Below are 57,671 nucleotides of genomic sequence, written 5' to 3' on the forward strand. Positions count from 1 at the left end.
GTCGCTGGAATACGCGGTTGAATTCATCGACGACGACGAACTGGTCGAAGTCACGCCGAAGTCCATCCGTCTGCGTAAGCGTTACCTGAAGGAACACGAGCGCCGCAGCGCCAGCCGTAAGGGCGCAGTGGACTAAGTCAGCATCGGCCTTAACTGGCGTGCTGTCAGGCAAAAGCCACCTTCGGGTGGCTTTTGTCATTTCTGGCGCCCCATTCGCGTTGCGTGCAATTGTTCGCGGTTGGCTGCCTGTTTGTCGTGTTTGTCCCCGTTTTTCGCAGAAGTCTGTTGCGGGTCCTGTAAAACCGGCCGAAAGCCCGTCGTAAAAGGCTTGAGCGCCAGTCCGTCTGCTATCTGCACTATCCGTTCTGTGATATGCTCCCCGGGTGCAAAGTTTTAGGTCCTTCCAAGCAAGACTTGATTCGCGCAATCCGCTAAACGGTCAGGCCGTGTCGCGGAAGGTTCTGTAACCCGCTATTTCTCGAGAAACTCGAAGAAAGGTGAGCGTAAAAATGATGAAGCAATTCCAGTCGAACTCTTATCTGTTCGGCGGCAATGCTCCGTACGTAGAAGAAATGTACGAAGCGTATCTCGATAATCCGGCGTCAGTGCCCGAGAACTGGCGCAGCTATTTCGACGCGTTGCAGAACGTCCCTGCATCGGATGGCAGCAATGCCAACGACGTGGCCCATGGCCCGATCGTCGAATCGTTTGCGCAACGGGCCAAGGCTAATGCCTTCATCCCGCGCACGGCGGCCGGCGGCGAAGATCTCGCTACCTCCCGCAAGCAAGTCTATGTGCAGTCCCTCATCGGCGCATATCGCTTCCTCGGCTCGCAATGGGCCAATCTCGATCCCCTGAAGCGCCGCGAACGTCCCGCTATCCCCGAACTCGAACCCGCGTTCTACGACTTCACCGAAGCCGACATGGACCAGGAGTTCAGCGCCACGAATCTGTATTTCGGATTCGAGCGTGCTTCGCTGCGCGAGATCGTCAAGGCCCTGCGTGACACGTACTGCGGCACGATCGGCGCCGAGTACATGTATATCAGCGATCCGGAACAGAAGCGCTGGTGGAAAGAGAAGCTCGAGTCGATCCGTTCGACCCCGAACTTCTCCAATGAAAAGAAGAAGCACATCCTGAATCGCCTGACGGCCGCTGAAGGTCTCGAGCGCTTCCTGCACACCAAGTACGTCGGCCAGAAACGCTTCTCGCTCGAAGGCGGCGAAAGCTTCATCGCCTCGATGGACGAAGTCGTGCGTCATGGCGGCGCCAACGGCGTACAGGAAATCGTCATCGGCATGGCCCACCGTGGCCGTCTGAACGTGCTGGTCAATACGCTCGGCAAGATGCCGGCTGACCTGTTTGCCGAATTCGAAGGCAAGCACGTCGACGACCTGCCGGCCGGCGACGTGAAGTACCACAAGGGTTTCTCGTCGGACGTTTCGACCGAAGGCGGCCCGGTTCACCTGTCGCTCGCGTTTAACCCGTCGCACCTCGAAATCGTCAACCCGGTGGTAGAAGGTTCGGCGAAGGCCCGTATGGATCGCCGCGGCGACGACAGCGGCCTGCAAGTGCTGCCGGTGCAGATCCACGGCGACGCGGCCTTCGCAGGTCAGGGCGTCGTGATGGAAACGCTGAACCTCGCGCAAACGCGCGGTTACGGCACGCACGGCACGCTGCACATCGTCATCAACAACCAGATCGGTTTCACGACGTCGGACCCGCGCGACTCGCGCTCCACGTTGTATTGCTCGGACGTCGTCAAGATGATCGAGGCGCCGGTGCTGCACGTGAACGGTGACGATCCTGAAGCGGTGGTGCTGGCTACGCAGCTGGCTATCGACTTCCGGATGCAGTTCCACAAGGACGTGGTTGTCGACATCGTCTGCTTCCGCAAGCTGGGTCACAACGAGCAGGACACGCCGGCTGTCACGCAGCCGCTGATGTACAAGACGATTGCGAAGCACCCGGGCACGCGCGCACTGTACGCTGAAAAGCTGGTGCAACAAGGCGTGATCACGGCGGCAGAGGGCGACGAATTCGTCAAGGCCTACCGCAAGGCGATGGACGAAGGCCACCACACGGTCGACCCGGTGCTCTCGAACTACAAGAGCAAGTACGCGGTGGATTGGGTTCCGTTCCTGAACCGCAAGTGGACCGACGCAGCCGACACGGCAGTGCCGCTGGCTGAGTTGAAGCGCCTTGCTGAGCGCGTGACCACGATCCCGGAAAACTTCAAGGTTCACCCGCTGGTCGAGCGCGTCATCAACGACCGTCGCGCGATGGGCCGTGGTGAAGCGAAGCTTGACTGGGGCATGGGCGAACACCTGGCATTCGCATCGCTGGTCGCATCGGGCTACGCAGTGCGCCTGACGGGTCAGGACTCGGGTCGTGGCACGTTCACGCACCGCCACGCGGTGCTGCACGATCAGAACCGCGAACGCTGGAACGACGGCACCTACGTGCCGCTGCAGAACATCGCCGAAGGTCAGGCGAAGTTCACGGTGATCGACTCGGTGCTGTCGGAAGAAGCGGTGCTGGGCTTCGAATACGGTTACTCGACCGCTGAACCGAATACGTTCGTCGCGTGGGAAGCCCAGTTCGGCGACTTCGTGAACGGCGCGCAAGTCGTGATCGACCAGTTCATCTCGTCGGGCGAAGTGAAGTGGGGCCGCGTGTCGGGTCTCACGATGCTGCTGCCGCACGGCTACGAAGGTCAAGGTCCGGAGCACTCGTCGGCACGTATCGAGCGTTTCCTGCAACTGTGCGCAGACCACAACATGCAGGTCGTTCAGCCGACCACGCCGGCGCAGATTTTCCACCTGTTGCGTCGTCAGATGATCCGCCTGTTCCGCAAGCCGCTGATCGTCGCTACGCCGAAGTCGCTGCTGCGTCACAAGGAAGCCGTGTCGGATCTGTCCGAACTGGCGAAGGGCGCGTTCCAGCCGATCCTCGGTGAAATCGACGATGCGATCGAGCCGAAGAAGGTCAAGCGCGTGGTGGCCTGCTCGGGTCGCGTGTACTACGACCTGCTGGCACATCGCCGTGAATCGAAGTCGAACGACGTCGCGATCATCCGTATCGAACAGCTCTATCCGTTCGCGCATAAGCAGTTCGAAGCGGAAATGAAGAAGTACGACAACGCGACCGAAGTGGTCTGGGTGCAGGACGAGCCGCAGAATCAGGGCCCGTGGTTCTACATCGAGCACCACCTGAAGGAAGGCATGAAGGAAGGTCAGAAGCTGGCATACAGCGGACGTCCGGCTTCGGCTTCGCCGGCAGTCGGCTACTACGCGAAGCACTACGAGCAGCAGAAGGCGCTGATCGAAGGCGCTTTCGGCCGCCTCAAGAGCGCGTCGATCGCTAAATAAGGAAAACAGACGAACCGGGAAAGCGCGCTGCGCTTTCCCGTGCCGCGTTCAGTCACCACATGGTGGTTTGTTCCCGGCAAGTATGGTTCGCAGGCGGTCGTCGAGTACATAGATCGCGCGCCGTCACCCGATACGTATTCAGGATATTCATAATGGCTATTGTTGAAGTCAAGGTTCCCCAGCTCTCCGAGTCGGTCTCGGAAGCCACGATGCTGCAGTGGAAGAAGAAGCCCGGCGAGGCTGTTGCTCAAGACGAAATTCTTATCGAAATCGAGACCGACAAGGTCGTCCTCGAAGTGCCGGCGCCCTCCGCCGGCGTGCTCGCACAAGTGATCTCGAACGACGGCGACATCGTCGTTGCGGATCAGGTGATCGCCAAGATCGATACCGAAGGCACGGCAGGCGCCGCTGCTGTCGAAGCCGAAGTGAAGCCGGCTCCGGTCGCCGCACCGGCACCGGCTGCTGCACCGGCCGCTCAGGCTGCATCCGCAACGGGTGCGAACACCGCTGCTTCGCCGGCTGCCGGCAAGCTGATGGCCGAGAAGGGTCTGGGCGCGGGCGACGTCGCCGGCACGGGCCGCGACGGCCGCATCACCAAGGGTGACGTGCTGACCGCGGGTCAAGCCGCACCGGCACCGGCTGCAAAGGCTGCACCGGCACCGGCTGCCGCACCGAAGGCTGCGAAGCCGTCGCTGCCGGACGTCAAGGCGCCGGCATCGGCCGACCAATGGCTGAAGGGCCGCCCGGAACAACGCGTGCCGATGTCGCGTCTGCGTGCGCGTATTGCCGAGCGTCTGCTCGAGTCGCAGCAAACCAACGCCATCCTCACCACGTTCAACGAAGTGAACATGGCGCCGGTGATGGACCTGCGCAACAAGTACAAAGACAAGTTCGAAAAGGAACATGGCGTGAAGCTGGGCTTCATGTCGTTCTTCGTGAAGGCGGCTGTTCACGCGCTGAAGAAATTCCCGCTCGTGAACGCGTCGATCGACGGTAACGACATCGTCTATCACGGCTACTTCGACATCGGTATCGCGGTCGGTTCGCCGCGTGGCCTGGTGGTGCCGATCCTGCGCAACGCAGATCAGCTGAGCCTCGCTGAAATCGAGAAGAAGATTGCTGAATTCGGCCAGAAGGCCAAGGACGGCAAGCTGTCGATCGAAGAAATGACGGGCGGTACGTTCTCGATCTCGAACGGTGGTGTGTTCGGTTCGATGCTGTCGACCCCGATTATTAACCCGCCGCAATCCGCCATTCTGGGCGTGCACGCGACGAAGGAACGCGCTGTGGTCGAGAACGGCCAGATCGTGATCCGTCCGATGAACTATCTGGCGCTGTCGTACGACCACCGGATCATCGACGGTCGCGAAGCAGTGCTGTCGCTGGTCGCAATGAAGGATGCGCTGGAAGACCCGGCGCGCCTGTTGCTCGACCTGTAAGCACTGGCCTCGGCTGGCGCCGGCTTGTCATCACGCAAGTCGACGCCATATAAGCAGCACGTCTCTAGCATTCCGCAGTACTGGATCGACGCGCGCCACGAAGCGTGGCCGCGCGTCGCTCCGTCATCAAAAGGATTGTCATGTCCAAAGAATTTGACGTCGTCGTGATCGGCGCCGGCCCCGGCGGTTATATCGCCGCTATCCGCGCAGCGCAGCTCGGCAAGACGGTCGCATGTATCGAAAAATGGAAGAACCCGGCCGGCGCGCTGAAGCTCGGCGGCACGTGCCTGAACGTGGGCTGCATTCCGTCGAAGGCGCTGCTCGCGTCGTCGGAAGAATTTGAAAACGCATCGCATCACCTCGCCGACCACGGCATTAGCGTGGAAAACGTGCAGGTCGATATCGCGAAGATGCTGGCCCGCAAGGAAGGCATCGTCGAGAAGATGACCAAGGGCATCGAATTCCTGTTCCGCAAGAACAAGATCACGTGGCTCAAGGGCCATGGCAAGTTCACCGGCAAGACGGACGCCGGCGTGCAGATCGAAGTCAGCGGCGAAGGCGAAACCGAAGTCGTGACGGCGAAGAACGTCATCATCGCAACGGGTTCGAAGGCGCGTCACCTGCCGAACGTTCCGGTCGACAACAAGATCGTCGCCGACAACGAAGGCGCGCTGACGTTCGACTCAGTGCCGAAGAAGCTCGCCGTGATCGGCGCTGGCGTGATCGGTCTGGAACTCGGTTCCGTGTGGCGCCGTCTTGGCGCGGACGTGACCGTGCTCGAAGCGCTGCCGGAATTCCTCGGCGCGGCTGACCAGGCGCTCGCCAAGGAAGCCGCCAAGCAATTCAAGAAGCAAGGTCTGGACATTCACGTCGGCGTGAAGGTCGGTGAAATCAAGACTACCGACAAGAGCGTGACGATCAATTACACGGACAAGGACGGCAACGCGCAAACGCTCGAAGCTGACCGCCTGATCGTGTCGATCGGCCGCGTGCCGAACACCGACAACCTCGGTCTCGAAGCCATTGGTTTGAAGGCGAACGAGCGCGGCTTCATCGACGTCGACGACCACTGCGCAACGGCTGTGCCGAACGTGTACGCGATCGGCGACGTGGTGCGTGGTCCGATGCTCGCGCACAAGGCTGAAGACGAAGGCGTGCTGGTTGCTGAAATCATCGATGGTCAGAAGCCGCATATCGACTACAACTGCATTCCGTGGGTGATCTACACCGAACCGGAAATCGCGTGGGTCGGCAAGACCGAGCAGCAACTGAAGGCCGAAGGCCGCGAAGTCAAGACGGGCCAGTTCCCGTTCATGGCGAACGGCCGCGCGCTGGGCATCAACAAGGCGGATGGTTTCGTCAAGATGATCGCCGACGCGAAGACCGACGAGCTGCTGGGTGTGCACATCATCTCGGCAAACGCATCGGACCTGATCGCGGAAGCCGTGGTGGCGATGGAATTCAAGGCGGCGTCGGAAGATATCGGCCGCATTTGCCATCCGCACCCGTCGCTGTCGGAAGTCATGCGCGAAGCGGCCTTGGCCGTGGACAAGCGCGCGCTGAATATGTAATCACGCGCACGCCTGACTGAACGCAACTCTGGCATCACCACGAAGGCGGGCGGGTTCACTCCCTCCCGCCTTTCTTTTTGCAGCAACACAATGAACGTCACCGAATACTACGAAAAAGAACTGCAGACGCGGGGTTATCAATCGGACCCGGCGCAACGCGCGGCGGTCGACCGTCTGCAGCGGTGTTATGACGAGTGGGTCGAGTACAAATCACGCCGCTCGAACGCGTTCAAAAAACTGATCATCCACCCGGATCTGCCTCGCGGCGTGTACATGTGGGGCGGGGTAGGGCGGGGCAAGAGCTTCCTGATGGACAGCTTCTACATGATCGTGCCGGTGCAGCGCAAAACGCGCCTGCATTTCCACGAGTTCATGCGCGAGGTGCATCGCGAACTGGAAGAACTGAAAGGCACGGCCGATCCGCTCGACGAACTCGCGCGCCGTATCGCCAAGCGCTACCGGCTGATCTGTTTCGACGAATTCCACGTCTCGGATATCGCCGACGCGATGATCCTCTACCGTCTGCTCGACAAGCTGTTCGAGAACGGCGTGCAATTCGTGATGACGTCCAACTACGACCCGGACACGCTCTATCCGGACGGCCTGCATCGCGACCGCATGCTGCCGGCAATCGAACTGATCAAGTCGAAGCTCGACGTGATCAATGTCGACGCGGGGATCGACTACCGCAAGCGCACGCTGGCTCAGGTCGAGGTGTATCACGCGCCGCTCGGCGCAGCCTCGGATAAAGCGTTGCGTGACGCGTTTTCACGCCTTGCCGCGGTTCCTGATGAGAGTCCAATTCTGCGCATTGAAAAGCGCGAGCTGAAGGCGCTTCGGCGCGCTGACGGCGTCGTGTGGTTCGATTTTGCGACGCTCTGCGGCGGTCCACGCTCGCAGAACGATTACCTTGAACTGGCGAGCCGTTTTCATGCTGTGATCCTGTCCGGCGTGCCGCAGATGTCGGTGCGTATGGCTTCGGAGGCGCGTCGCTTCACCTGGCTGATCGACGTGTTCTATGACCACAAGGTCAAACTGCTGATGTCGGCTGCGGTGCCGCCCGATCAGCTGTATCTCGACGGTCCGATGGCCAACGAATTCGCGCGCACGGTCTCGCGCATCGTCGAAATGCAATCGAAAGAATATCTCGACGCGCCGCGCCGGATCGTCGATACGTCGCTGACTTAAGCCGCCGCGTGATGCGGGCGCGAATGCTTTTGCGATAGATCACGGTCCGCTCGCCGAAGTGGCGGAGTCCGAAGTCGTATTTTCAAGATTCGGATTGGTCTTATGTTCCGCCCGCGGACGACTGGATATCTTCTTTGTCATGGTTCTGACAAAGGAGAAGCCATGAATCCGTACCGTGATATCAATGATGAAGAATGGCAACGTGTTGCACCGTTGCTGCCTGAACTGCGTCCGCGTTCCGAACTGCGTGGCCGGCCGCTCGCCAACACGCGCTCCGTGCTCAACGGCGTGCTGTGGGTGATGTATAGCGGCGCGACCTGGTCCGCTATGCCGCGCAAATATCCGTCGTATCAAACCTGCCATCGCCGCTTCAAGGCATGGTATGAGTCCGGCGTACTCAAGCGCGTCATGGACCAGTTGTTCGGCGCAGCGAGCGAGGAACTCTGCAAGCTGATGGAAGCGCGCATGCGCACACATGTGAGCGCGGAACAGAAAAGCGTTGACGCAGAAAAGGTGCCCGCAGCAGCGCCTCCGGCGTACAGTCCGGCAGCGGTCAAGCCGTTACCGTCTTCGCCGTTCGCGTATACGTCGCCCTTCAAGCACGCTGCATGACAACTTCAACCAGCCAGACTCAAACAAAAAAACGGCCGCACGATGGCGATCGTCGGCCATTTCTTCTGGTTCCATCCTGGCAGCAGATGCGGCCCTGATGGAACACTATCTTCGCGCGTCAGGCATCGGCGCCTGAACGGCAAGCTCCTTACTGCTGGCGAATCCAGGTCTGCGAGCGGCCCAGCAGCGAAACGCCGATGTAGCCACGCACCACCAGCTTGTTCCCACCGTCTTCCAGGTGCATCTTGCACTTGTAGACCTTGCCGTTTTCCGGGTCGAGAATTTGCCCGTGATCCCAGCCGTCACCGTCCTTTTTCATATCGTTGATGATCGTCATGCCGAGGATCAACTGGTCCTTGCGCGCGTCCGTGCATTCAGTGCAGCGGCGATCCGGTTGATCGTTCGCGCTGAGTCCCTTGACCACCTTGCCGCTCAGCGAGCCGCTGCCGTCCTGTGCAATTTGCACGAGTGCCTTGGGCTGGCCGGTGTGATCGTCGATGGTTTGCCACATGCCGACCGGGGAATCGGCCTGCGCCATTGCCGTGACGGCGCTAACGAGCAGCACGCCGGCGAGGGCGGCATGTTTGGCTGTGCGAAGCGCGATTGCGCGCGCGCGTTGAGTGAATTGCATCATTGTCTTCCTCCTTGATTAAAGACGGCGCGATCATGGTCGCGCGGCGTTATTGGCGTCTCGGGCGGTCTTCAGTTGCCGGCTGCCGTGATGCCTGGTATTGCCTCTCAGATTCAAATCGGCCACATCGGTGTCCGCCGTGTGCGGCCTGGGTGTCGCGGGCCGCATACCGTCAGCGCAGAATACGTGAAAGTGCGCGTGTCGTTTGATAGTGGAACCTCTAATCAGGACGCGGCACTTTCGAACATCAGTTCAGCTGATACGAGAATGTTGCGTTGATGCGTGGGCTGCGCGACGCGCTCTCCACCGGCGCATCGCCGATCGGTTTGGCCACCGACAAATCCAGGCTGTAATACTTCGCGTCCGAGATCCGGAAGCCGAACGCAATCGATGAAAGCTTCGACGGCGAGGGCGTGCCTGCATGCAGATACACGCGCGCCATGTCAAACGAGACGTACGGTGTGAAGGTGCGCAGATAGGTGAAACCCGGCGTGAACGGCCGGTTGACTTCGAACATTGCGCCCCAGCCCGAATCGCCCGACGCTTCGCCCGGTTCATAACCCTGCGCAAAACGTTGCGCACCGAACGAGATCTGTTCCGACGTGGGCAGCGAGACGCCGCTGTACTGACCGGTCAACGAAACCGCGGTGCCGATCTTCAGTGGCCACTCGTTAGTTTGCGAAAAGCTTGCACCGGTCCGCACGAAGTTGATCGACGCCGGATTCGTGACCGGCGAGCCGGGAACGTTCGAGTCGCCGGATTTCGACGCACCAAGGATATCGAAAGCCTTCGCCACATTGATACTCGCGCGGCGCACCTGGCCGGTTTCCACGCTGGTGTAGTCGGCCTGCAATTGCAGCACCCGCACCTGTGAGCGAAAGCCGATTTGCGCGCCGGTGTCGTGATTGTTGTAGCGATCTTCGTCGTGCGATGCATAGACCGAGGCCGTGCCGATCACGCTCTGCTTGTTGCTCAACAGGATCGGATACGCCAGCGAGCCGCCGACCTTATCGTTGATGACCGTGCGCTCGATAAAGGAGGGCAGGCCGGGATTGTCGGTGGGGTTGCCGCGATAGTGCGACGCGTCGATCTTCCCGGTCAGCCCATTGCTGCCGATCGGCACTGTGGCGTGCGCGGCGAGATAGGTGACGTTGTCGCGGCCCTTCGGCAGCAACGCAGACACGCTCAGCTGTTCGCCGAGCGCGGTCAGGCCGTTTTCGGTGGCCGTCAGCAGGCCTTGCACGCCGGGGTGATTGAAGTCGATACCTGTGCTGAGGTCGAACGGTTTGCGGTCCACGTTCAACTCGAGCGTGGTGGCGCCATCGGTATTTTGCGGAGGCGCCACGTTGGCCGCGACTTTCACGCCGGGCAACAGACCTAGCACGTTGATGTAACGCTCAAAGGTGGCGCGCCGCAACGGCCGGTCGGCAACGATGTGGTCGGCGATCGCGCGAATCTTGTCTTCGACTGCGCCTGGCTTGCCCGTCACCTTGACTGCGGACACGTAGCCTTCGACCACCGTCACGCGCACCACGCCGTCGTCGAACGTCTGCGCGGGAATGAACGCGAACGAGAGCGCATAGCCGCGGTCCTGATACAGCTTCGTCACGCCGTTGGCGACCTGAATCAGATCGCCGATGGTGGTGTCTTTGCCGACGAGCGGCGTGAAGCGTTGCGCGACTTCGTCGAACGGAATGGACTTGACGCCCTCGACCTGAATCTTCGAAGGCGTCAGATGGCGGGCGAGCAGTTCCTGAAGCTGGGGCGCTTGCGGCGTGACCTGCATGGTCACGTTCGGGCCCTTGTCGGGCGCCTTGATCTGCGGCAGCGAATCGAGAGGATTGCCGCCGACGGTCGGGCCGGCTGGGCGTGACTGCGCGTGTGCTGCTACTTGCATCCCGCTTGCCGCGATCGCCGCGAGCAGGAGGGTCCATTTACTACTACTACCGTACCCGAGTTTCATCGGATTTTCCTCGTATGCCGTTCTTGTCTTGCGGACGCGCCGCCTGGCCGGGCTGGTCGCGATCGCTTATGTGTGGCTCGACGCATACTGCCATGCTTGCATGTATTACGTCACGTGCTCCGTGGGGCTTGAGCATTGGCTGCACAAAGCGCGGAGCACGTGATGACGCGGACTGCTTATGCGCTTTGCATAACGGGGCGTCCAACGGAACGCCTTGTATGCGCGGCATCAACGAGCGACTTATGCGGACTACTTATGGCTCACCGGCACCAGGCCGCCGAGCAGTGTCGTCAAGCCGCCCGTTGCACTGCCCGAGCCGCTCGTCGAACCTGCCGCCGAGCTGAGTGTTCCGGTCAATTGGCCGACGAGGGCGGTCACCGGCGCGAGCGGATTGCTGCCGTTGCTACCCGAGGCGCTGCTGGTGACACCGGAGAGCGCGCCAGTCAGCGTCGACAACGGATTCGATCCACTACCTGAGCCACCCAGCACCGACGTCAGCGAACTCAGCGGCGAGCCGCCCGAAGTCAGCGAGCTCAAGGGCGTGCCATTCAATGCCGAGGTCAGGCCGGCCAGCGGCGTGCCGCCGAGCAGCGTCGACACCGAGCCGAGCGGGTTGTTGCCGAGCCCGAGACTCGCGAGCGTGTTTTGCAGCGGGCCGAACGGGCTGCCGTTGGCAGGCGGCCCATTGACGACCGCCACATTGGTGCTGCCGACGAGGCTCGTAATCAAGCCGGGAATCGGATTCGCGCCATTCGGGCCGTTCGGATTGACGAGGCCGCCGGCGTTCGTCACCGTGTTGCCGAGCGAGCCGACCAGGTTGCCGAGGTCTGCGCCGAGCGGGTTGTTGGTTGCCGCGCCGACTTGCGTGCTGGTCGATTTCAACGTGCCGCCGATTTGCGCGAGCAGGCCGCCTACCGGCGCGCCGAGGCCGGTCTGCGTGCCGACCGTCTGCGTCACGAGTCCGACGGTCTGCACGATCGGTGTGATCGCGGTGCTGATCGGCTGGGTGACCTGCTGCACCGGCACGGAGGCCAGCGAATTGCCGAGCGTCACGCCACCGGCGTTCAGTGCGCCAGCGGTGGTGGAGAGAACCGTTGCCAGCGGCGTGGTGAGCGGCGACAGCGGCGCGAGATTGCCGGTGCCGAGGCCGCCGACCGCGGTGCTCAGACCTTGCACGACGCCGCTTGTCGAACTGACCACCGAGCCGAGTCCGGCGACCGTGGTGCCGACCGGATTGGAGGTCGTGCCGATTTGTCCGACGCCGCCGCTCACTGCGTCAGCGAGTGAATTCAGTGTGCTGCTCGTGCTCGACACCGCGTTCCCGAGACCTTGCGTGACCTGCGGGCTGAGGCCCGGGATGGTCTGCGAGGCGATCGTGTTGCCGAGGTCTTTGGTCGTCTGCGCGGCGGCGGTGGCGACGCCGGTGGTGCCCGACGACGTGCTGGTGGTCGGGCCGCCGCTGGTCGAACCCCCGCCGCTAGTGCCGCCGCCGGAGGATGCGCTCGGCGGCGCAGTGACGCCATTGCCGCCACACGCGGCGAGCAAGCCTGCGACTGCAACGGCGATCAGCGGTGCGCGCAACGACGACACTGTCGCGCACGCCGCATGGAGAGTAAAAAAACGTTGGCTGGACATAGGTGCTCCTCAGTGTCTTCTAGGTGTCGTATGCGTGGTTTGCGTGCGCCTGTGCAACGGGTGTCTGAGCGGCGCGGCTCAATTCATCCAGGTTCCGGCAGAGCCGGGGCACGGCTGTCGGGCCGCACTCCGGGTGCCGGTCACTGCGCTTCTTTCGATAGCATTACTTACTTCTTCGTCAGGCCACCAAGCAGGCCACCGACGAGCGACGTCACCGGAGCGAGCGGGTTGCTGCCCGATCCCTTGCCGCTGGTGCTCGACAGCGAGAGGCCAGGGCTCGATGTGGTGGTCGTCGTGGTGGAAGGCGTAGCGGCCGCCGTTGTCGTGACGCCGCCGAGCGCGCCGGTGACGCTCGCCAGCAGGCCGGTAACCGGAGCGAGCGGGCTGCTGCTGCCGCCGGTCGCGCTGCTCAGACCGTTCGTTACGCTCGAGAGCAGACCCGTGACGGGTGCCAACGGGCTGCTGCCGCTAGATGCGCCGCCCAGACCGCCCGTTACGCTGCTGAGCGCACCGGTGAGCGGAGCGAGCGGGCCACTGCTGGTGCCACCGGTCAAGCCGCCGAGCACGCTGGTGAGCGGAGCAAGCGGGCCACTGCTGGTGCCACCGGTCAAGCCGCCGAGCACGCTGGTGAGCGGAGCAAGCGGGCCGCTGCTGGTGCCGCCGGTCAAGCCGCCGAGCACGCTGGTGAGCGGAGCGAGCGGGCCGCTGCTGGTGCCTCCCGTCAGGCCGCCGAGTACGCTGGTGAGCGGAGCGAGCGGGTTACCGCCCGTGCTGCCGGTGAGCAGGCCACCCACCGATGCGACCGTGGTGCCCGTGTCCGTCACCGTGTGACCCAGAGCAGCCGTGATCGGATTGCCGCCTGTCGCGCTGATCAACGTGCCGGCCTTACCGAGGCCGCCGCCGAGCGTGCCGAGCAGGCCGTTCAGCGGTGCGCCGAGGCCGGTCGTGTTGCCGATCGTCTGCGTGGTCGCCGCGACCATCGACGTGATCGGCGTGATCGCGGTGCTGAGCGTTTGCGTGATTTGCTGGACCGGACCCGTCGAGAGCGCGGTGGTGAGCGTGCTGCCGCCGTTGGTGACTGCGTTGCCAAGCGTATTGACGACGCCGCCGAGCGGCGTGGTGATGGCTGCCAGCGGCGCGAGCGGACCGCTGCCGAGGCTCGTCACGAGGCTGCCTGCTTCCGTCACTGCGCCGCCGACATGACCGACCACGCCACCGAGGCTCGAGACCGTCGTGCCGACCGCGTCGCCGCCGGTGCCGAGCTGGCCGAGCCCTTGCGATACGCCGGTGCCGAGCGTGGAGACCGCCGAGCCGACTTGTTGGACGATGCCGCCGGCGGCCTGGGTGGTTTGCGCGCTGACGCCGGGCAGGCTTTGCGAACCGATCACGCTACCGATGCTCGAGACCGTCTGGCCGAGATCGTTGACCACGCCGCCGCCGTTGCCGACGACCGTGCCGAGCGCGTTCGCCACCGGCGTCGTGCCGGTTCCCGTTCCTGTTCCGGTGCCCGTACCAGAGCCGCTTCCCGAGCCGTTGCTGCTGGTGTTGGTACCCGAACCGCCTGAGCCCATCGAACCGCTGCCGCTGCCCGTGGTGGTGGAAAGTGCGCCGCCGGAGGAGCCGCTACCGCTGCCGCCGGTGCCGGCACTTAGGGTTCCGGAGCCTCCGCAAGCGCCGAGAGAAAGCATTGCTGCCACGCTGGTGGCAATCAGGGTTGTTCGAAGTGTGGTGTTGGCCGTTTGAATGTTCATGTCGCCCTCGCATCGCATGTGTTTTTGGGTGTTGCTGCGTGCCTTCCTCTGCATGAGCCGTGCCATTTCGACTGAATAATGCAGAAGATTTTTTTGCAATGGGGCTTAAAGCCATATGTGATATGGCTTTGCGATGAATTGATGGAGTGTCTGCTAACCCAGATATAGCGCGAGAAAATGAATTCGCTAAACGTTTGCGATGGCTGCGTAACGTAACGAGGCGCGCGCGCCGTTACGAAACACGGCGTAACGCAGGCGCAGCGGGAGGTCCCCGGACGCTTGAAACGTTCTGTTCAAACAAATAATTAGTGCAGCGAATCTAACTCATGGTTATTCCTATGTGCTGCAACGCACGAACAGCCGTTAACCTGAGTACGACGCTAAAACGCATATGGTGTCGCGCTAAGGGCAGCGGACAATTGCTTAAATATGATTGTTCGGCTATAAAACCCGAAAGCATCACGGATTGACGAGGGAGGTGCGTAATCGAACAGACAGCTCATAGACATCTGTTTTATTGAAGCCGGCTGCAAGGCGGTGCTTCCGCAGCGCAACACGCAGGACCAGGAATGAGAGACCAATGGTCCGCAGCGCTGAAGACTCCGCCATCCGAAGCAGCACGTAAACAAACGAAATAAATGAAAGTCCGAGGGTAAAAATGAAAAAGTTCACACAACGCTTCCTGAGAGATAACAAGGGCGTGACGGCCATCGAGTATGGTTTGATCGCGGGGTTAGTTGTACTCGTCATTGCGACCGCCGTTACTTCGCTCGGTACTCACATTTCGACAGTGCTGCAGGACGTCGCGAACCTGATCGTGGCTCCTGCAGCATCGTAGAGGGCAGCCTGTAAACGTCCCGCGAAGCGGCAGGCATTTTCACGTCTGTTTGTTTCGCAGGCGTTTTTTAGCGCATCGCCAAATTGGCTAATGCGAATTGCATTGCAATTCGCATGGCGTTGCTTCGCCTGTCGAGTGCGAAATGAATGTCTCTGTCGGTATTTTGTTATTTATCGCCTGGGCTGCGGTGGTCGCTATCAGCGATTGCCGCAGTCGGCGTATTTCCAATTCAGTTGTCGTTGCCGGTCTGGCGGCGGCATTCGCCTGCGCGTTTCTTCAGTGCGGGCCTTTCGGTATTTTATTGACCCAGGCAGCTATTGGAGCACTGGTCGGCTTCGCCGCGTTGTTGCCGTTTTTCGCGCTCGGCGTCATGGGTGCTGCGGACGTCAAGGTATTTGCGGTACTCGGCGCGTGGTGCGGAATGCATGCGCTGCTCGGCCTCTGGATGGCGGCTAGTCTTGCCGCGGGCGTGCATGCACTCTGGCTGTTGATTGCGACTCGTACACGGCTTGCCAGTTTGGTCCGTCATCACGGGCCGACTTTCGAGCTCGCCGGCAAGGCCTCGACGCCATACGCCGCCTGTCTCACGGTATCTGCCGGTGCGTGGCTCGTGTTGCAAGGACTCGGCGGGGGGCTGCGGTGAAGCTAGTAGCGACCCAGCGCGCGGCTCGGCCGCTCAAGCGCATCCACGTGCATCGCGCGTCTGCGCAGCGCGGCTCCACGGCTGTCGAGTTTGCGCTGCTGTTCCCGCTGTTCTTCACGATCCTGTACTCGATCATCACGTTCAGTCTGATCTTCGTGGCGCAGCAGAACCTGACACTCGCTGCGGAAGAAGGTGCACGCGCTGCGCTGAACTGGCAGAGCAACACGTCGATGCAAAACGCACTCGTTAATCGCGGCAACGCCGCCTGCGCGGCGGCGAAATTGATGGTGGCGACGCTGGTGCAGGCCATGCAATGCACGTCATCTTCCGCGGCGTGCGGCCCGAGTAACGCGATGCAGTGTGTGAACGTCTTGCTGACATACAACTACCGCGACAATCCGCTGGTGCCGAACTTGCCGCTGCTGACCTATACATTGCCTGGCACATTGTCGAGCAGCGCCACAGTACAACTCAATCCGGAGAATATTCAGTGACGCACCCGCCGGCTCCCAGCCTTTATGTCCGTCTACGCGGCTCCGAACGCTCGCACGGCAGGACATCGTTTAACCGAAGCAGTGAGTCGTCATGCCGAATCTGACCAAAATTCTAGCCGGCGTACTGATCGCTGTCGCAGTGCTGCTGGGCCTGTTCGCGTGGACGCTGTCGCGTCGCCCGGCGCCGGTGGCTGTGACCCCTGCGACGCAAGCAAGCTTCCCGGTGGTGGTGGCTACCCACGCGTTGCCGGCAGGTAAGCCAATCACAGTCGACCAACTGCGTGTGCAGTCGCTGCCGATCAATCCGAATGGCGCCTTCACCGATCCGGCGCAACTGGCTGGCCGCGTGCCGAACGCGGAGATCGGTGCGGACTCGCCGGTGCTCGAAGCCCAGTTGTCGTCAGGACTCGCCGAGCGTATCGAGCCGGGCGAGCGTGCGTTGGCCGTGCGGGTCGACGAGGGTAATGCGGTTGGTAACCGGCTGCGGCCAGGTAACTTCGTCGACGTGTTTTTCACGCTCAAGCGCGATGGGACAATCGGCAACGGGGGCGAGATTGATCGGACCCAGGCGCGTCTCCTGATGTCGAAAGTGCGCGTGCTCGCATTCGGAAACGCAACCACCAGCGGCGACAGTGCAGGCGACCCGAACGGCATGGTGCGCACTGCGGTGCTGGCAGTGCCGGTCGCTGATGTGGATCGCCTGACGCTCGCCGAAAGCTCTGGCCGTCTGATCTTCGCGCTACGTAATCCAAAGGATGCCGAAGTAGTTGATCAAAATGCGTTGCCAGCCTATCCTGGCGTGTTGAAGACAGTTGCTGTCGCCGGCGCGGCCGCGCCGCTGCAGGATTCGACCCGCGCCGCGGCTGGCGTCTCGCTTGATGCCTTATCGGGAAGCACCAATTCAGCAGGCGCCGGTGCACGGCCGCCGTTGCCGCATATACCGCAGCCGCCTACGCGCGTCGCGGGTAACACAAACAGTACAAAGAGCGGTATCGAAGTGATACGGGGTGGGCGCGCCGAGACGGTCGCCTGGTAAGCAGTTTCAGGGAGCGGGCGGCCGGACGCGTCCAAAACTACATGACAGAACGGATTTTTGTTTTCGGGAAAGCGGTGTGGCTCGGGTTGGCGTTGCTCACCGTATCGGCTGCGACTGACGCGGCGGGTCCGGTGCAGCGTGGGCAATCCACACCAGTGCCCCAGGCGGCTCAGGCTACGCCCTCGCAAACCATCGACCTGAAGGTCGGCGCGCAGCAGCCGCTCGCGACCGGCCACACGCTCAAGCGTGTCGCGATCGGCGACCCCGCAGTGGCCGATGTGCTGATCATCAAGGGCGACAAGCGCGGCAGCGTGCTCCTTGTTGGCAAGGCGGCGGGCACGACCAACCTGATGCTGTGGGCAAGCGACCGCGAGGCGCCACTGATGTATACGGTCAACGTCATCACGCCGGCAGCGGCTTCACTGCTCGGACCCGATACACCGGCCGTCAAGGTGCTCGGTGGCACGGCGGTGGTCTCCGGCTCGTCGGCGACGATGGAGGCGCATCAGCGCGCCGTGGTCGCGGCGGAAGGCTCGCTTGGCAAGGACGGTGCGGTGTTCGACACGTCGACGGTGGCGAGCCGCGCGGTGGTGCAGGTCGATGTGCGGGTGGTTGAGTTCAGCCGCTCGGTGCTCAAGGAAGTGGGCTTCAACTTCTTCAAGCAGAACAACGGTTTTTCGTTCGGCTCGTTTGCGCCATCGGCGTTGACCTCGGTTTCTGCGACCGCGGGGCAGCAGCCGCAAACGACGGCTACGACGCCGATTTCGTCGGCGTTCAACCTGATTTTTAACTCCGCCACGCACGGGCTGTTCGCGAACCTGAGCCTGCTGGAGAGCAACAATCTTGCGCGCGTGCTGGCCGAACCGACACTCGTGGCGCTATCCGGGCAGAGCGCCAGTTTCCTCGCCGGTGGCGAGGTGCCGATTCCCGTGCCGCAGGCGCTCGGTTCGACCTCGATCGAGTTCAAGCCGTACGGCGTCGGACTCACGCTAACGCCGACCGTGTTGAGCCCGCAACGCATCGCGTTGAAGGTGGCGCCCGAAGCGAGCCAGCTGGATTTTGCCAATGCCGTGACGATCAGCGGCGTGTCGGTGCCCGCGTTCACCACGCGGCGTGCGGACACCACGGTCGAACTCGGCGACGGCGAGAGTTTCGTGATCGGCGGCCTGATCGACCGCGAGACCGCATCGAATGTCTCGAAGGTGCCTTTGCTCGGCGATCTGCCGATCATCGGTACCTTCTTCAAGCAGCTGAATTACCAGCAGAACGAGAAGGAGCTGGTGATCATCGTGACGCCGCATCTGGTGTCGCCGCTGGCGAAGGGGGCGACCTTGCCGTCGACGCCGGGCGAGCAGTCCGAGCAGCGTAACGGGCCGGTGTGGCGTTCGCTGATGGGCGGTGTGGCGGCGCGCGATGCAGCGCCGGGATTTTCGAAGTGAAGCCGGCGGGCGCCCAGACGGCGCGCCGGATCGGTGGAGCAGTGAGCCAGCATGCGCGCGAACCGCGCGGGCGCGCTGGCAGGCAGTACGACGCGGGGGCTTCGCAGCCCATGCCGCATAAGGATGTCCAACATGAACGCGAGAACGCATTCATTGACTGAACGGGCGGTCACCGATTATTTCGTGTTTGCGTCGCTGGCCGACGAACACGTGCATTGGCTCGCCGATACATTGGTGGGTGCAGGTGTGGTCGAAGCGGCGACACTCGATCCCTCGATGCTGATGCAGCGCATTGCCGCGCTGAATCCGTCACTGGTGTTTGTCGACTTTTCCGGTGGCCGCGCCGCGGCGGCGAGTGCCGCGGCGAGCACGGTACGCACGGCTTATCCCGGCATGCAGATCGTCGCGCTCGGTTCGCTCGCTGAACCCGAAAGCGCGTTGGCTGCGCTGCGTGCCGGCGTGCGCGATTTCATCGACCTGTCCGCGCCCGCCGAAGACGCGTTGCGCATTACGCGCCAGGTTCTGGACAACCTCGTCGAACCGGTCAGCCGTCATGGCAACGTCATTGCGCTGCTAGGTGCGCGTGTCGGAATGGGTGTGAGCACGCTGGCCGCCAATCTCTCGGTGATGCTGCAACGGCGCGATGTCGCGCAAGGTCGGCAAACTGCGTTGCTCGATCTCGGCCTGCCGGCCGGCGACGGTTCCTTGCTCCTGAATACGCGCAGCGAATTCAATTTCGTCGAAGCCGTACGCAACCTGCGCCGCTTTGATCAGACCTTCGTGCACACCGCACTGTCGCACCACTCCAGCGGTCTCGCGCTCACCACGCTGCCGCCGAATCTCGCTGACATGCGCGAGGTGTCGTATTCCTCGTCGATCGGTTTGTTGAACCGGCTGCGCGCGTTTTTCGATCAGCAGATCGTCGATCTCGGTGGCTTTACCAACAGTGAGTTCATCTCTCACGTCGTGCAGGCCGCCGACGAAACCTGGCTGCTGTGCGATCAGGGTGTCGCCTCGATCGTTTCGGCGGTCAGCGTGCTCGACGCGTTGCGCGAAGAGGGCGTGGATACGGCGAACGTGCAGCTGATCGTCAACAAATTCGACGCCGACCTCGGTCTCGCCGCCGCGCAGATCGCGCAGCGTCTGGATATTCCGTTGCTCGCCACCTTGCCTGAGCGGCGCATCTCGCTCGGCCAGGCGGTCAACCAGGGACACCTGCTGGCCGATGTCGCGGCGCGCGATCCGTATGTGCGCGCACTCGAACCTTTGATCGAACGGCTCGGCGGCGCTGCGCGCGGGGCCGCGCAAGCACGCAGCAAATCGGCGCTCGGCGTGCTCAAGCGCTTCATTCCAACCACTTACAAGCGGTCATAGACGATGGCAAAAGAAATCGAATTTGCCGACGACGCGCCTTCGTTCGCGCATAGCCAGCAGTTCCAGGACATCAAGAACGCTGCGCACGAACATCTGCTGACGCGTATCGAAGAACTCGGCTCCGAGTTCGGCCGCTGGTCGCGTAACGCGATCAACCAGTTCGTCGATCTGGAGATGGACAGCTTTGTACGGCTGCGCCGGATACCGATCAACGAGAGTGAAGTGCGGTTGATCGCCGAGGCGCTGACTAAGGAACTGGCGGGCTTCGGCCCGATCGAGGACTTGCTCGCCGATCCGGCCGTCGAGGATATTCTGATCAACGGCTACAACGACGTCTACGTGTCGCGTCACGGCATCCTGACCAAGATTCAGGTGCGCTTTGCCGACAATGCGCATCTGCTGCGCATCGTGCGGCGCATTCTCGCGCCGATCGGACGGCGTCTGGACGAATCGAATCCGATGGTCGACGCGCGCCTGCCGAACGGTGGGCGGGTGAACGTGGTGATCGAACCGTTGTCGATCGACGGGCCGATCGTCTCGATCCGGAAGTTCCGCAAAGATCCGATGCGTCCCGAGGACCTGCTCGCTAACGGCACCTACAGCCCGGAGATCGGCGCGCTGCTCGAAGCGGCGGTCGCCGCGCGCTGCAACGTGCTCGTGTCGGGCGGTACGAGCTCGGGCAAGACCTCGCTGCTCAATGCGCTGGCGTTCCACATCCCCGAGCCAGAGCGGGTCGTGACGATCGAGGACACGGCTGAACTGTCGCTGAACCACCCGCATGTGGTGCGGCTCGAAAGCCGTCCAGGCGGCTTTGACGGCGCGGGCGTCGTGACGATTCGCGACCTGCTGCGCAACACCTTGCGGATGCGGCCGGACCGCATCATCGTCGGCGAAGTGCGCGGCGGCGAGGTGCTCGAAATGCTGCAGGCGATGAACACCGGCCACGACGGTTCGATGGGCACCGTGCACGCCAGTTCGCCGCGTGAATGTCTGTACCGCCTCGAAATGCTGGCCGGGTTCGCGGGCTTCCAGGGCACGGAGTCGAGCTTGCGCCGGCAGATCGCCAATGCGATCGACTTCATCGTGCAGATCGGCCGGCTTTCGAATGGGCGCCGGCGGATTCTGTCGATCACGGAAGTCACGGGTCTGTCGGACAACATCATCGCGACTCAGGAGCTGTATCGCTACGAGCCGGTCGCAACTGCAGAGGGCGACGAACTCGATAACTGGGTGTCGCTGGGCATTCATCCGCATTCGCCGAAACTGGCGCGTTTCCGCCAGGCATTGGGCGGTGGCGAGGCGCAGAGCGGGTTTGGCAACGCGGGCTTCGGCGGCGGTGGCGGTTTCGGTGGCGGTGGCTTTGGAGGCGGCGGTGGCGGCTTCGGTGGAGGCTTCAATGTCTAGTGCGGTACTGGTCTTCGCGGCGCTCGCGCTGCTATGCGCGGCGCTCGCGTTGTTGCTATGGCAACGCGGCGCGCAACGCAAAGACCAGGCGAGCACTGAGCGCTATATCGATAGCCGTATGGCGGTGGCCATGCCGGCCGGCGTGGGGGCGGGCGGCGGTCCGCGCGCTGCGCCCGCGCGTGCCGCCGCGGCGTCTGCCGCGATCGCACCGCAAGCGCCACCGGCTGATGCGGGCTGGCTCGTGCGAGGGCGCTACCTTCGAGCGCGCGTGCGCTTTATGGTCCAACATGCGATGGTTCGCGCGGGCATTGCCAGTGCCAAGGGTCCTACCGCGATTGCTGGCGCAATCGTGCTGGTGCTGTGCGCCTGGGCCATGCTGGTGGGCGGCGTGCTCGCCGCCGGTGCGACGCTGATTGCGTGCGCGATGTTCATCTATTTTATGTTGACGATGCGCGCGAACAAGCGTCGTCAACAGATCGTGCGTCAATTGCCGCTGTTCCTCGACGGTATCGTGCGTCTGATTACGCTCGGCAATAGCGTGCCCGCTGCGTTTCAGGCGGCGTTGCAAACCACCGAGGCACCACTGCGGGATTGTCTGGACTATGTGTCGCGGATGCTGCGTACCGGTGTCGAAATCGATCGCGCATTGTCTCAGGTCGCGCTGATTTATGGCGTGCGCGAACTCGAACTGGTCGGCGCCGTGCTGCGTCTGTCGGTCAAGTACGGGGGGCGTGCCGACGTGATGCTCGACCGCATGGCGTCTTTCATGCGCGATCTCGAACAGGCCGAGCGCGAACTCGTCGCAATGTCGGCCGAAACGCGGCTGTCATCGTGGGTTCTGGCAATGTTGCCGATCGGTATCGGTGGTTTTCTGATCCTCTCCAATCCTAAGTATTTCGCGTCGATGTGGTTCGATCCGACCGGGCGGCAACTCGTCTATCTGGCATTCGCGTTGCAGATGGTGGGCGCCTACCTGCTGTATCGCCTCGCGAATCTGAGGACATGACGATGCAAGTCGATCAATTCGTTGCTCTCGCACTGGCTCTGGCCGCGCTCGGACTGCTGTTGATTGCCGGCCTGGTGTTGGCGCGCGTGGCCGCCGTGCGGCGCAGCGAACGCACGCTTAGACACGCGCTCGACGAACGCGCACTACAAACCGCGGCGCTCGCGGCCGCGGCGGCTGCACGTGGCGCGGACGGTGCTCAGAGCGCCTCGAACGCGGCTTTGCGGAACGTGCGGCCCAAGGGTTTGAAAGGACTGCTCGAGCGCTTCGCGCATACCGGGATTCGCTGGCTCGACACGCCGTTCGGCCGCCAGGTCGTGGCCGAGGAAGACCGCCGCTTGCTCGAGCAGTGCGGCTTCGTGGACACGCGCACGCGCGGCCTGTTTCTGGTGGCGCGGCTGGCAGGCGCGCTGGTGCTGCCGGTGGTGGTCGGCGCCATCGCCCGCGGCTCTCTGGACGGTCCGCGCTACGTCATGCTGGTGGTCATTTCGATCATGGCAGGCTTCATGGTGCCGAAGGTCGTCCTGAGGCGGCGAGCTGGTAAGCGCCGGCTCGGGGTGGTCGACGAATTGCCGCTGCTGGTCGATCTGCTGCGCCTGCTGCAGGGCGTGGGCTTGTCGCTCGATCAGAGCTTGCAAGTGATGGTCAACGATTTCCGCACGATGCTGCCGGTGCTCTCGAGCGAGCTGGAAATCGCGCAGCGCCAGTTTGCGACGGGTCGCACCCGCGAGCAGTCGCTGAACCGGTTGGCTTCCAGTTACGACAACGAGGATTTGCGCGCAGTCGTGCGCCTGCTGGTGCAGGTCGACCGGCACGGCGGCGCTGTTCAGGAACCACTCAAGCAGTTCGGCGACCGCCTGCGCGAATCGCGCCGGGCGATGCTGCGCGAACGCATTGGCCGTCTCGCCGTGAAGATGACCGGCGTGATGATCATCACATTATTGCCCGCGCTGATGATCGTCACAGCGGGACCGGGCGTGCTGGCTGTCCAGCATTCGTTGCGCACGATGCATCGGTAAGGATTTTGCAATGGCTCACTGTCTATCGTTCGAACTTCTGACGCGCCCGGCTCAAAGCGCGCGCCGTGCCACACGTTGTAGCGTGGCGTTGGCAGCGTTGTGCCTGCTTGGCGCGTGCGCGTCCAAAGACGTCGTGGGTTACGGCGTCGGGCCGCAGGCCGAGCGTGCGGCGATGGCCCAGCAAGCCAATCGCGATCCCGCGCCGGACACGCCCGGCATGTATCTCGGACTGATCGATCAGATGCAGTCGCAAGGACTTTACTTCGCCTCGCTCGCGCATATCGACGCATACGAAAAGCAGTACGGCGTAAGCCCCGACACGATTTTGCTGCGCGCCGACGCGTTGCGGATGACCGATCAACCTGATGCCGCTGCGACTGCCTACGGCCAGTTGCTGAAGACGCCGCTCGCCACGCGCGGTTATCGTGGGCTTGGTCTGATCGCCGGCGCGGCCGGTGACTTTGCGCGTGCTGCGCAGGAACTGCAGCAGGCCGCGCAACTCGCGCCGACCGATGCCGTGACCTTGTCGGATCTCGGCTACGCGAAGCTGCGCGACGGCGATGTGAACGGCGCGCGCGTGCCGCTCATGAAGGCGGCCGAGCTCGATCAGAACAATCCGAAGATCGTCAGCAACATGGTGCTTTATCTGCTTGCCAACGGCGACCAGGCACAGGCGCTGGCGGTGATGAACCAGCAGAAGTTCACGCCGGACGTGCGCGCGGCGATTCGCGGCGATGCGGCGAAGGTAGCCGCAGCGGGACGCGCGCAAACACACGGGTCGCGAGCGCAACCACAACAACAGTTCGGGCAGGCGAGCGCAGGCACCGGCACGGTCGCGAACGCGCAGGGTATCGAACCGGCGCCGCGTTTATTGCAGCGGTTCGCGCAATGAGCGCTCAGTGACCGATCAGGAAATCAGGGGAATCGAGATGAATGACAGAACAACGAAGCGGGGTTGGAAGGCATCGGTGCTTTGCTTCGGTGTGGCGATGGGCATGGCGGCTTCAGCGCTCGCGCAAACAAACGACGCTGCCCAGCCGGTAGAGGCCACGCAGCCGTCGGTCCGGGCAAGCGAAGTGGGCCACTCGACCCGCACATGGCTCGACCTGCAAAGCAGCAACACGGAAGCTGCACCCGCGCTGCCGATGCTTGGCGCCGAAGCCGGGCTTGCCTACCGTCGTTACATGGAATCGTTCAAGAGCAAGATTCCCGACTTGTACGGGTCGGCGCTGAGTACGGGCAGCGGTAGCGGCGGTGGCGCGATGGGCGCAACCGGCGGAACTGGTCCTGGCATCGGTTCGAACTGACATGCGCAATTCTTCGACCTTTACCGTGGCCGCTCGCTATCGGCGCTCGCTACGCGCCTGGCGCGGCGGCGCGTCGATGCCTGGCGCTCGCCGCCAGCACGGCGCGGTCGCGGTTCTGGCGGTGATCTGGCTAAGCATCGCGATCGCAGCGCTCGGTGCGATCGACATCGGCAATGTGTTTGCCGTGCGCAGGCAGTTGCAACGTACGGCGGATCTGGCTGCGATGGCTGCGGTCCAGGTCATCAGCACATCGGGCGCCTGCACGACGGCGACTGCGGCCGCGCAGCAGAATGCGGCGTCCAACGGTTTCACCGCCGACGGCACCAAGACGATTCTCAACACGACTTGTGGACGCTGGGACACGAGCTCCAATACCTATTTCGGCACGACCGGCAATCCGCTCAACGCCGTGCAGGTGCAGACGAGCCAGGTCGTACCATATTTATTCCTCGGACCGTCGCGCACCGTGACTGCGACTTCGACCGCGTTTGCATCGAACATCGACGCGTTCTCGCTTGGCACCGGCATCGCGACGATCAATACGCAACAATCAGCGCTGTTGAACGCGATCCTCGGCGGGTTGCTGAATACGAGCGTGTCGCTCAGCGTGGGAGACATGCAGAGCCTCGCCACGGCGCATGTCTCGCTCGGGAATTTGATGGTCGCGCTGGGCGCGGCAAACATGCAGGGCCTGCTTGCCACGACGGTGAGCTACCAGACGCTGATGGTTGCGATGGTCAAGGCGTTGCAGGCCGGTGGCGATACCGTCAATGCGGCGATTCTGCAGACGCTGGCCGTCGCGATTCCTGGCGGTCAGAACATCACCTTGGGAGATGGCGGCAAGTCCGCGCCGGGTTTGCTCGCGCTTGGGCTCGCCAATCCCAATGCGGCGGCGACCGCGACCATCAACGCCTTCGACGCGTTGCTGGTCGCCGCGCAGATCGCGCAGCGCAGTCCGGACGGCTCGCAGGGCAATGCACCGGTGATCAATGTGGCGGCTAGCTTGGCAGGCTTGGCCAATATTTCGCTGCAGATCCTGAATCCACCGGCGCTGGCGGTGGGTGAGGGCGGGACGACTACGGTCAATGGCGTCACCACCTCCCGCACGATCGCGCGCACGGCAGTGGTCAACCTGGCCCTCAGTCTGGCGCCGCTGCCGCCGTTGTACCTAGGTATCGCTACAATCTCGGTGCTCAGTACACCGGTAGTGGTAACACTGGCGGTCGCGCCGGGCACAGCGACACTGGATCCGGTAAATTGCGAAAGCACCAAGGCGGCTACCCAGGCCACGATCCAGGTGACGCCGGGCATCGCATCGCTTTGTGTGGGCGCGAACGCCTCCTGCCCGAGTTCCAGCTCCGGCACCGTCAACGTCGCGTCCGTCTCGTTGCTGGGAAGCCCCGCCGTCGCCATCACATTGAACAACCTCGGGCCGTATCAGATCTCGCCCGGAACAACGCCCGTGACGATCAACGGTTCTTCCGGCAGCTTCGACGTCACTCCGCCCCCGGTGAACTCTAACGCGCTCGGCAGCGATCTCGCCTCGTTGAGCACGACGTTGTTTCAGCAGCTACCGACGGCGTTGTCCGTCAGCGTTTTGGGTAGCAGCATTCTGAACGGTCTCCTTACCCCGATTCTTTCGCTCGTGACGACCGCCCTGACGCCGGTGCTTCAAGGCGTATTTAGCCTGCTTAACACCCTTATTGTTCCGACGCTTTCACTGCTGGGCGTTCAGGTCGGCACCGCCACGCTCCATAACATGTCGCTGACATGCGGCGTCTCGCAACTGGTCAACTAGCGTAACCAAGACAAGATGAGAACCAACCCCAAAATCGAGGAACTCGATATCTACGTCTGGGAAGGCAAGGCCGACATCGTCGACCGGGTTGCGCGCTGCATGGCGAGCTTCGACGTCGAAGTGATCCGTGCGGACGATATCGCGATCTCGCCTGAGCGGACCGCGCTGCGGCCGTCGCTCGCGATCATCAGCGTGTCGGTGATCGACAGCGGCGCGCTGCTCATGCGCGACTGGCAGGCCGCGCACGGCATTCCCGTCGTGTGGGTCGGCGCCGCGCCGCGTGACCATGATCCGGCGACTTACCCGTCCGACTACTCGCACATCCTCCCGCTCGACTTCACCTGCGCCGAATTGCGCGGCATGGTCATGAAGCTGGTGCTGCAATTGCGCGCGCACAGCGCCAAGACGCATGAGTCGGATGCGATGATCGCCAACTCGGAGTGCATGCAGGCGCTGCTGCACGAAGTCGACACGTTTGCCGACTGCGACACGAGCGTGCTGGTGCACGGCGAAACCGGCGTCGGCAAGGAGCGCATCGCGCAACTGCTGCACGAAAAACATACCCGCTACGGCCAGGGGCCGTTCGTCGCGGTGAACTGCGGCGCGATTCCGGACGGTCTGTTCGAATCGCTGTTCTTCGGCCACTCGAAAGGTTCGTTTACCGGCGCGGTGGTCGCGCACAAGGGCTACTTCGAGCAGTCCGACGGCGGCACGCTGTTCCTCGACGAAATCGGTGATCTGCCGCTCTACCAGCAGGTCAAGCTCCTGCGCGTGCTCGAAGACAGCGCGGTCACGCGAATCGGTTCGGCCACGCCTGTGAAGCTCGATTTCCGGCTGGTGGCGGCAACCAACAAGCATTTACCGCAACTGGTCAAGGACGGCACCTTCCGCGCCGATCTTTACTATCGGCTTGCAGTGATCGAGTTGAAGATTCCGTCCCTCGAAGAGCGGGGCGCGGTCGACAAGATTGCGATCTTCAAGGCGTTCATTGCGCAGATCGTCGGCAGCGAGCGTCTTTCCGCGTTGCCGGACCTGCCGTACTGGCTCGCCGACGCGGTGGCCGACACCTACTTCCCCGGCAACGTGCGCGAGCTGCGCAACCTGGCCGAGCGGATCGGCGTGACGGTGCGTCAGATCGGCGCGTGGGACGCGGCGCGCCTGCAGCGGCTGCTCGCGCTTGCGCGCACCAGCCAGCCGGTGCCGGCGGAGAGCGCCGCTGAGGTGCTGGTGGATCGCAGCAAATGGGACATGGCCGAGCGCAATCGCGTGCTGGCCGCGCTCGACGCAAACGGTTGGCGCCGGCAGGACACAGCCCTGTATTTGGGGATCAGCCGTAAGGTTTTGTGGGAGAAGATGCGTAAGTACCAAATTTTTGATGAAGAGCCCGAAACACGCGAAAGTGAGTAATAATGAGACGGTTGTACTAAAACAAAAACTGTTCAAGCAGGATTTACATGGACCGAAAGTCGAAACTACGGCAGATTGCCCTGGCAGCATTCATCGCGATGGGGGCCGTGCAGGGCGTGAATGCTCAGGCTTTGCCGGATAGCGGGTCGAGCGCTGGCGTCGTTTCCCAGCCGGGCACGACAACGGCGTTGCCGTCCACTCAGGCGCAGACAAGCGCCTTGACGCCGGACGAAGCCAGGCAGTCTGCAGCGGGTAATGTGGCGGAATTGCAGCAGATGATCCGGGGTTCGGATCTGAGCGAATTGCGCACGACATACAACGGCAGCTATGGAGCGAGCTTGCTGTTTTATGGCAAGGAGATGACGTACTACGTGGCGTTGTTCCAGCAGAAGAACTTCTGGCGCGTCATCAAGACGCAGGACGCCACGCGTGCGGACATGATCTACAAGGATTTTGCGCGTCAGACGCTGCAACTGTCGGACGTCGAGATTCGCCGCACGCAGCTGGAAGCGCAGAAGGCGTTCACGGAGCGGATGATCGCGTTGTCGCAGGACCGAGCCAACCGCTTGCAGGCCGACCTCGACGTTGCGCATCAGCAGCAGACGATTGTTGCGAACCAGCAGCAACAAACCCGCGCCGAAACAACGGCACTGGCACAGCAGAAGGCTGCCGCGCAAGACCAACTGCGTGCCGCACAACGCCAGGTCCGCGAACTGCAGCGCCAACTGGAAACCGGCCTGCCGTCGCATTGACCGCGGGACTACCGGAAGATGGGCGGGCAAGGCGGCTTTGAAAGCGCCGCCCACCCCATCGAGAGAACAAACGGCGCACAAGCCGAACAAAAAACTAGACGTACAAGCCGCCTAGTAACGTAAGTCATCTATCCCCGCAGCCAAAAGCCTCATTCCCGAAGCACCCCCGCCACACGAACAGACATTCCCACGCCCCTGGTTTCCTATGCAAACCCGTCCGCGACGCACGCAGTGCGGAGTGGGAGCTGATGACTCCTTTGTCACTAGCGCGGAGTGTGCGAGAACACGGATTCCAGTCGCACCACTACCCGTAGCAGACCACGGTGCCCACTTAGCAGGGGCTTCTAGCCGCTTTCTTTGCTTATCTTTCTTTGCGGCGGCAAAGAAAGTAAGTGCCGCCCCGCACAGGGGCAACGCTAATAGACCAATAACAGATCAAGGAAAGCCCAAAACCCCAGGGCCCCACCAAAACACGCGCCCCGCGAAGGAAAAACCCAAAACCTAATGCCGTTTCTTCCCCGCCGAAGGCACTTCATCCACAGCCGGGTGCCGCGGCTCACTCATATCAACTGCAATCGGATCACTAGCAGGAAAACTTTCTTCGAGAGCCTCATCGAGCCGACTATCGGCGGACTGAGCGGGCGGCTGCACCGCTTCCTTCGGATGAGTTGCATGCTGCTTCGACTTGGTCATGACGTACTCCACGAGAAGAGACTCAACAACCCAGCATAGCGCAAAGCAACCCCGGCCGAGCATCAGCCGAACAACCTCTCACCGTAAGCATTTCCTTCAAACCCCAAAAAAACAGAAACCAGAAACCACCAGGCAAAAAACAAAACTTAAAACCAACCCGCATCAAGTCGTTCTCCGAATGTCGCCTGACAACAAAAGCACCCGCCGGCCAAACAGCCCGGCAAAAAAACCACGGCATACCGTGAACGGGCAACGTTCAAGCTCGGGAGGGGAGCAAACAGAAGCAGCGAACAACTAGGCAGCGAACGACATGGACCGAAAAAAACCGGCGCGCGCGCAGCGCTTCAACGCGTCACACGTGGTGGAAGCCGAACTGGAACATCTGGATTGGGCAACACGGCAACCGGCGCTACGCATGCTGGACGCCGTGTACTGGCGCCGCCGCGTGCTGGCGGTCAAATGCGGATTCGAGCTGACGGAATTGCAGGTGATGCGGCTAGAGAAAATCTTGCAGCGGCTCGGCTATCCGTCGGAGTAGCCGGCCGCCAAAACGGCGCTTTATTCGTTGCCGCCGCTGGTGCCACCGCCGGTGCCACCATTACCACCATGATTGCCGCCACCATGGTTGCCACCGTCGCCGCCGCCCGTGCCGAACAGACGCCGGCGGCGTGTTACGACCACCGGACCGTCGGACGTGCTGCTGCTACGGTCGGACGCAGGGCGATCCGAAGACGGCGCGCCATATGATTCGCGCGGTTCCCGCGGCTCACGGTGATCGCGCGGTTCACGCGAACCGTGCGGGCCACGCGTGGTGTGCTCGCCGTGCGAAGGCCGCCCACCGGCGCGCGGCGCCGGACGTGTGCCGGTGTCGAGCTGGATCGTCGAGATCGCGCGCTTGTAGATGCCTTGCAGGCCGACAGGCGTGCGCAGCATCACCAGATACTGATCGAACGACTCGATGCACCCCGTCAGGCGAATGCCGTTGACAAGATAGATCTCGACGCGCTTTCGTTCTTTGCGCGCAGCGTTCATGAAGTCGTTTTGCGGATGCGATTCTGCGGAAGCCATGGACAATTCAGGTTAGAAAGACGGTTGTTCGCCGCGATTCTACCCTGTGTGGGGGCAGAACGCGTCGGCGGGCGAACTGCGTCCACTATAACGGCTTGCGCGGACATAAGCATCTGATAACTATTAGCTGTAACGTTGAGTTACGAATCTGCCGACGAATAGCGCCTTCATCGGCCCCGTTCGGCGCGCCCGAACGGGGCGGCGGAAAAAGATAGCTCGTGCCGGTGCTACACATGGAATAAAACACAGCCTGCCCACGTTATGTCAGACATGGCAGCGTTGCATTTCGCACGTGGCCGATCGGATCCCCGGTTCGCAGGCGCCGGCCGGGCGCTCATCAGGAGACTGACCATGAAAGTATCCCGCATTCTTTCCGCCACCTTCGTGCTGCTGGCGCTCGCGCTCGGCTCGCTCGCAACGAGCGGCTGCACCACTGACGGCAGCGCTTCGGGCGCCAGCGGTAACAATAGTAGTGGCGGTGGCTACTGAGCATTGCCACGCCGGGTGAGTTTCGAAGCGGAAGTGATTTCGTGGCTCCCGCAGTTGCGCCGCTACGCGCGCGCACTGACGGGAGACCGCGCCTGGGCCGACGACCTCGTGCAGGATACGGCGGAGCGCGCGCTCGCGCGCTGGTCGGCGTTCCGTCCGAACAGCAACCTGCGTGCGTGGCTCCTGACGATTCTGCGGCATCTTTACATCGATCAGTTGCGCGGCCGCCGCGAAATTGCCGTTGACGACGAAAGCGCGCCGTGGCGCAATCTCGAAGCGCCGCATGGCGAGGTCGACGGTCTGGTGTTGCGTGATCTGCAGCGGGCGCTGTATTGCCTGCCGGTCGAGCAGCGAGAAGTGCTGCTGCTCGTTTGCGTGGAGGAACTGTCTTATCAGGAAACGTCGAAAGCGCTCGGCGTGCCGATCGGCACGGTGATGTCGCGGCTGTCGCGCGCGCGGGAACACATGCGCGTGCTGATGACGGAGGGGCCGCTTGAAGGGGGCGCTGTGGGGTTGGCGCGAAAAGTCCCGCCGCTGAAAGTAGTGAGAAATCCGTGATGAATAACGACCACGATTCCAGCTTGCCTGAGGAGCCCGATCTGCGGGCGCTGTCGGCGTTTGTCGACGGAGAATTGCCGGCTGGGGAGCGCGCCGCGATCGAGGCGCAACTGGCGCAGCAGCCGCAGGCTGCCGCCAGAGTCGCGGCGTGGCGCGCGCAAAAAGCGGCGCTGCAGGCGCTGTGTGGTGCGCCGCAGCGCAGCGAACGCAGCGAGAGCGTCGGACCAAGCGTCGGACAGAGCGACGCGGACGACGAGCCGGCCTTCATCGTGGTGCGGCGGCCGACGCCGTGGTGGCAGCGCGTCGGTCTCGCGGCGTGCTGGCTCGCAGCCGGCGCGGGAATCGCGCTCGCCTTGGGGCCGCTCGCCCCGCGTCTGACAGGCGGCGCGTGGAACGGTCTGGGCGGCCAGCCGCCGAGCTTTGCCGAACGCGCCGATATCGCCTACGCGGTGTACACGCCCGAGCGGCGTCATCCGGTCGAAGTCGCCGCGAACGAGGAAGAGCATCTGATCAACTGGCTGTCCAAACGGCTGAACCGGCCGCTGTCGGTGCCGTCGTTGCAGGAGTACGGTTATTCGCTGGTGGGTGGGCGTCTGTTGCCCGGCGAAGCAGGACCGGCCGCGCAGTTCATGTACGAAAATACCAGCGGCGCGCGCCTCACGTTGTACATCACCGGAATTGCTCGCGACGAAACCGCGTTCCGCCTGTTCCGCGACGGTAACCGCCGGACCTTCTACTGGGTCAGCGACCGCATGGGCTACGCGTTATCCGGGCCGATTTCGGAAGACAAGCTGCGCTCGATTGCCATCGAAGTATGCAGCGCGCTAGGCGGCAAGCCGGAGGCCTGGCAGTAGCACTGAGCGCACGGCGAGCACCCCATTGGATTCCGCTGCAACACGCGGTAACAGAAACGCCGTGCGTTCGCGTGCGCCGCCGGAATAGCGTCGCGCGGCGCAACGTTTACTCGATGCAGGATCATGCTGTTCCTCCTTGCAAGCTCACTGGTACGGCAGGGTCTCGTGCGAGGCAAACCGACGGGGTCTTTACGGTGTCGACACGCTTTTTGCGAGTCGCAACGCCGGCGCGTCGAGGCAGCGAAATCATGCTTACTTCTCATCAGTTCGGCACGCGGCTGCGTTTCGGCGTAGCGTGTCTGTGCCTGTGCGCCGTTTACGCGGCGCCGGTCGAAGCGCAATCGGATGCGAATGCGAATGCGCCGTCGACTGACACGTCGACCTGCCGTTTTGTGGTGGGCCAGGCGGAAATCGACGGCGTCATGCAGCAGGTCAGCGGCCGCGCGTGCCAGCAGCCTGACGGCAGCTGGCAGATCGTCGAAGACGATGCCGCCGCACAGGCTATGGCGCCGGCGCCGGTGTATTACAACGATCCGTGGTACTGGGGGCCGCCGGTGTTGTTTGGCGGCGTGTCGGTCATTTTCGTCGACCGTTTTCATCATTTTCATCACATGGATCACGTGCATTATGTGCACGGATCGTACGGAATGGGTGGGCGTGGCTGGCACGGCGGCGGGTCGGCACACATGTGGGGCGGCATGTCGCATGGCATGTCGCACGGCGGTGGCGGGATGCACCGCTAGCTTGCCGCCGCACACACGTATCGCCGCAAAGGAGATGCCTTGACGCGTAGCTTGCCGCCGAAAGTTTCCGCCGCCGGGTTCGATCGCGCGCTCGCCGGCTGGCGCGCGATCGTCGGCGAGTCGTACGTGGTGACCTCGGCCGCCGGGCTCGCCTCCTACCTCGATCCGTTCGCGCCCGGCGAGCGCGAAGCGTTTTCCGCGTCGGCCGCGCTGTTGCCCGCATCGGTCGACGAGATTCGCGCAGTGTTGCGGATTGCCAATCAATTTCGCATTCCGTTGTGGACAGTCTCGACCGGACGCAACTTCGCATACGGTGGCGCCGCACCGCGACTGGCGGGTTCAGTCGTGCTCGATCTGCAGCGGATGAATCGCATCATCGAAGTGAACGAGACGCTCGCCTACGCGTTGGTCGAACCGGGCGTCAGCTACTTCGATCTCTATGCGCATCTGCGCGAAAAGGGCTACAAGCTCTGGGTCGATCCGCCTGCTGCGGGTTGGGGCAGCGTGGTCGGCAATACGCTCGAGCGCGGCTTCGGCTATACCGCGTACGGCGATCACGCGGCGACGCAGTGCGGCATGGAAGTGGTGCTCGCCAACGGCGACGTGTTGCGAACCGGGATGGGCGGAATCGAAATCGGCACCGCTTGGCAACTGTATCAACCGGGCTTTGGGCCTTCCTTCGATGCGATGTTCATGCAATCGAACTACGGCATCGTCACCAAGCTCGGTGTCTGGCTAATGCCCGCGCCGCCCGCGTATCTGCTCGGCGAAATCCAGTTCCGGCATGAAGAGGACCTCGAAACGATCGTCGATATTTTGCGGCCATTGCGGCTCGATGAAACGATCCGCAACAACGCGGTGATCGAAGGCGGTTTGCGCAGGGCCGCGGGACTGTCGGCCCGTCAGCAGTGGTACGAAGGCAAAGGCGCGATGCCCGAAAGCGCGGTGGCCGCCATGCTCGACAAGCTGAACGTGGGCCGCTGGAATCTTCATTTCGCGCTATACGGCACGCCTGAAGTAATCGACGCGCGTTATGCGATCGTGCAGCGCGCGTTTGCTCGCGTGCCACAGGCAAAACTGTCGGCGGTCCGTTATAAGGGCGATGCGCAACCCACCGCGGGCGGCGACCGCAACCTGGCCGGCATCCCCGCGATGAGCGCGTTTCGCATGCTCGACTGGCGCGGCGGCGCGGGCGCGCATGTGGACTTCGCGCCGGTGTGCCCAGCGACCGGGCGCGACGCGCTGCGTCAATATTCGATGGTCAAGATGCGCGCGGCGGAATATGGCTTCGATTACTACGGCGGTTTTACGGCGGGCGTGCGTCATCTGCATCACATCTTCGCGGCGATCTTCGACCGCGACGACGCGAATCAGGTCGAGCAGGCGGGTGCTCTATTGCGGTCGCTGATGAGCGATGCGCGCGCGGCGGGTTACGGCGAATATCGCGCGCATCTCGCGTATATGGATTTCGCGGCGGCGCAGTACAGTTTCAACGACGGCGCGTTGCTGCGGCTCTCGGAAACGATCAAGGACGCACTCGACCCGAACGGCATTCTCGCGCCGGGCAAGCAGGGGATCTGGCCGGCAGCGTGGCGCGACCGGCGGGGTTATACCTGAGGCGAGTGAGTCAGTGAGTGAGGTGAACAGGAAATGGACCGACGCGCTTTCATGATGACCGGTGCATGGCTCTCGACCGCGGCAGGGGGCGTGTGGCCGTGGCTCGCTGACGCAGCCGCTCGCCACGATACGTTTGCCGTGATCGATTCCACGCTCGCCGGCGGCCCCGCATTCGCCGCCTACGTGGCACACATGAAACTGCCCGTCTTCGAAGCCGGTGACGACATCGGTGCACTCTGGTACACGACACTTGCACTGCGATTCGGGCAGACGTCCGGGCAATCGCCAGCGTCGCTGATCGGCCTCACACGCGTATCCGATTACTTCGTGCTCAGGGAGCTTGCCACCCGCGTGGGCCAACTGGTCGAGCACAGCTACGAGCAGGGCGCGGGGCCCGTCGCGCATGTCGCTTTCGCGCTGACGCCGCGCCTTATCCGCTAGAACCCTAGAACTTATAAGCCTTGTTCTTTGGATCGAAGGTGGAGTCGTCGAACGTTTTCGGCGTGATGCTTTCGAAGACGATCTTCTCGAAGATCTTGCCGTCGTTGTCATAAGACTCGACGGTGCGGAAATACGGATGCCGCAGATCCAGCCCGAGCGTTTCTTTCTTCGCATAGAACTGCGGCTGGCCGTTCGGCGTTTCGAAGGTGAAGGCGACCACGCGCACGCCGTCGATCATTTTCACTTCCACCTGAGTCGAGCGCGGCAAGCCGGCCTCGACGTATTTCTTGCCTTCGGAGAGATACTGGCCAGCAATGTACTCGGTGCCGAGATCGCGCACCTGGTGGTTCGATTGCGCACGGGCGAGCGCACCGGTCAGCGAGGTCCACAGCGGCATCACGTTCATGATGCCGCCGAGGTGACCATACATTTCGTCGGTGCGTTTGGACTCGTCGTAGATGATTTCCTGGCCGGCGTGCGCGCCGTCGGGCAGCCACTTTGCGTAGATTCGCAGCGGATCGTGGGCGATACGCACCAGCATGTGATCGGGCTTGTCGGGCCACTGGCCGTGAATGCGTTCCGAGCGCGACATGGTGAACTCATATGACGGAAAACCGTTTGGCCCTTCCTTGATGTAGCGCGGTAACGCAAGCGGATCGAGCGACTGGAACAGGGCGACCAGTTGCGCGTCGTCGAGTTTTTCCATGGCGCCGCTCTGTTGCGCAGCGCGCAGCCACTTGACTTGCTGATCGAGCGTGAGCTTGCCGACCTGCGAGGAGGGCGTGGTGGGCGCCTTGACGGCGTTAGCGGTGTCGAGAGCGGGCGGCGTGTCGTCGTTCTGCGCGAACGCCGCTGGCGTTGCCAGAGCGGCGACGCTGGCCACCAGCGCGCCGATCAGAAGTCCCCGTAACGAAACCGCACGCCATGAAGCGGCGAGAGACGCACCCAACATGACGGTCTCCGACGAAAAACGGGCGAGGCGCATGAAGGCCGGCGAGCGGCGTGAGCGTGCGGACATGCTGTGCTTCATGAATCTCTCCGAAAGGATGGCGCAAGGCATGGTGCCAGGCGCCTTGCCTGTCAGGCAGGTTTTTGCTTCGCGAGTTCCTCGTCGCGCAGCGCGCGGCGCAGAATCTTGCCGACATTGGTTTGCGGCAGCTCGTCCCGGAATTCGACGAGCTTCGGCACCTTATACCCTGTCAGGTTCTTGCGGCAGTGGGCGATCACCTGGTCCGCGGTCAGCGACGGGTTGCGTTTGACGATGAATACCTTCACGCGCTCGCCTTGCGCCTCATCGGGCACGCCGATTGCGGCGACTTCGCGCACGTCCGGAAGCATCGCGATCACGTCTTCGATTTCGTTCGGATAGACGTTGAAGCCCGACACCAGGATCATGTCTTTCTTCCGGTCGATCAGGCGGATGAAGCCGCGCGAATCCATCACGCCGATGTCGCCGGTAGCGAGCCAGCCGTCATCGTCGATCGCCTTGGCGGTTTCTTCCGGACGGTTCCAGTAGCCTTTCATTACCTGCGGACCCTTCACGCACAGTTCGCCGGCTTCACCGATGTTTGCCCACGACCCGTCGTCTTTCCTGAAACGTACTTGCGTGGACGGCGCGGGCAAACCGATCGAGCCTTCGAAGTCGCGCAGATTGGTCAGGTCCACCGGATTCATCGACACGATCGGCGAGCACTCGGTCAGCCCATAGCCTTCGATGATCGGCTTGCCGGTGACCGCTTTGAAGCGATCGGCGACCGACTTCTGCGTGGCCATGCCGCCGGCCATCGCGAGTTTCAGGTTCGAGAAGTCGCGCTTGCAGAATTCTTCGTTGTCGAGGAACGCGTTGTAGAGCGTGTTCACCGCGGTGATACCGGTAAATTTCTCGTGACGGATGATCATCATCACGCGCTTCATGTCGCGCGGATTGGCGATCAGGATGTTGCGTCCGCCGAGGCCCATGAAGATCAGCGCGTTCACCGTCAGCGAATAGATGTGATAGAGAGGCAGTGGCGTGAGCACCGTTTCGATGTCGCCGCTCAACTGCCCCTCGGACCAGACCTTCGCCTGCAGCAGGTTGGCGATGATGTTCCTGTGCGTGAGCATCGCGCCTTTGGCCACGCCCGTGGTGCCGCCGGTGTATTGCAGGAAGGCGATGTCGTTGTGCGTGGGACGCACGGGCGTCAGCGGCCGCGTGTAACCGATCGAGAGCGCGTCGAGCAACGGCACCGCTTTCGGCAACTTGTATTCCGGCACCATCTTTTTCACATGGCGCAGCATGAAATTGAGTAGACGTCCCTTCAGATTCAGGCCGTCGGCGAGCAGATCGCCGAGACCCGTCACGATGACGTTCTGTATTTTGGTGCCGGGCAGCGCGTCTTCGACGGTCTTCGCGAAGTTCTCGAACACGATGATGGTTTGCGCGCCGCTGTCCTTCAATTGATGGGCGAGTTCACGCACCGTGTAGAGCGGATTCACGTTGACCACCACGCCGCCCGCCTTGAGTACGCCGAACAGCGAGACCGGATACTGGAACGTATTCGGCAGCATGATCGCGACACGTTCGCCGGGCTTCACGCCGATGCTTTGCAGATACGCGGCAAACGCGGCCGCCTTACGGCCGAGCTCGCCGTACGTCATGTTCGCGCCGACGCTCACATACGCAACGCGCTCGCGAAACTTCGCGATGCATTCGTCGAAGAACTGCACGACCGATTCGTACTGGTTGACGTCGATCTCATGCGGGACGTCAGCAGGATAGGACGCGTACCAGATGCCGTCGGTGTTGGGCGCGCGATTCGCTGCCTGACTGGGCGCCGGGTCCGCTGCATTCGCGAGCGGTGTGGATCCGGCGGCGGGCGAGAGCGGGACTTGCGTGGGCTGGGTCATCGGTCGTCTCCTGAAGCAATCGCTTCATCGGTTTGTATGCTGGTCTTGCAGCCAGTCATTGAAGTCATCAAGGCGGCAATCAAAGCGGTCATTGCTGCAGCCTTCGAAATAAGGTATTCGTTGAAACACGCGCGACGCTCAGCGTTCCAGAATCGCCACCACGCCCTGGCCGCCCGCCGCGCAGATCGAAATCAGTCCGCGCGCGGTGCCGGCCGGCTTGTCGAGTTGCGCGAGCATCTTTGCGAGTCCGGCGACGATGCGGCCGCCCGTGGCGGCAAACGGATGGCCGGTGGCGAGCGAGCTGCCATTCACATTCAATTTTGTCCGTTCGATCGCGCCGAGCGGCCCGGGCAGACCGAGTTGCGTGCGGCAATACTCGTCATCCTGCCACGCCGCGAGCGTGCACAACACTTGCGCCGCGAAGGCTTCGTGAATTTCGTATAGGTCGAAGTCCTGCAAGGTGAGGCCGGCACGCGCCAGCATGCGCGGCACGGCGTAGGCGGGCGCCATCAGCAGGCCTTCCTTCTTGTCGAAAAAGTCGACGGCGGCGGTTTCGGACCAGCTCAAATACGCCAGCACCGGCAGGCCATGTTTGGCTGCCCAGTCTTCGCTTGCGAGCAGCACGGCGGAAGCGCCGTCTGTTAGCGGTGTCGAATTGCCGGCGGTCAGCGTGCCCGCGTCGCGATCGAATACCGGCTTCAGACCGGAGAGTTTCTCGAGCGTCAGGTCGGAACGCAGATTGTTGTCGCGCGCAAGGCCACGATACGGTGTCATCAGATCGTTGACGAAGCCGCGCGCGTACGCATCGGTGAGCTTGCGATGACTCTCGTAAGCGAGCACGTCCTGCGCTTCGCGCGAGACGTTCCAGCGCTTGGCCATCAGCTCGCAATGTTCGCCCATCGAAAGCCCTGTGCGCGGCTCGCCGTTGCGCGGCAAAAGCGGTTTGAAGAACATGCCCGGCCGCAGTTTGGCGAGCGCACCGACACGTTGGCCGGTGCTCTTGCCGCGATTCGCTTCGAGCAGGATCTTGCGCATGCGCTCGTTGACGCCGATCGGTGCATCGGAGGTCGTATCGACGCCGCCCGCGATGCCCACTTCGATCTGCCCGAGCGCGATCTTGTTGGCGACGAGAATGGCCGCTTCCAGCCCGGTGCCGCAGGCCTGCTGCACGTCGTAGGCAGGCGTTTCCTTGGCGAGCGTGGTGGACAGCACGGATTCACGCGTCAGGTTGAAGTCGCGCGAATGCTTGATGACGGCGCCTGCCGCCACTTCGCCAAGACGTTCACCGTGCAGGTTGTAACGGTCGATCAGGCCTTGCAGCGTGAAGGTCAGCATGTCCTGGTTCGACGCGGTCGCGTAAGCGGTGTTCGAGCGGGCAAACGGAATCCGGTTGCCGCCGATAATGGCGACGCGGCGCACGGCGGGCAGCGGGTTTGACATGCTTGGCTCCTTTGGGTCGTTCCCTGGTTATTGAACGGTGCGAATGAGACGAATGGCGAGTCCCGTACTGTGACGAAAACATGCGCATACCAGTGCGTGCGTCATAGCAACTTCCACTGCATGCGGCCGCGCAAATGCGGTTTTTCTCCGGCAATGTCGCGTACTTCGATGTCGCGCTCGATCAGCGAGGGCGATGCGCTCCACAACGACGCCTCGCCCGGCAGCAGCATCGGCAATTTGAATTCGGCACTCAACGTAGCCTCGGCGAGCGGTTTCGGCGGTTGCAGCGCGGCGGCGGCGCGCGCCAGCGTCCACATGCCATGCGCAATCGCACGCGGGAAGCCGAACGCCTTCGCGGATAGCGCGGCGAGGTGAATCGGGTTGTAGTCGCCGGACACGCGCGCATAGTCGCGGCCCAGTTGCGGCGGCAGTTGCCAGCGCGAGATGCGCTCAAGCGTATCGGGTCCGAGCTCCAGCGGATCGAGCGGACTGCCGCTCGCCGGCACGCCGCGTTTCAGATAGACGCTGTCGCCATCCCAAACCGCTTCGCCGCGACGGTACATGCGGGTATGCAGCACGAACGCCTGACCCTTGTCATGACGCAGCAGCGCGCCGAATTCCACCTCGACGCGCAACATGTCCTTATAAGTGAGCGGACGGCGCAGCCGCACATGGTTTGCCAGATGCACGAGGCCGAGCGCCGGCCAGGGAAACGCCGGGTCGGTCAGCATCAGCAGATGCAGCGGGAAGGCCAGCAGATGCGGATACGTGAGCGGCACGCCGTGCTCGGGGATGAAGCCGCAGACCCGCGAATAACGCCAGATCGGTCCGGGGTCGAGGGCGACCGCGGGACGTACGAGGCGCAACGCTGGCAGTTGCGTGTCGCGGCCGCGTTTGACGATGCCGGACAACGCACGGCCATACAGCTTCGCCGGCGCGGGCAATTGCTCGATGACGACGGTCTTCGGACGGGCCGCGCCCGCTGCGTGACCACCCCGGAACGGATCACCCGGTTCACCCATGCTCATGCTCCAATCAGGCTTTGTCCGCACACACGCACGATCTGGCCGCTTACGCCCGCCGATCCCGGATGCGCGAGCCAGGCGATGGTCTGCGCGACATCCACCGGCTGGCCGCCCTGGCTCATCGAGTTCATCCGGCGGCCGGCTTCGCGGATGGTCAACGGAATCTTCGCGGTCATCTGCGTTTCGATAAAGCCGGGCGCCACCGCGTTGATCGTGATGCCGCGTGCGCGCAGATGCGGCGCCATGCTTTGCACGCGGCCGATCACGCCGGCTTTCGACGCGGCGTAATTGGTCTGGCCGAGATTGCCGGCAATGCCGCTAATTGACGACACGCCGATGATGCGGCCACCGTCGCGCAGAATGCCTGCCGCGAGCAGGGCGTCATCGATTCGCTCCTGCGCGGACAGGTTGATGTCGATTACGCTTTGCCAGGCGGCGTCGGTCATCTTCGCGATGGTTTTGTCTTTCGTGATGCCCGCGTTGTGCACGACGATATCCACCCCCTGTTCGTCGAGCGCCGCCGCTATCTGCGCGGGCGCTTCGGGCGCGGCGATGTCGAAGGCGAGGGCGGTGCCGTTCAACTGGCGCATGGTCGAGTCGAGTGCCTCGCGTGCCGACGGAATGTCGATGCCGATCACATGCGCGCCTTCCGCGGCGAGCACGCTCGCAATCGATGCGCCGATGCCGCGCGACGCACCGGTCACGACAGCACGCCGGCCCGCGAGCGGCTGATTCCAGTCGAACGCCGGCAAGGCATCGGCGCCGGCGCGAACGCCGATGCGCACCACCTGGCCCGACACATACGCGGAACGCGGTGATAGAAAGAAGCGCAACGTCGCTTCGATACCGTTCTCGGCGCCTTGCTCCACGTAGACCAGATTTGCGGTAATGCCGCGCCGCGCCTCCTTACCTAGCGAACGCGTGAGGCCTTCGAGCGCGCGCTGCGCGGTCCATTGGCGCGGCGTTGCGCAAGCTTCCGGCGGCCGCCCCAGCACAACGATGCGGCCGCACTTGCCGAGCGAGCGCAACGTGTCGTGGAAAAATCCGTGCAGCGGTTCGAGCTGGCTGCTGTCTTCGATGCCGCTCGCATCGAACAGCAGGGCGGTGAGCTTGCCGTGCGATCCGGACTCCGCCGGTTCGAAACGGCCCGTCATCAGACCATGGCGATTCGCGAGCGGCACCCATAGCCCCGCGCTTTCATGCGCCACGCTGGTCATGCCGACGCTCGCCACGAGATTCGCGAGTGCGTCGAGCAGATGCGGTTCGCGGCCCGCGCCGATCGCGATCAGTCCGTCGAACTCGGGACGGTCGGCACGATAGCGGCGCAGCACCTCGGGCTTCGGTAAACCTAAGGAGCGCGCGAGGCGCGCGCCGAATGGCGAATTGACGAAGTTCAGGTAAGAGTCGTTCATATTATTGGTTGCTCCGCTGGCCACGCTCCGAAGGAAGTCCCATCGCGGACTTCAAACGTGTGTCAGTGTGCACCCAGTTTGGGGCATCTGGGGGTGCCCCGCCTGGATGTTTTTTCAAGGTGCTCAGGCCGCGAGTTCCAGCGCTTTTTCGAGCGCGTCCTTGCGCTTTTGCAAATTGGCGAGCATGTCGAAGTCGGCCGGGAAGTCGTCGACCTTCACGACTTGCGCGCCATACCGCGCATAGTCCTCGAGCACGCGGCGATCGTCGGCGTCGATCAGGCCTTTCTGTTGCGCCGTCTCGGTCCACGCGGCCAGTTGCGGCAGGCTCTGCGGCATCGGTTCGAGCAGGCCTTGTTTGACCGCGTCGCGCAGTTTCTGGTCGATCTCCGTGAAGCGCGGGTTCAGCTCGAATACGAGCTCGCCGTAGCCGAGCGCGTCGACATCCGGATGCGGCACGTACGAGTCGGACACGAGGCGGTTGCGTGCCGCGCCCGGCGTTTGCATCAGTTCCGCGATCTCGGTGCCGAGGCGATCGGACGGCTCACGATGCGGCAGTCCGAACGGAAACGCCAGCACGCGCACGAGACCCGCGGCGAGGCGGTTCGGGTAGTTCGCGAGTATGCCGTCGAGCGCATGCTGTGCCTTGTACAGCGAATCTTCGACACCCCAGCGCACCAGCGGCAAATCTTCCTCCTGACGGCCTTCGTCTTCGAAACGTTTGAGCGTTGCGGAGATCAGGTAGAGCTGCGAAAGCACATCGCCGAGGCGCCCGGAGATGCGTTCGCGCCGTTTCAGGTCGCCGCCGAGCACGAACATGGAGACATCGGCGAGCAACGCGAATGCAGTGGAGATGCGAGTGGCCGCGCGATAGTACGACAGCAGCGGGGCGTACGCCGTGCGCGGTTTGGTGATGAAGGCGCCGCCCGTGACGCCATAAACGAAACTGCGCACCACATTGGAGAGCGTGAAGCTCACGTGGCCGAAGAAGGCCGCATCGAAATCGCGCAGCGCCTTGCTGCGATCGGTTTCACGCGTGGCCTCCATTTCCTTCAGCACATACGGATGACAGCGAATCGCTCCCTGGCCGAAGATGATCAGGCAACGGGTGAGAATGTTCGCGCCTTCTACGGTGATCGCAATCGGCACCTGCTGATACGCGCGCGCGAGGAAGTTCGACGGTCCCATGCAGATGCCCTTGCCGGCGGCGACGTCCATGCCGTCGTTGATGACCATGCGGGCGCGTTCGGTGATGTGATACTTCGCGATCGCCGAAATCACTGAGGGTTTTTCGCCGAGGTCCACCGCATGCGCCGACAGGCGGCGCGCGGCGTCCATCACGTAGAGATTGCCGCCCATGCGGCCGAGCGCTTCCTGCACGCCCTCGAACTTGCCGACGGGCGTGCGGAACTGGCGGCGAATCGCGGCATAGGCGCCGGTGCCGCGCACGGCGATCTTCGCCATGCCCACATTCGACGACGGCAGCGAAATCGCGCGGCCCGCGGCGAGACACTCCATCAGCATGCGCCAGCCGTTGCCGACTTGCGCGCGGCCGCCGATCACCCAGTCGAGCGGAATGAAGACGTCCTTGCCCGAGTTCGGACCGTTCTGGAAAACGGCATTAAGCGGCCAGTGGCGGCGGCCGATGTTGACGCCCGGATGGTCGGTCGGAATCAGCGCGCAGGTGATGCCGGGCTCTTCTTCCGAGCCGAGCAGATGGTCCGGATCGAGCGCGCGGAACGCGAGGCCGAGCACGGTCGCGATCGGTCCGAGCGTGATGTAGCGCTTGTCCCACGTGACGCGAAAACCCAGCGTTTCGCGACCTTCGAACGTACCCTTGCAGACGATGCCGACATCGGGAATCGCCGCGGCATCGGAACCCGCGTAAGGGCTCGTCAACGCGAAGCAGGGGATATCGTCGCCGCGAGCGAGGCGCGGCAGATAGTGGTTCTTCTGCTCTTCGGTGCCGTAGTGCATCAGCAACTCAGCCGGGCCGAGCGAGTTCGGCACCATCACCGAAACGGCGGCGGCCGAGCAACGCGTGGAGAGCTTCATGATGACCTGCGAATGCGCGTAGGCGGAGAACTGCTTGCCGCCGTACTGCTTCGGAATGATCATGCCCAGAAAGCCGCGCTCCTTGATGTACTGCCAGGTTTCCGGCGACAGGTCCTGCCACACCATGCTGGTTTCCCAGTCGTTCGCGAGATCGCAGAGTTGCTCGCATTCGACATCGAGAAACGCTTGTTCTTCGGCGGAGAGCGTGGCTGGCCCGTAGCCGAGCAGCGTGTCCCAATGCGGGCGTCCGGAGAACAGTTGGGCGTCCCACCAGACGGTGCCGGCTTCGATGGCGTCACGCTCGGTCGGCGACATCTCCGGCAGGATCTTGCGGAAAATGTCGAGCACGGGTTTCGTGAGCCCCGTACGGCGCAGCGGTTTGATCGTAAGGACGAGGGCGGGGAGGACGAAGACGATCGCGAGCAAGGTTGTCGCCACCGGCCCCGCTGCTCCGCTGACATGCGCGGCAGCCACCCAGACGATCATGAAGGCAAGCCACCATGAGGCGCGCGCCTGAATGTAGACGAGCGCGAGAGCGGCAATGACTAACACTAGGATGAACCACGGCATGACGTTTCCTCCTGTTTCGATGGTGCGTGCGGACGCATCCACGGGTCGCGGACGGCTCGCGTTCTATTGATCTTCTACTGGCGATGTTGCTGCTACGTCGCGTGCTCAGGACGCTTTTGCGTTGCGCCCCTGCTGCGTTTTTCGTGTCGTTTTTTCAATTCGACAGTGTGACGTTGTTTAGGTGCGGGACTTAGACGTGCTGCTCGGATATGCGGTATTCATTCATGTTTTTGCACGCGGACGGCCCATCGCGGCGCCGCCCGCGTCGTTCGGTTCAAGCCGTGCCGTGCAACGCGGGCTGGAACGAACTCGCCTCCACGCTGCCACCGCGATGCTCACCGTCCGAGACTGCTGGTGCCGACGATTCAAACCCGCACGACGCCTGCTGCGTACGTGCAGCAGGATTCGCGCCTTCCGTCAGACCTTCGGCGCCTCCTTCCGTGGCGTCGCCCAGCACGGCTGCGAACGTGGCCAGTTGCGAGCCGTCGGGCAGAGGCGCTTTCAACGCGGCGACCATGAGCGAAGCAAGACGTGCGATCAGTTGCAGGTCGTTCATCGACTTGCCCTGCGAGAACTCCGAGATCAGGCTGTCGGTATCGGTGCCGGCCAGCACCCCGGACAGCGCGCCGATTGCGAAGTGCAGACGCCAGCCGAGTTCTTCACGCGGCAGATGCGGCAGCGCACGCTGGAACGCATCGAAAAAGCGTATCGCCACGGATTCGTAGTGCGCATTCAGAAAGTCGCGAATGAACGACGATGGATCCGTGTAGGCGCGCCCCAGCAAACGCAGAAACGCCTTGCCACCGACGCGCGGATCGCGCGACAGCCGCAGCGCCGGAATGAACATGGCGCCAAGCACGTGCTCGCAGGTCAGACGCGCGCCGAGCATCTGGTCGAAGCGATCGAGCAGCTTGAGCCGCTCCTGGTTGAGCCGGTCGAGCCGGCGCGACAGCATCGAGTGAATCAGCGATTCCTTACTGCCGAAGTGGTAGTTGACTGCCGCGAGATTCACTTCGGCCCGCGAAGTAATCTGGCGCAGGGACATGGCCTCATAGCCGCATTCGATGAAAAGTGTTTCGGCGGCGTCGAGGATGCGGGACTTCGTGTCGCCGGCATGCCGGCCTGTTGTGCGAACTGCCATTTTGCGTCTCCCAGTTGCCGGGCATCCGGCCCGCAAACAAGCGATTCAAATGACTATTTGAAACAGCCGTTTTTTTCAGGATAAAGAAGGATCGGGACTGCGATCAAGGGCTCGGTGTGGACTAACTCCTCTAGAAGACCTGACGAAGGTCCGTTTTTCCAATGTGCGCGGGCCCGTCAAACCGCGCGGAAATAAAAAAGGCCGTTCCGATCGAAATCGGAACGGCCTCGTATTGCTTGCTACCTGTGTTTGGCCTTGCGTTTGTTTTCTGGCGCCGGGTTCGCGTGATCCTGCTTTGCGTTTACCCGGCGCCTGCAGTGCTGCTTATGCTGCTTTATGACGGTTCGAGCCGTCTTTGTCGCTATTGTGCCCGATAACGCGCCGGCGAAATAGCTGTTTAGTTCGAACGCTTAAAGCTGTGCCGCGAGGCGGCTTCCCTAGGTGCTCGCCGCGACCTCTTTCGCCGATTGTGTCATGTCGATGCCGCGGCGCTCGCGGCTGAACGGAATCAGCGCGGCGATCACCACCGCCACGATACCGATCACAATGGCCATGATCAGCGCGTAGTTGTTGCCGTGCGCTTCGGCGGCGCTCGCCTGCAGCGGGCCGTTCACCGACGCGATCAGATTGCCGAGCTGGTACACGAGACCCGGGAACGTCGCGCGAATTTCATCGGGCGAGATTTCGTTCAGGTGCACTGGAATCACGCCCCATGCGCCTTGTACGGAGATCTGCATCAGGAACGCGCCGGCTGCGAGCAGCACAGGCGTGGTGGAGAAGGCCCACAGCGGCAACACCGGCAACGCGATCAGGGCGGCGATGAAGATTGCGCGCTTGCGGCCGATCTTCTCCGAGAACCAGCCAAAGAACAGGCCGCCGCAAATCGCGCCGATGTTCAGCGTGATCGTGATCCACGACACCGTGTGCGCGTCGAATCCATGCTGCACGCGCAGGAAGGTCGGATACAGATCCTGTGAACCGTGCGAGAAGAAGTTGAACGCGGTCATCAGCACGATCGCATAGAGCGACAGGCCGATGTTCTGCTTCAACGTGGCGACGAGACCCGGGCGCACTTTCTTCTCGAGCGTCTTGAAGGCCGGCGACTCCGGCACGTGTGCTCGCACGTACAGCACGAGCAACGCCGGCAGCACGCCGACGAAGAACATGCCGCGCCAGCCGATGTATTGATAGAAGACGCCGAACACGACGGAAGCGAGCAGGTAGCCGCTCGGATAGCCGGCCTGCAGCAGACCCGAGACGATGCCGCGCGACTTGGGCGGCACGGTTTCCATCGTCAGTGCGCCACCCACGCCCCATTCGCCGCCCATCGCGATACCGAACAAGGCGCGCAGCACGAGCAGGGTGGTCAGGTTAGGCGAGAAGCCGGACAGCAATTCCAGCAGGGAGAAGCACGCGATGTTGACCATCAGCGTCGGACGGCGACCGTACTTGTCAGCGAGCCAGCCGAAAATCAATGCGCCGACCGGACGCATTATCAGGGTCAGCATAATGCCGAAGGCAACCGTCGGGATTTTTGTATTGAATTCCGCCGCGATATCTTTCAATACGAACACCATTAGAAAGAAATCGAATGCGTCGAGAGTCCAGCCCAGATAGGCGGCGATCGTGACGTTTCTCTGTTCCCGTGTCCAGCTCATTGATTGTTCTCCTGAGTCTCCAATAACCCGTGTTTGACGACGGGTGGCTCTGCAGCCCCGTGCGACCCGTAGCGCGGGCTTCGAGCGAGTGTACGCCGAGCGTTAAACGCTTGCATGGTAGATGCCGCGTTTATCCGTATTAATCCCTGGAGCGAATTCCGGTGCGAATCTCAACGCATGGCGAATGTTGGCTTAATGTAATTATTGTATTAATCACGTTTGATGAATTGTTTGTTATTTGTAATGTATTTTTGGCGCTTTTCTTCGCGTTTACGAGCCGGGTAAACCGGTCAATCTGACTGCCTCGTTTCGAGCGTCTGTAGAGGCGGCGCTCGCGGGATTCAGGTTGGCGACAGCGGATTCTGGCGGGTATAACAGCGGCTCGCGGCATTCGCGCCGCGCACCTATCTCGCGGGCCTCCAAGGCTGGCGTGCGCGTGCTCACGCTGCGCATCAGAACGCGTGGGAAGCATTGGCGATGTTCACCGCAGCGATCGTCGTCGCAGGGCAGGCAGGCGGGTCGGGTTCGAGCCCGTGGATCAACTGGCTGGCGATTACGTTTGTCGTCGCGCGCGTGCTGCACGGGGTTTTGTATGTGGCGAATCTGGCGCCGCTTCGCTCGCTGGTGTGGTTCGTCGGCGTCGCTTGTGTGGTGTCGATGTTTTTCGTGTCGATGAACTGAGGGCACACGAGGATGTGGGTGCGTTTGACCTATGCGCATGACGCATCAGTCGAGTAGAAAAAGCAATTTGATTCATGTTGCGACGCGGAATAAGATGATCGCTATCCCATTAATTCCGCCTCTGTCGACGCATCATGTCAGCCAAATCAATCACTTCGGAGTCACGGCGCCGCGCGCGCAATCCACTTGCTGCACTGGCCGTCGTCACGTTGCTGACGGGGATCGGGGCCGGTTTCGGCGGCATGTTGCTCGCCTTGCTGCTGCACGGTATTCAGCACCTCGCATACGGCTACAGCGTGACGCACGCAATCAGCAGCGAGAGTTTCCTGGAAGGTGTCACCGATGCATCGCCTGAGCGGCGTGTACTCGTCCTGATGATGTGCGGACTGGTGGCCGGGTTCGGCTGGTGGTTGCTGTATCGCTTCGGGCGGCCGCTCGTGAGCATTCGCCAGGCCGTCAAATCCGACGATCCACGTATGCCTGTGTTGAGCACCACCGTGCATGCGTTGCTGCAGATCGTGACGGTGGCGCTCGGCTCGCCGCTCGGACGCGAAGTCGCGCCGCGCGAGATCGGTTCGGCGCTGGCCGGCTGGCTTTCCCACCGCGCGGGCTTATCGGTCGAGCAGAGCCGGATCATGGTTGCGTGCGGTGCGGGCGCGGGTCTGGCCGCTGTGTACAACGTGCCGCTCGGCGGCGCGGTGTTCGTGCTCGAGGTGCTGTTGGGCACGTTTGGCTGGAAAGCTGTGGTGCCTGCTGCGGTGACATCGGCCGTCGCGGCGCTGGTCGCGCAATTCGGTCTGGGCAACGAGCATCAGTATCTCGTGCCGTCGTTGACGGTGAGTACCTCGCTCGTCGTCTGGTCCGTCGTGTGCGGTCCGATTTTCGGTGCTGCGGCGTGGGGCTTTACGGAACTCACGAAACGCGCGCGCGCAGAGGCGCCCAAGGATTGGCGTTTGCCCGTGTTGTCGTTGTTGAACTTCGCCATCATCGGCGTGCTGGCGATGCACTTTCCGCAGTTGCTCGGCAATGGCAAAGGGCCTGCGGGACTGGCGTTCGATGGCAACCTGACGATGGCGCTCGCGGCGATGCTGCTGGTGCTGAAGGTGGTGATCACAGCGAGTAGTTTGCGTGCGGGTGCCGAAGGCGGCTTGTTGACGCCTGGGCTTGCGAATGGCGCGTTGTTGGCGATCGTGCTCGGTGGCGCGTGGAGTCTGTTCTGGCCGGGCGCTTCTTCAGGCGCGTTTGCCGTTGTCGGCGCGACGGCGTTTCTGGCTGCTTCGATGCAGATGCCGATTACGGCGGTGGTGCTCGTTTTTGAATTTACCCGTGTGAGCCAAGACTTTTTGATTCCGGTTCTGTTTGCCGTCGGCGGCGCTGCGTTGAGTTTTCAGGCATGCGTGAAGTGGGCGCCGGCGCTGCAGTTCGGTTCTGGTTTCAATTGGGGTGGTGCGGGCAAAGCGCGGTAGGATTTTTTGCCTTTGCCGGACAGCATCAGCACTCCGAAAGTTGAACGCCGACGTCAAGTCGCTGCAGACCGAGCGCCGCTACTCACTGATGTTCGGACACTGAGTTGGATTTCGACGAATTCATGACGAGCGGCTGGTGGCTGAACATACTCGCCGCGCTATGCCTCGAAAAATCGCACACTTCATCAAAAGCGATATGTCCCATTTTGAAACAGACCCGGCAGTCTGTCTCTAACCATATGTCCGATTTTGCGACAGCACGGGCCGGCCACGACTGGCGTTGAGTTCCGTGCGTATCAATCGCGCCTTGTCCATCGTGTAGACCGCGCCCACGCCTGGTGAATTCAGGATCATTGGCATAGGGCTTGCTCAGAAAGCTACAAAAAAGTCGCAAGCGTCCGAGGCGAGTCTTGCAGTGGCCGGCCACCTGCTCGAACTCGAAACACAACGATTGGAGGAGGCGAAACGTGAAAGCCGCAGTGCTGCATCAGTACGACGAGTCATTGTCCCGCGACGAATTCGTGCGCTACGAAGAATTCGCGGATCCGAAAATCGAACGCCCCACCGACGTGATCGTCCGTATCGGAGGCGCCGGTGTCTGCCGCACCGATCTTCATGTTGTTGAAGGCATATGGCGCAGCAAGGTCGACGTGGCTTTGCCCTACATCATGGGCCACGAGAATGCCGGCTGGGTCGAAGCGGTCGGACGCGGCGTCGAAAGCGTGAAGGTGGGTGATCCTGTGATCTGCCATCCGCTGGTGACAAGCGGCCATTGTCTTGCATGCCGCCGTGGCGACGATATGCACGCGACCGACAGCCGGTTTCCCGGCATCAACGCGAATGGCGGCTATGCCCAGTACCTGCTGACCGGCGAACGCTCGCTGATTCAGCTACCGAAGTCGCTCGCGCCCAAAGACGTCGCACCTTATACCGACGCCGGACTCACGGCGTATCGCGCTGCAAAGAAGGCGTCGCGCCACCTGCTTCCCGGCCAGTTTGCGGTCGTGATCGGCGCGGGCGGCCTGGGTCACATCGGCATTCAGGTATTGAACGCCCTATGCGCGGCGGAAATCATCGTGGTCGATCGGTCCGAGACCGCGCTGCAGCTTGCGAAGGAATGCGGCGCGCACCATACCGTCAAGGGCGATGGAAACGAAGTCGAGAGCGTGCTTGAGTTGACTGGCGGCAACGGCGCGGAGGCAGTCATCGATTTTGTCGGCGAAGGCGATGCGATTGCCAAGGGACTCGCCATGACGCGCAACGCCGGGTTCTATTACATCGTCGGCTATGGCGGGAAGATCGAGTTGCCGACCATCGACATGATCACCAGCGAGAAAACGATTGTCGGCAATCTGGTCGGCACCTATCCCGAGCTGGTCGAATTGATGGCGCTCGCCGACCGTGGACTGGTTCATCTGGCGACCCGGGAATACCGCTTGAGCGACGCGAACCAGGCGCTCAAAGACTTGCACCACGGCAAGATCAAGGGCCGTGCGGTGCTGATTCCGTAGCGGATCGGCTTCGGCCTGAAGGGAGAACACCGTGGCGCAGCAAGACGCAATGCGGCTCTTTGAGCGCATGCGACTGGTCATCGCACTGACTGAGGTTAACTCCCACCACTTGCGCGGCGAGAGCCGGCGCGCGGGCGCCGAGATCGAGTTGGCGTGCGCGCTGGCATGTGAGAAGCGCGACGGCGTCTCGCCCGATGGCACGCGGAACATCGCGCAATTGCGTGAACGGCTGAGTGACGCCGAACGCGCGTTGCAGGCGATCGAATCCGAGCGCATCCGGCTCGAAGACGAGTTGGTCAATCTCGACGCGATGCTTCCGGGCGCGAACCGGGGAGGCTGGCAATGAATCGAATCCCGGTCACTGTTCTCACCGGTTTTCTCGGCGCGGGTAAGACGACACTGCTTAATCGCATTCTGCGTGAGCAGCATGGCCGGCGCTATGCGGTGATCGTCAATGAATTCGGCGCAATCGGTATCGACGGCGATCTCGTCGTGGGCGCTGAAGACGAAGTCGTCGAGCTGAATAACGGCTGTATCTGCTGCAAGGTGCGGGGCGACCTGATTCGCGTGGTGTCTGGACTCGTCAGACGCAAGGGCGGTTTCGATGGAATCCTGATCGAAACATCCGGTTTGGCGGACCCCGCACCCGTGGTACAGACTTTCTTTATCGACGATCTCATCCGGCAGCACACGCGCCTCGACAGCGTGATTTGCGTCGCCGATGCCTGCCACCTGCAAGCGCGCCTCTCCGACAGTCGCGAGGCGGCGGAGCAACTCGCACAAGCGGACATCGTGTTGCTCAACAAGACCGATCTGGTCGACATGGCCGGGCTCGCGGCGATACAGGAGGAAATCCGGCGCATCAACCCGGCCGCGGAACTGCTGCCCAGTGTCAGATGTGCGGTGCCACTCGCTACGCTGCTCGATCGCGGCGCGTTCGATCTCAAGCGTATGCGTCTCGCCCCGTCGCAAGAGGAGGGTAGCGCGTTGCCGCGTGGCGACCGCAGCTATCGCTATGTTCCCCTCGACTCTCGCGCTGATTCTCGCGCTTCCATGCATCGCGGACGGCACAGTCACGACATAGACAGCGTGTCGTTGCGCGTCGACAAGCCGCTCGAGCGCACCCGCTTCCTCTCCTGGCTGCAGCAACTGGTGGTTGAGCAAGGCCAGGATCTGCTGCGGGCGAAAGGCATCGTCGACCTGGCCGGATCGGAGGGCCGCTTCGTCTTCCAGGGCGTACACATGACGATGGACACGGACTTCGACCGACCCTGGCGAGTGGACGAACATCGGGATAGCCGGCTGGTGTTCATCGGGCGCAATCTCGATCGGCGCGGCTTGCGCGAGAGCATTCGACACTGTGAGATCGACTCATGAATGCGCCCCCACCGCTGATCGAGTTGCTCGGCGCGCGTTGGGTGGCGGAGGCGCCCGTTGTTGCGGCCGTCTGGGACGTCACCGGGCTATACGCCGGCTTCGCGCTGGGTGACGGCACGCTGGCGCTCGCAACCGGCACATGGGAAGGCGGGCCGCGGCTCACGCCGCGCGAGAGCGGCGGTGTCGAGTTCGTGCAGGCGCAAGCGCCGCCCACGCCACTGGCGTGCTTTAGCGTCCACGAGGGTACCTGCGTTGGGCTGGCCGCCGACCCTGCAGGAGGATTTCTCAGCGGCGGTGACGACGGTCGCCTCGTTCACCTGAACGTCGATGGCGCCAGCGAAGTCCTGGCGGACCTGGCCGGCGAGTGGATCGACCTGGTCGCCGCGAGTCCTGCAGGCGGCCGTGCGTATGCAAGCGGCCGCCGGGTTCACTTGCTGGGGACGAAGCCCGGCAGCCTGACGTTGCCCGGTTCGGCGACTGCCCTCGCTTTCGACCCTGTCGGCACGCAATTGGCGATCTCGCATCAAGGCGGAGTCACCTTATGGTCCGCTGACACCCTTGACCAACGCCATCTGGCGTGGCCCGGTTATCACCGCACCGTCGCGTGGAGCCCTGACGGCCGCTATCTGGTGAGCGGTATGGAAGAAAACGCGCTGCACGGCTGGCGGCTCTCCGACGGTGGCGACATCGAAATGGGCGGGTACCCGGGACAACCTCGATCGCTATCTTTTTCCGCGGACAGCCGGTTTCTTGCAACGAGCGGTGGTCTGCGGCCCGTCTGCTGGCGCTTCGATCCGCCCGGCGGCGATGACCAGCCGCACGAATGCGGCGTGGCCGGCAAGACGCCGGTCAGCCAGGTCGCCTGCCATCCCACGCATCCGCTGATCGCGGTGGGTTACCACAGCGGCGCGGTGCTGCTGTGCCAGCCGGGCAGCGGCGATGTTCTGGTCGTCAAGCATTCCGGCAGCAGTCCGGTCAGCACTGTTGCATGGTCTCCTGACGGCGCACGCTTAGCGTTGGGCACGGAGGCTGGCGAGCTTGCGTTCGTGTTCTTGCCGGACCTGCTGTTCCGCTTCAGAAGTCCGGGATGAGCCTGTAACGAGATTCATCACATGCGAGGAAGGAGGCAGCTATGAATGAGCAATACCCGTCCAAGGACCAGTTCTTCGAGCGCTTAGGTTCGCTCGCAGACGCAATGATCGCGGCCTATGGCAAAGATTTCGCCATGGGCGCGATGATCCTCGCCGCGCGCTTTGTCGCCGAGGGCAAGCCGCCTGCTAATAACTCTCCCAGCGTGATCTATAAGGGCGAAAGTCACGGGGGGATTGGCCTGTAGTAGCGGTTCGCATCTGAATTTTTGCGGTTCCTCATGCCGTCATTCAAGAAGTTAGATCAGTACACCAGATTATTTAATCGGCAGGGGATATGTCCCAATATCGGACAGGTCCATCAAACGCGAATGTCGCATAACACAACAGAACACTTGCGCTGATGGCTTCACAAAGACCTGTTTGCACGGCTCAGCCTCATCAACGCTGAGCCAACGTTGCCTGGCACGCTTGTCGCTCTATTAGGGCAAGTCACAAGGAAAGCGTTGCAGTCCCGAAGCGCAAAACAGAAATGGCAGGAGACACGTTCATGAAGAACGAATCTGGACATACGTCCTTCAGCATTGCTCCCGCCAATCTTCGCTAGCGCGTGCGACTACACCCGCGTTGTTGACTCTGGCCGCGGCACTGGCCAGCCCTGCCCCGAAGCGTCGCCGTACGACGGTTATCGTGAAATGGAACAAGGAGAGCCCAATGTCTGATGGATTAACGCTAAACAAGATCACCTCGCAGCGAGGGATCAGTATCGGCGAGGCGGCCCGTCGCGTCGCCGATCTCGGCTGGACACCCAGTTACGTCCAGGAAGCGATGACCTTCCCGACTGACTACAAGATCAGCAAGGCGCCGCGTGACCCGATGAAGCAGGTGCTGCGCTCCTATTTTCCGATGCAGGAGGAAAAGGATAACCGTGTCTATGGCGCGCTCGACGCGGCGTTGCGCGGCGACATGTTCCGCAATGTCGAGCCGCGCTGGGTCGAGTGGATGAAGCTGTTCCTTGCGATCATCCCGTTCCCGGAAATCTCGGCGGCACGTTCGATGGCGATGCTTGGACGGCTCGCGCCCGGCGAAGAGCTGCGAACCGGCTTCACGATGCAGATGGTCGACGAGTTCCGGCACTCGACGATCCAGATGAATCTGAAGAAGTGGTACATGGAGAACTATATCGACCCAGCCGGATTCGATATTACCGAGGCGGCATTCGGCAAATGCTACGCCACCACCATCGGCCGTCAGTTTGCAGAAGGCTTCCTCACCGGCGATGCAGTCACCGCGGCCAACGTGTTTCTGCAGGTGGTCGCTGAAACGGCGTTTACCAATACGCTGTTCGTCGCCATGCCGTCGGAAGCGGCACGCAACGGCGACTATGCGCTGCCGACGGTGTTTCTTTCGGTGCAGTCCGATGAAAGCCGGCACATCGGCAACGGCCATTCGCTGGTGATGTCGATCATCAACGACCCGGACAACCACCTGCTGCTCGAGCGCGACCTGCGCTACGCCTTCTGGCAAAACCACGCGATCGTCGATGCGGCAATCGGTACGTTCATCGAATACGGCACCGCGGATCGCGACAAGAACAAGGAATCGTATGCCGAGCTGTGGCACCGGTGGATCTATGAGGATTACTACCGTACCTACATGCTTCCGCTGGAAAAGTACGGTATCAAGATCCATCACGACGATGTCGCCGCCGCCTGGGATCGCATCGTCAAACAGAACTATGTCCACAAGGTCGCGCAGTTCTTTGCCGTGGGCTGGCCGGTCAACTTCTGGCGCATCGAAGCGCAGACCGAAAAAGACTTTGAGTGGTTCGAGCACAAGTACCCGGGCTGGTACGCCGAATTCGGCGACTTCTGGAAGTGGTACGCGAAAAAGAGCGTGCCCGGCGAGACCAACATGCTGTTCGACCAGGAGAACGGCTATGTGTATCCGCACCGCTGCTGGAGCTGTCTGGTGCCTTGCCTGATCCGTGAAGACTTCGTGGTCGACGAGGTCGATGGTCAGCTCTACACGTACTGCTCTGAATTGTGCCGCTGGACTCACAAGGTGGCGTTCGCCTCGGAATACGAGGGGCGGCCGACTCCGGCAATGGGCCGCTTCAGCGGACGCCGCGAATGGGAGGAGTGCTACCACGGCTGGGATCTGGCCGATTGCATCAAGGATCTCGGTTTCGTGCGCAGTGACGGCAAGACACTGGTGCCTCAACCGCACCTGCGTTTCGACGACAGGAACATGTGGACGCTCGACGATGTTCGCGGCCACACGATCCAGAGCCCGATCGTTCTGCTGCGCAACATGACACCGGAACAGCGCGAGAAGCACATCGCCGAATATCGCGCCGGTTTCAAGATCAATCCGGTGAACTGACGAGGTCATGTCGTCCGGCGGCAGCGGCGCGGCTGCCCCGGACGAACGAGAAGCGCGAGGTGGGCGACATGGACATGAGTGACACGCAAGAGAAGAGGGCCGACATGCCGGATGCAGAAGAGGACAAGGTACTTCATACCGTGCGATTCGAACCGGTCGGCGTGGAGATGACGGTTGAGGAAGGCGAGACCGTGCTCGATGCCGCTTTTCGCCAGGGTATCTCGGTGATGCACGGTTGCAAGGAGGGGCAGTGCAGCAGTTGCAAGTCTTTGCTGATCGAGGGCGATGTCGAAATGAAGAAGTATTCGACCTTCGCTTTGCCTGACTACGAGCGCGAAACCAATCACATCCTGTTGTGCAGGACACTCGCCTTCAGCGATCTGACGGTCGAACTGCTGAACTACGACGAAGACCTCATGCGCCGTTCGATAGCCGTGAGTGAATACGACGCAACGCTAACGAAGATCACCGCACTGACGCATGACATCAGGCTGCTGGAGGTGGAGTTGTCCCGGCCGCTGCGCTTCTGGGCGGGTCAGTATGTGGACCTGACGATTCCGGGCCTCGGCATTACCCGATCGTTCTCGATGGCGAGCACGCCAAACGGCGAGAGAAAGCTCGAATTCATCATCAAGAAGTATCCGAACGGCGCCTTCTCGTCGCAACTGGACGGCGGTCTGAAGCCGGGCGACAGGCTGGTGGCGAAGGGACCGTACGGCACGTGTTTCCGGCGTGAGGACCAACCGGGGCCGCTGGTGCTGGTAGGCGGAGGGTCGGGGATGTCGCCGCTGTGGTCGATCCTCAACGATCACGTGCAAAGCGGCGAAGAACGACCGATTCGTTTCTTCTACGGCGCTCGCAGCCGTCGCGATCTGTTCTATCTCGACGATTTCGCGGAACTGGAGGATCGGCTGCCTGATTTCCGCTTTATTCCGGCGCTTTCCGACGCCGAGCCGGGCGATGACTGGACCGGCGCGACCGGCTTCATTCACGAAGTGCTAGGCCGTGCATTGCGTGAGGAATCGCTGGACGGTGAGATCGACGCGTATACATGCGGTCCGACGCCGATGATCGACGCAGTGATGCCGGTCCTGCAGATGGCGGGCGTTGCGCCCGAGCGGCTCTATTTCGACAAGTTTACCCAGGCTATTCGCTGACGGAAGCCAAGGCATCGCGCCAGATCGAAAGTCCGATAACCGAAAGAGGAAGGAGGAGCAACATGAGCACGTCGCTACAGGAAGTCGCACCGACGAAGTCAGGCGCAGCCGGCGCGGCCCAGTTTGCGGGCTCGGAGAGCCGCAAGTACAACTACTTCGAACCGAAGGGACGCAAGGCGACCCACTACGAGGACATGACCGTCGACGTCCAGCCGGACCCGAAGCGCTATCTGCTTCAGGACTGGATTCTCGCGTTCGCAGATGGTACGCCGACCTATTCGGAAACCTGGACGGCAGTGAAAAGCACGGACTGGCATAAATTCCGCGCGGTCGACGAGGAGTGGGAACGCACGCACTACCAGCGTCAGTCGACGATCGTCGGCATGATCACGGGCGCCGTCAACAACGCGCGGCGCTCGGGCGCGGTGAAGCGCTTCGATAAGACCTGGGTCAAGGTGCTGGAGCAGCATCTTGGCGCGTACAAACATGCGGAGTTCGGTCTCGGCACCGCCGCCATGCACGCTCAGCGCTACGGCTACACGCAGATGATCAATAGCGCGATCCTGACCAACGCCTCCTACAAGCTGCGCTTCGCTCAGGACCTGACGCTCTACCTGGGTGAGATCGCACTAGACCTGGCGAATATGGATCTTGATGCCGGCAAGGAGCATTGGCTGAACGATC

General features: G+C 62.4%; 51 protein-coding genes and 1 pseudogene (2 of these 52 cut by a window edge). 37 read left to right on the forward strand and 15 right to left on the reverse strand.

Features of this window, described 5'->3' with window-relative positions; all coding sequences use genetic code 11:
* The 6 genes from typA to BM438_RS00790 all read left to right on the forward strand — a co-directional run.
* Positions 1-136: the 3' end of a translational GTPase TypA gene (gene typA, locus BM438_RS00765; protein ID WP_093632467.1), read on the forward strand. Its footprint begins 1,691 nt before the window's first position; the window shows 136 of its 1,827 coding nt (coding positions 1,692-1,827); its start codon lies beyond the left edge, outside the window; the stop codon is at positions 134-136.
* Positions 137-509: 373 nt separating this feature from the next.
* Positions 510-3,371, forward strand: coding sequence for a 2-oxoglutarate dehydrogenase E1 component (locus BM438_RS00770; protein WP_054034650.1), 2,862 nt, complete (start codon positions 510-512; stop codon positions 3,369-3,371).
* 152 nt (positions 3,372-3,523) lie between these two features.
* Positions 3,524-4,810: a 2-oxoglutarate dehydrogenase complex dihydrolipoyllysine-residue succinyltransferase gene (odhB, locus tag BM438_RS00775; protein ID WP_093632468.1), complete on the forward strand. Its 1,287-nt coding sequence runs from the start codon at positions 3,524-3,526 to the stop codon at positions 4,808-4,810.
* Between the two features lie 140 nt (positions 4,811-4,950).
* Positions 4,951-6,381, forward strand: coding sequence for a dihydrolipoyl dehydrogenase (gene lpdA / locus BM438_RS00780; RefSeq protein ID WP_093632469.1), 1,431 nt, complete (start codon positions 4,951-4,953; stop codon positions 6,379-6,381).
* A 90-nt stretch (positions 6,382-6,471) separates the two neighbouring features.
* Positions 6,472-7,569 carry a cell division protein ZapE gene (gene zapE, locus BM438_RS00785; protein WP_093632470.1) on the forward strand — a complete coding sequence of 366 codons (1,098 nt, stop codon included), beginning with the start codon at positions 6,472-6,474 and terminating at the stop codon, positions 7,567-7,569.
* Between the two features lie 162 nt (positions 7,570-7,731).
* Positions 7,732-8,181 (forward strand): transposase, encoded by a 450-nt coding sequence (locus tag BM438_RS00790; RefSeq protein ID WP_167378274.1) that lies wholly within the window; start codon positions 7,732-7,734, stop codon positions 8,179-8,181.
* A gap of 148 nt (positions 8,182-8,329) precedes the next feature.
* On the opposite strand, the gene BM438_RS00795 is transcribed toward BM438_RS00790, so the two are convergent.
* From BM438_RS00795 to BM438_RS44570, 5 genes are all read right to left on the reverse strand, one after another.
* The gene (locus BM438_RS00795; RefSeq protein WP_093632472.1) at positions 8,330-8,815 is read right to left on the reverse strand and encodes a DUF2147 domain-containing protein; all 486 of its coding nucleotides are present in this window, start codon (positions 8,813-8,815) and stop codon (positions 8,330-8,332) included.
* 244 nt (positions 8,816-9,059) lie between these two features.
* The gene (locus tag BM438_RS00800; protein ID WP_093632473.1) at positions 9,060-10,775 is read right to left on the reverse strand and encodes a ShlB/FhaC/HecB family hemolysin secretion/activation protein; all 1,716 of its coding nucleotides are present in this window, start codon (positions 10,773-10,775) and stop codon (positions 9,060-9,062) included.
* Positions 10,776-11,024: 249 nt separating this feature from the next.
* The gene (locus BM438_RS00805) at positions 11,025-12,410 is read right to left on the reverse strand and encodes a collagen-like triple helix repeat-containing protein (protein WP_093632474.1); all 1,386 of its coding nucleotides are present in this window, start codon (positions 12,408-12,410) and stop codon (positions 11,025-11,027) included.
* A gap of 167 nt (positions 12,411-12,577) precedes the next feature.
* The gene (locus tag BM438_RS00810; protein WP_093632757.1) at positions 12,578-14,161 is read right to left on the reverse strand and encodes a collagen-like triple helix repeat-containing protein; all 1,584 of its coding nucleotides are present in this window, start codon (positions 14,159-14,161) and stop codon (positions 12,578-12,580) included.
* A 459-nt stretch (positions 14,162-14,620) separates the two neighbouring features.
* The gene (locus BM438_RS44570; protein WP_143131626.1) at positions 14,621-14,833 is read right to left on the reverse strand and encodes a hypothetical protein; all 213 of its coding nucleotides are present in this window, start codon (positions 14,831-14,833) and stop codon (positions 14,621-14,623) included.
* On the opposite strand from BM438_RS44570, the gene BM438_RS00815 reads away from it, so the two are divergent.
* From BM438_RS00815 to BM438_RS00880, 14 genes are all read left to right on the forward strand, one after another.
* Positions 14,820-14,999, forward strand: coding sequence for a Flp family type IVb pilin (locus BM438_RS00815; protein ID WP_093632475.1), 180 nt, complete (start codon positions 14,820-14,822; stop codon positions 14,997-14,999). The genes BM438_RS44570 and BM438_RS00815 overlap by 14 nt on opposite strands.
* A gap of 142 nt (positions 15,000-15,141) precedes the next feature.
* The gene (locus tag BM438_RS00820; protein ID WP_093632476.1) at positions 15,142-15,642 is read left to right on the forward strand and encodes an A24 family peptidase; all 501 of its coding nucleotides are present in this window, start codon (positions 15,142-15,144) and stop codon (positions 15,640-15,642) included.
* Entirely contained in the window at positions 15,639-16,136 is a 498-nt protein-coding gene (locus BM438_RS00825) for a TadE/TadG family type IV pilus assembly protein (protein ID WP_093632477.1), read from the forward strand. Before BM438_RS00820 ends, BM438_RS00825 begins: the two co-directional genes overlap by 4 nt.
* A 91-nt stretch (positions 16,137-16,227) precedes the next feature.
* Positions 16,228-17,172: a Flp pilus assembly protein CpaB gene (gene cpaB / locus BM438_RS00830; protein WP_093632478.1), complete on the forward strand. Its 945-nt coding sequence runs from the start codon at positions 16,228-16,230 to the stop codon at positions 17,170-17,172.
* 41 nt (positions 17,173-17,213) lie between these two features.
* On the forward strand, positions 17,214-18,611 hold the full coding sequence (locus BM438_RS00835) for a type II and III secretion system protein family protein (protein WP_093632479.1): 1,398 nt from the start codon (positions 17,214-17,216) through the stop codon (positions 18,609-18,611).
* A gap of 132 nt (positions 18,612-18,743) precedes the next feature.
* Positions 18,744-19,985: a fimbrial protein gene (locus tag BM438_RS00840; RefSeq protein ID WP_093632480.1), complete on the forward strand. Its 1,242-nt coding sequence runs from the start codon at positions 18,744-18,746 to the stop codon at positions 19,983-19,985.
* A 3-nt stretch (positions 19,986-19,988) separates the two neighbouring features.
* Entirely contained in the window at positions 19,989-21,389 is a 1,401-nt protein-coding gene (locus BM438_RS00845; RefSeq protein WP_093632481.1) for a TadA family conjugal transfer-associated ATPase, read from the forward strand.
* Positions 21,382-22,395: a type II secretion system F family protein gene (locus BM438_RS00850; protein WP_093632482.1), complete on the forward strand. Its 1,014-nt coding sequence runs from the start codon at positions 21,382-21,384 to the stop codon at positions 22,393-22,395. The genes BM438_RS00845 and BM438_RS00850 overlap by 8 nt, the downstream gene beginning before the upstream one ends.
* Positions 22,396-22,397: 2 nt before the next feature.
* Positions 22,398-23,411 (forward strand): type II secretion system F family protein, encoded by a 1,014-nt coding sequence (locus tag BM438_RS00855; RefSeq protein WP_093632483.1) that lies wholly within the window; start codon positions 22,398-22,400, stop codon positions 23,409-23,411.
* Positions 23,412-23,421: 10 nt separating this feature from the next.
* The gene (locus BM438_RS00860; protein WP_244179205.1) at positions 23,422-24,303 is read left to right on the forward strand and encodes a tetratricopeptide repeat protein; all 882 of its coding nucleotides are present in this window, start codon (positions 23,422-23,424) and stop codon (positions 24,301-24,303) included.
* A 37-nt stretch (positions 24,304-24,340) separates the two neighbouring features.
* The gene (locus tag BM438_RS00865; protein WP_093632759.1) at positions 24,341-24,718 is read left to right on the forward strand and encodes a DUF3613 domain-containing protein; all 378 of its coding nucleotides are present in this window, start codon (positions 24,341-24,343) and stop codon (positions 24,716-24,718) included.
* 1 nt (position 24,719) lies between these two features.
* Entirely contained in the window at positions 24,720-26,516 is a 1,797-nt protein-coding gene (locus tag BM438_RS00870) for a TadG family pilus assembly protein (protein WP_093632484.1), read from the forward strand.
* Positions 26,517-26,531: 15 nt separating this feature from the next.
* The gene (locus tag BM438_RS00875; protein WP_093632485.1) at positions 26,532-27,923 is read left to right on the forward strand and encodes a sigma 54-interacting transcriptional regulator; all 1,392 of its coding nucleotides are present in this window, start codon (positions 26,532-26,534) and stop codon (positions 27,921-27,923) included.
* 47 nt (positions 27,924-27,970) lie between these two features.
* Entirely contained in the window at positions 27,971-28,675 is a 705-nt protein-coding gene (locus tag BM438_RS00880; RefSeq protein WP_093632486.1) for a DUF2968 domain-containing protein, read from the forward strand.
* A gap of 501 nt (positions 28,676-29,176) precedes the next feature.
* On the opposite strand, the gene BM438_RS00885 is transcribed toward BM438_RS00880, so the two are convergent.
* On the reverse strand, positions 29,177-29,368 hold the full coding sequence (locus BM438_RS00885; protein ID WP_093632760.1) for a hypothetical protein: 192 nt from the start codon (positions 29,366-29,368) through the stop codon (positions 29,177-29,179).
* 310 nt (positions 29,369-29,678) lie between these two features.
* Here BM438_RS00885 and BM438_RS00890 point away from each other — a divergent pair, with 310 nt between their 5' ends.
* Complete coding sequence (locus tag BM438_RS00890) at positions 29,679-29,906, forward strand: hypothetical protein (protein ID WP_093632487.1); 228 nt, start codon at positions 29,679-29,681, stop codon at positions 29,904-29,906.
* A gap of 20 nt (positions 29,907-29,926) precedes the next feature.
* Here BM438_RS00890 and hfq read toward each other — a convergent pair whose 3' ends face one another.
* On the reverse strand, positions 29,927-30,436 hold the full coding sequence (gene hfq, locus BM438_RS00895; RefSeq protein WP_093632488.1) for an RNA chaperone Hfq: 510 nt from the start codon (positions 30,434-30,436) through the stop codon (positions 29,927-29,929).
* A gap of 351 nt (positions 30,437-30,787) precedes the next feature.
* Between hfq and BM438_RS45285 the strand changes: the two genes are divergently transcribed.
* From BM438_RS45285 to BM438_RS00925, 6 genes are all read left to right on the forward strand, one after another.
* On the forward strand, positions 30,788-30,925 hold the full coding sequence (locus BM438_RS45285; RefSeq protein ID WP_167378275.1) for a hypothetical protein: 138 nt from the start codon (positions 30,788-30,790) through the stop codon (positions 30,923-30,925).
* Between the two features lie 15 nt (positions 30,926-30,940).
* Positions 30,941-31,483, forward strand: a complete 543-nt coding sequence (locus tag BM438_RS00905; RefSeq protein ID WP_054034633.1) for an RNA polymerase sigma factor — start codon at positions 30,941-30,943, stop codon at positions 31,481-31,483.
* A complete protein-coding gene (locus tag BM438_RS00910) occupies positions 31,483-32,337 on the forward strand; it encodes an anti-sigma factor (protein ID WP_093632490.1) in 855 nt (284 codons plus the stop codon). Before BM438_RS00905 ends, BM438_RS00910 begins: the two co-directional genes overlap by 1 nt.
* Before the next feature lie 248 nt (positions 32,338-32,585).
* The gene (locus BM438_RS00915) at positions 32,586-33,080 is read left to right on the forward strand and encodes a hypothetical protein (RefSeq protein WP_093632491.1); all 495 of its coding nucleotides are present in this window, start codon (positions 32,586-32,588) and stop codon (positions 33,078-33,080) included.
* Positions 33,081-33,119: 39 nt separating this feature from the next.
* Positions 33,120-34,697, forward strand: a complete 1,578-nt coding sequence (locus tag BM438_RS00920; protein ID WP_093632492.1) for an FAD-binding oxidoreductase — start codon at positions 33,120-33,122, stop codon at positions 34,695-34,697.
* A gap of 33 nt (positions 34,698-34,730) precedes the next feature.
* The gene (locus BM438_RS00925; RefSeq protein ID WP_093632493.1) at positions 34,731-35,138 is read left to right on the forward strand and encodes a hypothetical protein; all 408 of its coding nucleotides are present in this window, start codon (positions 34,731-34,733) and stop codon (positions 35,136-35,138) included.
* A gap of 4 nt (positions 35,139-35,142) precedes the next feature.
* On the opposite strand, the gene BM438_RS00930 is transcribed toward BM438_RS00925, so the two are convergent.
* The 8 genes from BM438_RS00930 to BM438_RS00965 all read right to left on the reverse strand — a co-directional run bounded on the left by BM438_RS00930 (position 35,143) and on the right by BM438_RS00965 (position 47,322).
* Positions 35,143-36,090: a DUF1571 domain-containing protein gene (locus BM438_RS00930; protein WP_093632761.1), complete on the reverse strand. Its 948-nt coding sequence runs from the start codon at positions 36,088-36,090 to the stop codon at positions 35,143-35,145.
* Between the two features lie 128 nt (positions 36,091-36,218).
* Positions 36,219-38,024, reverse strand: coding sequence for an AMP-binding protein (locus BM438_RS00935; protein ID WP_093632494.1), 1,806 nt, complete (start codon positions 38,022-38,024; stop codon positions 36,219-36,221).
* A gap of 138 nt (positions 38,025-38,162) precedes the next feature.
* Complete coding sequence (locus tag BM438_RS00940) at positions 38,163-39,464, reverse strand: acetyl-CoA C-acetyltransferase (RefSeq protein ID WP_093632495.1); 1,302 nt, start codon at positions 39,462-39,464, stop codon at positions 38,163-38,165.
* 101 nt (positions 39,465-39,565) lie between these two features.
* Positions 39,566-40,486 (reverse strand): MaoC family dehydratase, encoded by a 921-nt coding sequence (locus tag BM438_RS00945; protein ID WP_093632496.1) that lies wholly within the window; start codon positions 40,484-40,486, stop codon positions 39,566-39,568.
* Between the two features lie 2 nt (positions 40,487-40,488).
* Positions 40,489-41,901, reverse strand: coding sequence for a 3-oxoacyl-ACP reductase (locus BM438_RS00950; RefSeq protein WP_093632497.1), 1,413 nt, complete (start codon positions 41,899-41,901; stop codon positions 40,489-40,491).
* Between the two features lie 123 nt (positions 41,902-42,024).
* Positions 42,025-44,523 carry an acyl-CoA dehydrogenase gene (locus BM438_RS00955; protein ID WP_093632498.1) on the reverse strand — a complete coding sequence of 833 codons (2,499 nt, stop codon included), beginning with the start codon at positions 44,521-44,523 and terminating at the stop codon, positions 42,025-42,027.
* Positions 44,524-44,797: 274 nt separating this feature from the next.
* Positions 44,798-45,664: a TetR/AcrR family transcriptional regulator gene (locus tag BM438_RS00960; RefSeq protein ID WP_093632499.1), complete on the reverse strand. Its 867-nt coding sequence runs from the start codon at positions 45,662-45,664 to the stop codon at positions 44,798-44,800.
* Positions 45,665-46,101: 437 nt separating this feature from the next.
* Positions 46,102-47,322 carry an MFS transporter gene (locus tag BM438_RS00965; protein ID WP_093632500.1) on the reverse strand — a complete coding sequence of 407 codons (1,221 nt, stop codon included), beginning with the start codon at positions 47,320-47,322 and terminating at the stop codon, positions 46,102-46,104.
* A gap of 396 nt (positions 47,323-47,718) precedes the next feature.
* Between BM438_RS00965 and BM438_RS00970 the strand changes: the two are divergent.
* The 10 genes and pseudogenes from BM438_RS00970 to BM438_RS01015 form a co-directional block, all read left to right on the forward strand.
* Positions 47,719-48,003, forward strand: a pseudogene (locus tag BM438_RS00970) (MAPEG family protein); the annotation flags it as partial.
* A 134-nt stretch (positions 48,004-48,137) separates the two neighbouring features.
* The gene (locus tag BM438_RS00975) at positions 48,138-49,469 is read left to right on the forward strand and encodes a chloride channel protein (protein ID WP_093632501.1); all 1,332 of its coding nucleotides are present in this window, start codon (positions 48,138-48,140) and stop codon (positions 49,467-49,469) included.
* A gap of 467 nt (positions 49,470-49,936) precedes the next feature.
* Positions 49,937-50,980, forward strand: coding sequence for an NAD(P)-dependent alcohol dehydrogenase (locus BM438_RS00980; RefSeq protein ID WP_093632502.1), 1,044 nt, complete (start codon positions 49,937-49,939; stop codon positions 50,978-50,980).
* A gap of 31 nt (positions 50,981-51,011) precedes the next feature.
* Positions 51,012-51,326, forward strand: coding sequence for a hypothetical protein (locus BM438_RS00985; RefSeq protein WP_244179206.1), 315 nt, complete (start codon positions 51,012-51,014; stop codon positions 51,324-51,326).
* Positions 51,323-52,357, forward strand: coding sequence for a CobW family GTP-binding protein (locus BM438_RS00990; RefSeq protein WP_093632503.1), 1,035 nt, complete (start codon positions 51,323-51,325; stop codon positions 52,355-52,357). The genes BM438_RS00985 and BM438_RS00990 overlap by 4 nt, the downstream gene beginning before the upstream one ends.
* Complete coding sequence (locus BM438_RS00995; protein WP_093632504.1) at positions 52,354-53,448, forward strand: WD40 repeat domain-containing protein; 1,095 nt, start codon at positions 52,354-52,356, stop codon at positions 53,446-53,448. The genes BM438_RS00990 and BM438_RS00995 overlap by 4 nt, the downstream gene beginning before the upstream one ends.
* 41 nt (positions 53,449-53,489) lie before the next feature.
* Complete coding sequence (locus BM438_RS01000; protein WP_093632505.1) at positions 53,490-53,693, forward strand: hypothetical protein; 204 nt, start codon at positions 53,490-53,492, stop codon at positions 53,691-53,693.
* Between the two features lie 466 nt (positions 53,694-54,159).
* The gene (locus BM438_RS01005; protein WP_093632506.1) at positions 54,160-55,830 is read left to right on the forward strand and encodes an aromatic/alkene/methane monooxygenase hydroxylase/oxygenase subunit alpha; all 1,671 of its coding nucleotides are present in this window, start codon (positions 54,160-54,162) and stop codon (positions 55,828-55,830) included.
* A 74-nt stretch (positions 55,831-55,904) separates the two neighbouring features.
* Positions 55,905-56,987, forward strand: coding sequence for an NADH:ubiquinone reductase (Na(+)-transporting) subunit F (locus BM438_RS01010; protein ID WP_093632763.1), 1,083 nt, complete (start codon positions 55,905-55,907; stop codon positions 56,985-56,987).
* A 62-nt stretch (positions 56,988-57,049) separates the two neighbouring features.
* A protein-coding gene (locus tag BM438_RS01015; RefSeq protein ID WP_093632507.1) for an aromatic/alkene monooxygenase hydroxylase subunit beta crosses the window boundary here: on the forward strand, positions 57,050-57,671 show its 5' portion. The gene runs 464 nt beyond the window's last position; only the first 622 of its 1,086 coding nucleotides appear in the window; the start codon lies at positions 57,050-57,052; its stop codon lies beyond the right edge, outside the window.

Source organism: Paraburkholderia aspalathi, assembly GCF_900116445.1.
In the GTDB taxonomy this organism is placed as follows: Bacteria; Pseudomonadota; Gammaproteobacteria; order Burkholderiales; family Burkholderiaceae; genus Paraburkholderia; species Paraburkholderia aspalathi.

Coding starts and splice junctions, on each gene's coding strand:
- BM438_RS00880 (WP_093632486.1), top strand. CDS start 27,971: ATGGACCGAAAGTCGAAACTACGGCAGATTGCCCTGGCAGCATTCATC.
- BM438_RS00930 (WP_093632761.1), bottom strand. CDS start 36,090: ATGTTGGGTGCGTCTCTCGCCGCTTCATGGCGTGCGGTTTCGTTACGG.
- BM438_RS00885 (WP_093632760.1), bottom strand. CDS start 29,368: ATGACCAAGTCGAAGCAGCATGCAACTCATCCGAAGGAAGCGGTGCAG.
- BM438_RS00990 (WP_093632503.1), top strand. CDS start 51,323: ATGAATCGAATCCCGGTCACTGTTCTCACCGGTTTTCTCGGCGCGGGT.
- BM438_RS00795 (WP_093632472.1), bottom strand. CDS start 8,815: ATGATGCAATTCACTCAACGCGCGCGCGCAATCGCGCTTCGCACAGCC.
- BM438_RS00890 (WP_093632487.1), top strand. CDS start 29,679: ATGGACCGAAAAAAACCGGCGCGCGCGCAGCGCTTCAACGCGTCACAC.
- BM438_RS00955 (WP_093632498.1), bottom strand. CDS start 44,523: ATGCCGTGGTTCATCCTAGTGTTAGTCATTGCCGCTCTCGCGCTCGTC.
- BM438_RS00915 (WP_093632491.1), top strand. CDS start 32,586: ATGCTTACTTCTCATCAGTTCGGCACGCGGCTGCGTTTCGGCGTAGCG.
- BM438_RS00860 (WP_244179205.1), top strand. CDS start 23,422: ATGGCTCACTGTCTATCGTTCGAACTTCTGACGCGCCCGGCTCAAAGC.
- BM438_RS01005 (WP_093632506.1), top strand. CDS start 54,160: ATGTCTGATGGATTAACGCTAAACAAGATCACCTCGCAGCGAGGGATC.
- lpdA (WP_093632469.1), top strand. CDS start 4,951: ATGTCCAAAGAATTTGACGTCGTCGTGATCGGCGCCGGCCCCGGCGGT.
- BM438_RS00965 (WP_093632500.1), bottom strand. CDS start 47,322: ATGAGCTGGACACGGGAACAGAGAAACGTCACGATCGCCGCCTATCTG.
- BM438_RS00910 (WP_093632490.1), top strand. CDS start 31,483: ATGAATAACGACCACGATTCCAGCTTGCCTGAGGAGCCCGATCTGCGG.
- BM438_RS00855 (WP_093632483.1), top strand. CDS start 22,398: ATGCAAGTCGATCAATTCGTTGCTCTCGCACTGGCTCTGGCCGCGCTC.
- BM438_RS45285 (WP_167378275.1), top strand. CDS start 30,788: ATGAAAGTATCCCGCATTCTTTCCGCCACCTTCGTGCTGCTGGCGCTC.
- BM438_RS00935 (WP_093632494.1), bottom strand. CDS start 38,024: ATGACCCAGCCCACGCAAGTCCCGCTCTCGCCCGCCGCCGGATCCACA.
- BM438_RS00835 (WP_093632479.1), top strand. CDS start 17,214: ATGACAGAACGGATTTTTGTTTTCGGGAAAGCGGTGTGGCTCGGGTTG.
- BM438_RS00820 (WP_093632476.1), top strand. CDS start 15,142: ATGAATGTCTCTGTCGGTATTTTGTTATTTATCGCCTGGGCTGCGGTG.
- BM438_RS00960 (WP_093632499.1), bottom strand. CDS start 45,664: ATGGCAGTTCGCACAACAGGCCGGCATGCCGGCGACACGAAGTCCCGC.
- BM438_RS00925 (WP_093632493.1), top strand. CDS start 34,731: ATGGACCGACGCGCTTTCATGATGACCGGTGCATGGCTCTCGACCGCG.
- BM438_RS00845 (WP_093632481.1), top strand. CDS start 19,989: ATGGCAAAAGAAATCGAATTTGCCGACGACGCGCCTTCGTTCGCGCAT.
- BM438_RS00975 (WP_093632501.1), top strand. CDS start 48,138: ATGTCAGCCAAATCAATCACTTCGGAGTCACGGCGCCGCGCGCGCAAT.
- BM438_RS00865 (WP_093632759.1), top strand. CDS start 24,341: ATGAATGACAGAACAACGAAGCGGGGTTGGAAGGCATCGGTGCTTTGC.
- odhB (WP_093632468.1), top strand. CDS start 3,524: ATGGCTATTGTTGAAGTCAAGGTTCCCCAGCTCTCCGAGTCGGTCTCG.
- BM438_RS00995 (WP_093632504.1), top strand. CDS start 52,354: ATGAATGCGCCCCCACCGCTGATCGAGTTGCTCGGCGCGCGTTGGGTG.
- BM438_RS00875 (WP_093632485.1), top strand. CDS start 26,532: ATGAGAACCAACCCCAAAATCGAGGAACTCGATATCTACGTCTGGGAA.
- BM438_RS00840 (WP_093632480.1), top strand. CDS start 18,744: ATGAACGCGAGAACGCATTCATTGACTGAACGGGCGGTCACCGATTAT.
- zapE (WP_093632470.1), top strand. CDS start 6,472: ATGAACGTCACCGAATACTACGAAAAAGAACTGCAGACGCGGGGTTAT.
- hfq (WP_093632488.1), bottom strand. CDS start 30,436: ATGGCTTCCGCAGAATCGCATCCGCAAAACGACTTCATGAACGCTGCG.
- BM438_RS00815 (WP_093632475.1), top strand. CDS start 14,820: ATGAAAAAGTTCACACAACGCTTCCTGAGAGATAACAAGGGCGTGACG.
- cpaB (WP_093632478.1), top strand. CDS start 16,228: ATGCCGAATCTGACCAAAATTCTAGCCGGCGTACTGATCGCTGTCGCA.
- BM438_RS01010 (WP_093632763.1), top strand. CDS start 55,905: ATGAGTGACACGCAAGAGAAGAGGGCCGACATGCCGGATGCAGAAGAG.
- BM438_RS00950 (WP_093632497.1), bottom strand. CDS start 41,901: ATGAACGACTCTTACCTGAACTTCGTCAATTCGCCATTCGGCGCGCGC.
- BM438_RS00870 (WP_093632484.1), top strand. CDS start 24,720: ATGCGCAATTCTTCGACCTTTACCGTGGCCGCTCGCTATCGGCGCTCG.
- BM438_RS00790 (WP_167378274.1), top strand. CDS start 7,732: ATGAATCCGTACCGTGATATCAATGATGAAGAATGGCAACGTGTTGCA.
- BM438_RS00945 (WP_093632496.1), bottom strand. CDS start 40,486: ATGGGTGAACCGGGTGATCCGTTCCGGGGTGGTCACGCAGCGGGCGCG.
- BM438_RS00940 (WP_093632495.1), bottom strand. CDS start 39,464: ATGTCAAACCCGCTGCCCGCCGTGCGCCGCGTCGCCATTATCGGCGGC.
- BM438_RS00810 (WP_093632757.1), bottom strand. CDS start 14,161: ATGAACATTCAAACGGCCAACACCACACTTCGAACAACCCTGATTGCC.
- BM438_RS00800 (WP_093632473.1), bottom strand. CDS start 10,775: ATGAAACTCGGGTACGGTAGTAGTAGTAAATGGACCCTCCTGCTCGCG.
- BM438_RS01000 (WP_093632505.1), top strand. CDS start 53,490: ATGAATGAGCAATACCCGTCCAAGGACCAGTTCTTCGAGCGCTTAGGT.
- BM438_RS00850 (WP_093632482.1), top strand. CDS start 21,382: ATGTCTAGTGCGGTACTGGTCTTCGCGGCGCTCGCGCTGCTATGCGCG.
- BM438_RS00770 (WP_054034650.1), top strand. CDS start 510: ATGATGAAGCAATTCCAGTCGAACTCTTATCTGTTCGGCGGCAATGCT.
- BM438_RS00805 (WP_093632474.1), bottom strand. CDS start 12,410: ATGTCCAGCCAACGTTTTTTTACTCTCCATGCGGCGTGCGCGACAGTG.